The sequence below is a fragment of the Rhizorhapis sp. SPR117 genome (assembly GCF_021742065.1).
The window spans coordinates 1-55,744 of the sequence record NZ_JAKKIE010000027.1 but is presented as its reverse complement, the minus strand read 5'-3'; the positions used below and the strand labels follow the sequence as shown (position 1 = coordinate 55,744).

At 60.9% G+C, this 55,744-nt stretch carries 55 protein-coding genes and 1 tRNA gene; 12 read left to right on the top strand and 44 right to left on the bottom strand.

Going from position 1 to position 55,744, the window contains the following annotated elements:
* On the top strand, positions 1-285 hold a 285-nt coding region (locus L3X40_RS11900; protein ID WP_237365862.1), incomplete at its 5' end, for a zincin-like metallopeptidase domain-containing protein.
* A 626-nt stretch (positions 286-911) separates the two neighbouring features.
* Here the strand turns inward: L3X40_RS11900 and L3X40_RS11895 are convergent.
* The 6 genes from L3X40_RS11895 to L3X40_RS11870 all read right to left on the bottom strand — a co-directional run bounded on the left by L3X40_RS11895 (position 912) and on the right by L3X40_RS11870 (position 5,647).
* Positions 912-1,724, bottom strand: coding sequence for a DUF2163 domain-containing protein (locus L3X40_RS11895; protein ID WP_237365861.1), 813 nt, complete (start codon positions 1,722-1,724; stop codon positions 912-914).
* Between the two features lie 3 nt (positions 1,725-1,727).
* The gene (locus L3X40_RS11890) at positions 1,728-4,046 is read right to left on the bottom strand and encodes a DUF2460 domain-containing protein (RefSeq protein ID WP_237365860.1); all 2,319 of its coding nucleotides are present in this window, start codon (positions 4,044-4,046) and stop codon (positions 1,728-1,730) included.
* Between the two features lie 96 nt (positions 4,047-4,142).
* Complete coding sequence (locus tag L3X40_RS11885; protein ID WP_237365859.1) at positions 4,143-4,700, bottom strand: tail tape measure protein; 558 nt, start codon at positions 4,698-4,700, stop codon at positions 4,143-4,145.
* Complete coding sequence (locus tag L3X40_RS11880) at positions 4,693-4,932, bottom strand: phage tail assembly chaperone (protein ID WP_237365858.1); 240 nt, start codon at positions 4,930-4,932, stop codon at positions 4,693-4,695. The genes L3X40_RS11885 and L3X40_RS11880 overlap by 8 nt, the downstream gene beginning before the upstream one ends.
* Positions 4,933-4,934: 2 nt before the next feature.
* Positions 4,935-5,243: a gene transfer agent family protein gene (locus L3X40_RS11875; RefSeq protein WP_237365857.1), complete on the bottom strand. Its 309-nt coding sequence runs from the start codon at positions 5,241-5,243 to the stop codon at positions 4,935-4,937.
* Positions 5,240-5,647: a phage tail tube protein gene (locus tag L3X40_RS11870; protein WP_237365856.1), complete on the bottom strand. Its 408-nt coding sequence runs from the start codon at positions 5,645-5,647 to the stop codon at positions 5,240-5,242. The genes L3X40_RS11875 and L3X40_RS11870 overlap by 4 nt, the downstream gene beginning before the upstream one ends.
* Positions 5,648-5,696: 49 nt before the next feature.
* Between L3X40_RS11870 and L3X40_RS11865 the strand changes: the two genes are divergently transcribed.
* A complete protein-coding gene (locus L3X40_RS11865; RefSeq protein ID WP_237365855.1) occupies positions 5,697-6,032 on the top strand; it encodes a hypothetical protein in 336 nt (111 codons plus the stop codon).
* A 149-nt stretch (positions 6,033-6,181) separates the two neighbouring features.
* Here L3X40_RS11865 and L3X40_RS11860 read toward each other — a convergent pair whose 3' ends face one another.
* From L3X40_RS11860 to L3X40_RS11755, 22 genes are all read right to left on the bottom strand, one after another.
* Complete coding sequence (locus L3X40_RS11860; RefSeq protein ID WP_237365854.1) at positions 6,182-6,580, bottom strand: DUF3168 domain-containing protein; 399 nt, start codon at positions 6,578-6,580, stop codon at positions 6,182-6,184.
* Positions 6,577-6,801: a hypothetical protein gene (locus tag L3X40_RS11855; RefSeq protein ID WP_237365853.1), complete on the bottom strand. Its 225-nt coding sequence runs from the start codon at positions 6,799-6,801 to the stop codon at positions 6,577-6,579. Before L3X40_RS11855 ends, L3X40_RS11860 begins: the two co-directional genes overlap by 4 nt.
* Positions 6,786-7,130 carry a head-tail adaptor protein gene (locus tag L3X40_RS11850; RefSeq protein ID WP_237365852.1) on the bottom strand — a complete coding sequence of 115 codons (345 nt, stop codon included), beginning with the start codon at positions 7,128-7,130 and terminating at the stop codon, positions 6,786-6,788. Before L3X40_RS11850 ends, L3X40_RS11855 begins: the two co-directional genes overlap by 16 nt.
* Entirely contained in the window at positions 7,127-7,657 is a 531-nt protein-coding gene (locus tag L3X40_RS11845) for a head-tail connector protein (RefSeq protein ID WP_237365851.1), read from the bottom strand. Before L3X40_RS11845 ends, L3X40_RS11850 begins: the two co-directional genes overlap by 4 nt.
* A gap of 162 nt (positions 7,658-7,819) precedes the next feature.
* Positions 7,820-8,947: a phage major capsid protein gene (locus tag L3X40_RS11840; protein WP_237365850.1), complete on the bottom strand. Its 1,128-nt coding sequence runs from the start codon at positions 8,945-8,947 to the stop codon at positions 7,820-7,822.
* 117 nt (positions 8,948-9,064) lie between these two features.
* A complete protein-coding gene (locus L3X40_RS11835; protein WP_237365849.1) occupies positions 9,065-9,523 on the bottom strand; it encodes an HK97 family phage prohead protease in 459 nt (152 codons plus the stop codon).
* Positions 9,524-9,525: 2 nt separating this feature from the next.
* Positions 9,526-9,837 carry a DUF6127 family protein gene (locus L3X40_RS11830; protein ID WP_237365848.1) on the bottom strand — a complete coding sequence of 104 codons (312 nt, stop codon included), beginning with the start codon at positions 9,835-9,837 and terminating at the stop codon, positions 9,526-9,528.
* Positions 9,838-9,970: 133 nt separating this feature from the next.
* Positions 9,971-11,107 (bottom strand): phage portal protein, encoded by a 1,137-nt coding sequence (locus tag L3X40_RS11825; protein WP_237365847.1) that lies wholly within the window; start codon positions 11,105-11,107, stop codon positions 9,971-9,973.
* 108 nt (positions 11,108-11,215) lie between these two features.
* A complete protein-coding gene (locus L3X40_RS11820) occupies positions 11,216-12,523 on the bottom strand; it encodes a DNA-packaging protein (protein ID WP_237365846.1) in 1,308 nt (435 codons plus the stop codon).
* A 34-nt stretch (positions 12,524-12,557) separates the two neighbouring features.
* Entirely contained in the window at positions 12,558-13,067 is a 510-nt protein-coding gene (locus L3X40_RS11815; protein ID WP_237365845.1) for a hypothetical protein, read from the bottom strand.
* 161 nt (positions 13,068-13,228) lie between these two features.
* On the bottom strand, positions 13,229-14,071 hold the full coding sequence (gene fghA / locus L3X40_RS11810) for an S-formylglutathione hydrolase (RefSeq protein ID WP_272907950.1): 843 nt from the start codon (positions 14,069-14,071) through the stop codon (positions 13,229-13,231).
* Between the two features lie 8 nt (positions 14,072-14,079).
* Positions 14,080-14,457 carry a VOC family protein gene (locus L3X40_RS11805; protein ID WP_237365844.1) on the bottom strand — a complete coding sequence of 126 codons (378 nt, stop codon included), beginning with the start codon at positions 14,455-14,457 and terminating at the stop codon, positions 14,080-14,082.
* A 31-nt stretch (positions 14,458-14,488) separates the two neighbouring features.
* Positions 14,489-15,601 (bottom strand): S-(hydroxymethyl)glutathione dehydrogenase/class III alcohol dehydrogenase, encoded by a 1,113-nt coding sequence (locus L3X40_RS11800; RefSeq protein WP_237365843.1) that lies wholly within the window; start codon positions 15,599-15,601, stop codon positions 14,489-14,491.
* Between the two features lie 111 nt (positions 15,602-15,712).
* On the bottom strand, positions 15,713-16,387 hold the full coding sequence (gene epsI, locus L3X40_RS11795) for an exosortase-associated protein EpsI, V-type (protein ID WP_237365842.1): 675 nt from the start codon (positions 16,385-16,387) through the stop codon (positions 15,713-15,715).
* On the bottom strand, positions 16,384-17,196 hold the full coding sequence (gene xrtV, locus L3X40_RS11790; protein WP_237365841.1) for an exosortase V: 813 nt from the start codon (positions 17,194-17,196) through the stop codon (positions 16,384-16,386). Before xrtV ends, epsI begins: the two co-directional genes overlap by 4 nt.
* 62 nt (positions 17,197-17,258) lie before the next feature.
* Positions 17,259-17,978 carry a CpsD/CapB family tyrosine-protein kinase gene (locus tag L3X40_RS11785; RefSeq protein ID WP_237365840.1) on the bottom strand — a complete coding sequence of 240 codons (720 nt, stop codon included), beginning with the start codon at positions 17,976-17,978 and terminating at the stop codon, positions 17,259-17,261.
* Between the two features lie 101 nt (positions 17,979-18,079).
* Positions 18,080-19,441 carry a Wzz/FepE/Etk N-terminal domain-containing protein gene (locus L3X40_RS11780; RefSeq protein ID WP_237365839.1) on the bottom strand — a complete coding sequence of 454 codons (1,362 nt, stop codon included), beginning with the start codon at positions 19,439-19,441 and terminating at the stop codon, positions 18,080-18,082.
* Positions 19,442-19,451: 10 nt separating this feature from the next.
* Complete coding sequence (locus L3X40_RS11775; RefSeq protein ID WP_237365838.1) at positions 19,452-20,258, bottom strand: SLBB domain-containing protein; 807 nt, start codon at positions 20,256-20,258, stop codon at positions 19,452-19,454.
* Positions 20,259-20,268: 10 nt separating this feature from the next.
* The gene (locus tag L3X40_RS11770) at positions 20,269-21,486 is read right to left on the bottom strand and encodes an outer membrane beta-barrel protein (RefSeq protein ID WP_237365837.1); all 1,218 of its coding nucleotides are present in this window, start codon (positions 21,484-21,486) and stop codon (positions 20,269-20,271) included.
* A gap of 27 nt (positions 21,487-21,513) precedes the next feature.
* Entirely contained in the window at positions 21,514-22,728 is a 1,215-nt protein-coding gene (locus tag L3X40_RS11765; RefSeq protein WP_237365836.1) for a Coenzyme F420 hydrogenase/dehydrogenase, beta subunit C-terminal domain, read from the bottom strand.
* On the bottom strand, positions 22,725-23,915 hold the full coding sequence (locus L3X40_RS11760) for a polysaccharide pyruvyl transferase family protein (protein WP_237365835.1): 1,191 nt from the start codon (positions 23,913-23,915) through the stop codon (positions 22,725-22,727). The genes L3X40_RS11765 and L3X40_RS11760 overlap by 4 nt, the downstream gene beginning before the upstream one ends.
* 14 nt (positions 23,916-23,929) lie before the next feature.
* Positions 23,930-24,799, bottom strand: coding sequence for a peptidyl-prolyl cis-trans isomerase (locus L3X40_RS11755; RefSeq protein ID WP_237365834.1), 870 nt, complete (start codon positions 24,797-24,799; stop codon positions 23,930-23,932).
* A gap of 190 nt (positions 24,800-24,989) precedes the next feature.
* Between L3X40_RS11755 and welK the strand changes: the two genes are divergently transcribed.
* Complete coding sequence (gene welK, locus L3X40_RS11750; protein ID WP_237365833.1) at positions 24,990-26,003, top strand: beta-1,4-glucuronosyltransferase WelK; 1,014 nt, start codon at positions 24,990-24,992, stop codon at positions 26,001-26,003.
* On the opposite strand, the gene L3X40_RS11745 is transcribed toward welK, so the two are convergent.
* The 9 genes from L3X40_RS11745 to L3X40_RS11705 all read right to left on the bottom strand — a co-directional run bounded on the left by L3X40_RS11745 (position 25,967) and on the right by L3X40_RS11705 (position 38,865).
* Entirely contained in the window at positions 25,967-27,478 is a 1,512-nt protein-coding gene (locus tag L3X40_RS11745) for a hypothetical protein (protein WP_237365832.1), read from the bottom strand. The two genes, welK and L3X40_RS11745, sit on opposite strands and share 37 nt — an antisense overlap.
* The gene (locus L3X40_RS11740; RefSeq protein ID WP_237365831.1) at positions 27,475-28,575 is read right to left on the bottom strand and encodes a glycosyltransferase family 2 protein; all 1,101 of its coding nucleotides are present in this window, start codon (positions 28,573-28,575) and stop codon (positions 27,475-27,477) included. The genes L3X40_RS11745 and L3X40_RS11740 overlap by 4 nt, the downstream gene beginning before the upstream one ends.
* A gap of 58 nt (positions 28,576-28,633) precedes the next feature.
* A complete protein-coding gene (locus L3X40_RS11735) occupies positions 28,634-29,713 on the bottom strand; it encodes an acyltransferase family protein (protein WP_237365830.1) in 1,080 nt (359 codons plus the stop codon).
* The gene (locus L3X40_RS11730) at positions 29,713-32,295 is read right to left on the bottom strand and encodes an AMP-binding protein (protein ID WP_237365829.1); all 2,583 of its coding nucleotides are present in this window, start codon (positions 32,293-32,295) and stop codon (positions 29,713-29,715) included. Before L3X40_RS11730 ends, L3X40_RS11735 begins: the two co-directional genes overlap by 1 nt.
* A gap of 70 nt (positions 32,296-32,365) precedes the next feature.
* Positions 32,366-33,439, bottom strand: coding sequence for an ATP-binding protein (locus L3X40_RS11725; RefSeq protein WP_237365828.1), 1,074 nt, complete (start codon positions 33,437-33,439; stop codon positions 32,366-32,368).
* Positions 33,440-33,501: 62 nt separating this feature from the next.
* The gene (locus L3X40_RS11720) at positions 33,502-33,753 is read right to left on the bottom strand and encodes an XrtV sorting system accessory protein (protein WP_237365827.1); all 252 of its coding nucleotides are present in this window, start codon (positions 33,751-33,753) and stop codon (positions 33,502-33,504) included.
* A gap of 74 nt (positions 33,754-33,827) precedes the next feature.
* The gene (locus L3X40_RS11715) at positions 33,828-35,246 is read right to left on the bottom strand and encodes an exopolysaccharide biosynthesis polyprenyl glycosylphosphotransferase (protein ID WP_237365826.1); all 1,419 of its coding nucleotides are present in this window, start codon (positions 35,244-35,246) and stop codon (positions 33,828-33,830) included.
* Between the two features lie 289 nt (positions 35,247-35,535).
* Complete coding sequence (locus L3X40_RS11710; RefSeq protein WP_237365825.1) at positions 35,536-37,518, bottom strand: right-handed parallel beta-helix repeat-containing protein; 1,983 nt, start codon at positions 37,516-37,518, stop codon at positions 35,536-35,538.
* A 252-nt stretch (positions 37,519-37,770) separates the two neighbouring features.
* Complete coding sequence (locus tag L3X40_RS11705; protein ID WP_237365824.1) at positions 37,771-38,865, bottom strand: acyltransferase family protein; 1,095 nt, start codon at positions 38,863-38,865, stop codon at positions 37,771-37,773.
* 168 nt (positions 38,866-39,033) lie between these two features.
* Between L3X40_RS11705 and L3X40_RS11700 the strand changes: the two genes are divergently transcribed.
* From L3X40_RS11700 to L3X40_RS11680, 5 genes are all read left to right on the top strand, one after another.
* A complete protein-coding gene (locus L3X40_RS11700; RefSeq protein WP_237365823.1) occupies positions 39,034-39,720 on the top strand; it encodes a class I SAM-dependent methyltransferase in 687 nt (228 codons plus the stop codon).
* Positions 39,717-41,033 (top strand): HlyD family type I secretion periplasmic adaptor subunit, encoded by a 1,317-nt coding sequence (locus tag L3X40_RS11695; protein WP_237365822.1) that lies wholly within the window; start codon positions 39,717-39,719, stop codon positions 41,031-41,033. The genes L3X40_RS11700 and L3X40_RS11695 overlap by 4 nt, the downstream gene beginning before the upstream one ends.
* A gap of 83 nt (positions 41,034-41,116) precedes the next feature.
* A complete protein-coding gene (locus tag L3X40_RS22525; protein WP_272907949.1) occupies positions 41,117-41,743 on the top strand; it encodes a CatB-related O-acetyltransferase in 627 nt (208 codons plus the stop codon).
* Positions 41,740-42,621, top strand: a complete 882-nt coding sequence (locus L3X40_RS11685) for a glycosyltransferase family 2 protein (protein ID WP_237365821.1) — start codon at positions 41,740-41,742, stop codon at positions 42,619-42,621. Before L3X40_RS22525 ends, L3X40_RS11685 begins: the two co-directional genes overlap by 4 nt.
* A 5-nt stretch (positions 42,622-42,626) precedes the next feature.
* Positions 42,627-43,544 carry a glycosyltransferase family 2 protein gene (locus L3X40_RS11680; protein WP_237365820.1) on the top strand — a complete coding sequence of 306 codons (918 nt, stop codon included), beginning with the start codon at positions 42,627-42,629 and terminating at the stop codon, positions 43,542-43,544.
* Here L3X40_RS11680 and L3X40_RS11675 read toward each other — a convergent pair.
* Both L3X40_RS11675 and L3X40_RS11670 read right to left on the bottom strand, forming a co-directional pair.
* Complete coding sequence (locus L3X40_RS11675) at positions 43,478-45,097, bottom strand: O-antigen ligase family protein (RefSeq protein ID WP_237365819.1); 1,620 nt, start codon at positions 45,095-45,097, stop codon at positions 43,478-43,480. The two genes, L3X40_RS11680 and L3X40_RS11675, sit on opposite strands and share 67 nt — an antisense overlap.
* A gap of 142 nt (positions 45,098-45,239) precedes the next feature.
* Entirely contained in the window at positions 45,240-48,173 is a 2,934-nt protein-coding gene (locus tag L3X40_RS11670) for a DUF2339 domain-containing protein (protein ID WP_237365818.1), read from the bottom strand.
* Positions 48,174-48,272: 99 nt separating this feature from the next.
* Here L3X40_RS11670 and L3X40_RS11665 point away from each other — a divergent pair, with 99 nt between their 5' ends.
* From L3X40_RS11665 to L3X40_RS11650, 3 genes are all read left to right on the top strand, one after another.
* Positions 48,273-48,887, top strand: a complete 615-nt coding sequence (locus tag L3X40_RS11665) for a TetR/AcrR family transcriptional regulator (protein WP_237365817.1) — start codon at positions 48,273-48,275, stop codon at positions 48,885-48,887.
* A gap of 116 nt (positions 48,888-49,003) precedes the next feature.
* Positions 49,004-49,546 carry a methylated-DNA--[protein]-cysteine S-methyltransferase gene (locus tag L3X40_RS22330; protein WP_272907948.1) on the top strand — a complete coding sequence of 181 codons (543 nt, stop codon included), beginning with the start codon at positions 49,004-49,006 and terminating at the stop codon, positions 49,544-49,546.
* Between the two features lie 233 nt (positions 49,547-49,779).
* Positions 49,780-51,081, top strand: coding sequence for a UDP-glucose dehydrogenase family protein (locus L3X40_RS11650; protein WP_237365816.1), 1,302 nt, complete (start codon positions 49,780-49,782; stop codon positions 51,079-51,081).
* A 114-nt stretch (positions 51,082-51,195) separates the two neighbouring features.
* Here the strand turns inward: L3X40_RS11650 and L3X40_RS11645 are convergent, their stop codons facing one another.
* A complete protein-coding gene (locus L3X40_RS11645; protein WP_237365815.1) occupies positions 51,196-51,402 on the bottom strand; it encodes a DUF5818 domain-containing protein in 207 nt (68 codons plus the stop codon).
* 201 nt (positions 51,403-51,603) lie between these two features.
* Here L3X40_RS11645 and L3X40_RS11640 point away from each other — a divergent pair.
* Positions 51,604-51,694, top strand: a tRNA-Ser gene (locus tag L3X40_RS11640).
* 285 nt (positions 51,695-51,979) lie between these two features.
* Here the strand turns inward: L3X40_RS11640 and recD2 are convergent.
* The 4 genes from recD2 to L3X40_RS11620 form a co-directional block, all read right to left on the bottom strand.
* The gene (recD2, locus tag L3X40_RS11635) at positions 51,980-54,166 is read right to left on the bottom strand and encodes an SF1B family DNA helicase RecD2 (RefSeq protein WP_237365814.1); all 2,187 of its coding nucleotides are present in this window, start codon (positions 54,164-54,166) and stop codon (positions 51,980-51,982) included.
* Positions 54,163-54,600: a hypothetical protein gene (locus L3X40_RS11630; protein WP_237365813.1), complete on the bottom strand. Its 438-nt coding sequence runs from the start codon at positions 54,598-54,600 to the stop codon at positions 54,163-54,165. The genes recD2 and L3X40_RS11630 overlap by 4 nt, the downstream gene beginning before the upstream one ends.
* Positions 54,601-54,607: 7 nt before the next feature.
* Positions 54,608-55,258, bottom strand: coding sequence for a hypothetical protein (locus L3X40_RS11625; protein ID WP_237365812.1), 651 nt, complete (start codon positions 55,256-55,258; stop codon positions 54,608-54,610).
* A gap of 38 nt (positions 55,259-55,296) precedes the next feature.
* On the bottom strand, positions 55,297-55,744 hold a 448-nt coding region (locus L3X40_RS11620; protein ID WP_237365811.1), incomplete at its 5' end, for a hypothetical protein.

Genomic DNA, 55,744 nt, shown 5'->3' with positions numbered 1-55,744 from the left:
GGGTTTTGGGCAGTGCTGGAGGCACCGATGGATTTCACCTTCCAACCGCCGTTTTTGGCTGGACTGTCAGGATATGTGGCAGAGCTTGGCGCGGCTTTTCTCTGCGCCGACCTGGCCTTGAGCCCCGAGCCCCGCGACGAACACGCCGCCTATCTCGGGCATTGGCTCAAAGTGTTGAAGGAAGACAAACGCGCCATCTTCAGCGCCGCCGCCCACGCGCAGCGCGCCGCCGACTATTTGCATGGTTTGCAGCCGAAGGCCGAAGAAGTGAAGGAAGCCGCATGAACAGAAGCCGGAGGAACCCTCCGGCTTTGCCGAGCCGCCGTCATGCGTGACGGCGGCTATTCCTTATCCCGCCCGACCCACCCCTGAGTCGACGGCGCGGCCTTTGGGGCCGCGCCGGAAAGCCCGCCAGCGGGCAGAGATAAAAAGGAGGCTTTCAGCCCTGATACTCGAAACCGCGCTCGCGCTTCGGCGGCACGTCCTTATGGCCGCTGCACAGAGAGCAGGAGCACGGGCGGCAATGCGTCGAGGCATTGCGCCCGACCGCGCGCGGGGAATGCTCCGGCACGGATAGCCCGCGCGACCACAGCCCCATGATCCGGCGCGCCCGCGCCTTCATGCGTTCTTCGTCCTGTCTGCGCCTTGCCCGCATGGTGTCCGTCCTATCGTTTCCTCTTTCTCTCGCGCCCGTCGCTCATGCCGCACCGACGCGAGTCGCGGCAACTGCATTGCGGCGACTCGGCAATTCGGCCAATATGGACTCAAGAAAATGATCTATTTGGGCAGAATCTCCTGCACAGTTCCTGCACAGGTGAAACCAGCTTAATTTCTTGATTGTTTATCAATATATTAGAAATCTACCCTTCTCCTTCAGGGGAGAGGGTCGGGGAGAGGGGATATGGGCTTCCTCACCCACCCGGATAGCGCGTCAGCAGGTCATTCCCCGGCAAATGCGGTTCACCTCGAAAGTTGACGGCATTGCCGAACCGCGCCGAACAGGTGTCCAGCCGCTTGTCGCAACCCTGCGTCAATTCCACCAGCGCCCCGGCCGCCACAGCAAAGGGCGGCGCATCGGTCAGGGTTATGTGTGTTGCATCGGACCCAGCCACCATTTGCGACACCCCTGCATTGGCGCCATCCAGCCACCGCAAGCCGCCAAAGCCATAGGCCCCCGCCGCCAGACCCCCGCCCTCCACCAGCACGCTCTCGCCATCGACCGATGCAACCCGCGCGCGCACCCGACGCTTCGACAGGTCGATGCGGCAATCCCGATCACCCAGCGCGGCCCGACAATCGGGCGACGTCTCTGGTGCAACCGGCCCGTCCAGCAACGCCACCGGTCCCCGTAATTCAGCGGCAAAACTATCCCCAGAGCGCTCCACCGCGCCCAGTTCGCCCCGCGCCAATTCCAGCCACATCTCCCCCGGCGCACTCCAGTCGGTCAGGTACAACCGCAATGCCGCTCCATCCCATCGCCCCGCCGCCAGATCCGCTTCGCAAATCGCGTCAGCGGTCAGTGCGCCCTTCACGTCCATGCTATCGACGTCCAGCCCCGCCCCGACACTGACCGCCGATGGCAGCATCCCGGGTGCGGCCCGATAGGCAAAGCCGCCCACGACCAGATCGCGGTCATGCGACGTCAGCCCCAGACTCACCCCGTCCCGCCTGTCCAGCCGCCAGCAAAAGGCCAGCGCCACCAGTTCCGCATTCAAGGCCTCCATCGCTCACCCCTCCCGAATTTCGACCAGCGGCACCGACGGCGCTTCCCCCGCCGCGAAGGTCGCCCGGCTTACCTCCAGACTGTCCTGCGCAAAGCGCACCGGCACATCGAACCTGAACCCGGCTCTCAGGGTAGCGTCCGCCGCTGGCCCCGTGTCAAAAGCAATTACGCCCTTGCCAAGATGCGACCATCCGCTTGCGGCAACGCCATCGACTGCGACCGAAATGCTGCCCGCTACCGGCCGCGTGATACGCCGCTGCTGCGCCTCCTCATCCTCGCCATAATATTTGCAAAGCTGGAACTGGCTGGTCGCGCCATCACCAATGCCCAGGCGCTGATCCAGCATGATCGGCGCCCTGTCCAGATCGCAACTGCGGTCATCGAGCGGGTCGGTAAAACGAAACCCCTTGGCCGCCCCACGCCGCGCCCGGAAAAAGGCGATCAGCAACGCCATATCCGCCTCTGACCGCACGCCGGGCCCTGCATCATAGCGCATGCGCGCATCGGCCCAGTCGCTGCTGCGCTGTTCATGCCCTCCCTGGCTTTCAACAATCTGCGTGGAAAAGGCCGGGGCAACGCTTGCCTCACGCCCCAGCGCCAGCGGAAACAGCACATCGTCAAACGCGTCCACGTCGCTCTCCTCCGAAATCCGAAAATAGGTAAAGCCGTCCCGGCACATCTGCGGCAATGCCCAGATAAAGACCCCCGCCGTGCCGCGCACCCGCGCCGCATCCGCCGCTTCGGCGATCCGCGCCCATTGCATGCTGTCCTCGGCATTCAGCACAAAGCCCGAAAAATAATGCTGCTCGTCAATGGGGTAGCCAAGCCGCGCGGTCATCGCCGCCACCGCCCCACCCGTCAGGGCAGAGCGCCCCTCCGTCACCCAGTCATAATCTTCCAGTTGCAGCACATCGAACGCCGGCGCGGCCCAGCCCTCCGGCACGTTGGCCCGCTGTGCCTCAGGCGCCAGCGGGTCAAGGACCGTGGGCAGGTAGACCAGCAGATGCGTCACCGCTCCGGGCGCTTCCACCCGCGCAGCCGCCGCCAGCGCCGCCGTCGATGTGGCCAGCAGCACGCCCGCCGCATCAAGCAAGTCCTTCTGCGCCAGATTCAGCGGCGCCCGGATGTCGGGAATCGACACAGGCACGCCGCCAAAGGCCGCCTTCGCCGCATCGTCATACAGGCAGATACGGCCATCGCTCATGATCCACCACCACGGCTCGCCCACCTGAAACTTGACGGTCAGCCCCGCATCCCGCGCAATCGCCACAAAGGCTCGCCCGACCTGCTGCAAATAGCTCATTGCACCCGCATGTGCCGGTGACAGCAGCGTCGAAGGCGGATCCCAACCGGTCAGCGCCGGATCGCCATTCTCCGCCCGCTGTCTCCAGTCGTTCCAGCAATGCTCATTGAGCAGTTCATAGGATAGCGACAGGATCAAACCATATCCCAACGCCTTTGCCCGCGCCGCAAAATCCGCGTGCCAGGCGGCGCATGGTCCATTCAGCACGCCCCCGGCCAGACTGATATACAGCCCGCCATAAAGCGGTTCGAGCCGGAAATAATGGCTCATCCCGACATAATGATTAATGTCCCCACGGTAGCCGAGCGCCAAAATGCTGCGCAGCACGCGCTCAGGCGTCTGGTTGTACGCATCGTCATAGCCGGTCGCCATGCACAGCCCATGTTCGGGCACCATGACATCGCCCCGCTCCATCACCGACCCCGACCCGTCGCATACCATTTTCGTCAGCTCCGCCCATCCCTGGGCCGGTGCAGACAGAAACGCATCGCTGGTGTCATAATCGGGCGGCACCAGCGAAATGAACATGCGGTCCACATCGCCCGCCCAAACGGGATCGGCCTCCCCCGGCAACAGAAACCCGCCGTCCATATCGCCAAAGTCCAGCGCAATCACCGCATCCTCGGGCGATCCATCGGCATAATTCCACAACCGCACATACCAACTGCGCGCCGTGCCTGTCGCATCGCGCCCCTCGATGGTCAGCGTCGGCCCATTCAACGCGTTGAGCGTCTTCACCCCGGAACTGCGCCACCGGAACTTCAGCGTACACCTTCGGAAATCCCGGTTCGTCTCATAGGCCAGCAGGGGATGATCCCACTGGTCCTCACTCTCCCATATCAACCCCGCCAGATCGTCCTTGCGATAGAAAACCGCATCGACCCGCAACGCATCCGCCGCGCTCGTCACCACTGACGCCACCATTGGACGCGGGAAATTGACGGTCCACAGGCTCGGGCAGAAACGCTTCACAAATCCGCTCTCCCGCCCCTTGCGGTCAGCGGCCAGCCAATATGTCATATTCAACCTTTCCCTCCCCCCGCCGGGGGGAGGATACATAGACTTGGCAGACTGCTGCCTAGTCGGAGTTGGAGAGGGGGACGTCCTTGGTGGAAGCTACTCCCCCAAAGCCCGCCGCACCGCCCGCGCCACCTGCCGCGAACTTTTCGCCAAAGCCTCTGGTGCACCCGTCTGCCCGGCATTGACGTTCACCGTCACCCGCACGTCACGGACGGACGAAGCGCCGCCTGCCATCACCTGCCCACTTGTCGTCGGCACAAACAGTTCCGGGCCGCGCTCACCGACCATATAGGCCTGTCCCGGCGACACCGGCCCGCCCGTCGCCCGTCCCGGCAAGCCGAGCGCCGCCGTCAATATCCCGGTCGCACCCGACAGTAATCCGCCACCGCCACCAGCGATGCTTCCGATCCCGCTACTGATCGCCGACCGCGCAATTTCCGCCATCGCGCTCACCGCCACCCGCCGCAAATCCTCAAAGCCGAGCTTGCCCGTCCGCACCGCCCGGCTCAGCGCCCCTTCGATCACACCGCCCGCCCGCTCCGCACCATCGGCCAGCGGCCCGTCCAGTGTGCCGCGCATTACCGCCACATCGCGCGCAAAAGTCTGCGTATCGGCCCGCACGGACACGACCAGCCGCTCAATTTCCTCATCCATCGGGAAACATCTCCATAAGGTTTGCCAAATCGACAGTATCGGGCGGCACATCGCCCGCCTGCACCCGCTCCATTTCTGCAAATATCCCATGCAGTTCGACCGGCGTCGCCGCCCAGAATTCAGCGGGCCGCCAACCGAACATCAACGTGGAAATGGCGGAAAGGCGAGTGGCCGAAACAACAAAAAGCCCCTCCCCTTCAGGGGAGGGGTTGGGGTGGGGCAGTAAAGCCACCCTCACCGCCCCATCAAAATCTGCCGCAGCACGACCCGCAGCAAAGGCGTAACCTCTGCCAGCCCCATGCCCACCACCGCTTCACCCACGCTTTCCCGCGTCACAGCTTCGGGCCGCGCGTCAATGACGTGCCAGAACAGCACCGCCATTTCCGACAGCTTCATTGCCCCCGCCGCCGCCCGCTCCACCAGCGCAAACAGCGGCCCAAGCTCCTCCTCTGCCGCTACCAGTGCTGCAAAGCTCGGGCGCAGCACGTAGTGCTCTCCCGCCACCCGCAGGGCAGCCTCCCCCCGCGCCGCATTGGCTATCATTCGCTCACCACGGCGCCGGAACTTTCCAGGCTCATCGTGTAACTGCGCTCGCCATTATAATCCCCGGCATAATCGAGCCGCGCCACCAGAAACCGCCCGCGCATCCGCTCGCCGCTTTCAAAGCTCAATTCGTAATCATCAATGACGCCGCCCAGCGCATTGTTGCGAATGCGAACCTCGGCGGCCGATCCGGTAAACACGCCCGCACCAGCCACGCTCACCGACCGCAATCCCGCGCCCGATAACAACTCACGCCACCCGCCGCTGTCCTTGCTGGTGACATTCACCGCCTCACCATTGACGCCCAGTTGCGTCGTGCGCAAACCGGCCACGGTCGCATAGACGATCGGGTTCGCCCCATCGCCGACTTTCAACAGGAAAGCACTTCCCTTTTCCGCGCTCATCAGGCATTCTCCTTTAGCTAAAAACAATAGGTTGAGAGGGTTTGTTGCAATGCTTCTGCCTCTACTGAGCTTCCTCGCTGTGGCCGCTGCCCAGCCCGCCGACATGATGGTAAAAACGCGCGACGATTATGCGACCTGCCTGCGCAAGTTCGTGGCCGCCAGCCTCGACAAGAAAATGGACCCGATCGCTTTCGACAAAGTGCTGCAACCTGCCTGCGAAAAGCAGGAGGCAACCTTCCGCGCCGCCGTAATCGCGGCTGACAAGGCCGACAAAATGTCCGACGCCGATGCACAGGAAGACGCACAGTTCCAGGTCGAGGACTATCTCGACAAGTTTCAGAATAGCTATCGGGACTATCTGGAAACGAACACCCGTCCGGGCTGATCTGGTACGACCATAGCCTTGGGCTCGTCATCCCAGCGAAGGCTGGGATCCATCTCTTCATCCGCAAGCGTCGGTTTTGAAGGGATAGAGACATGGATCCCAGCCTTCGCTGGGATGACGAACGACGATCGGCGCTTTGCCCCCTGCCCCTACTCTTCCATCACCCGCACCCGATACTCAACCAGCCCCGCCCACGGCCCATCGGCATCCCGCACCACACGGGATCGCAAAAATCGCAGGTTGACCATTCGCCAACCGTCAAGGCCGACCGGCATCTCCTCAATCGCCGCCTCTACGTCCCGCATCACGCCATGCAGCCGCGAAGCCCGCGCTCCATCGTCCCACACAGTGATAGCCAGCCTGATTTCCCGCCCGCGCCCGCTCTTGTGGCTCCAATCCACACAGGGGCTTTCCGCCATCGCCACATAGGGAAAACAGGCATCAGGCGGCGGCCCGTCAAATACGCCACTCACCGCGCTGGCCAGCGGCGCATGACCATTCATCGCCGCCACTGCCGCTGCCTGCACCGCCATCACTGCCGCGCTCATCCGCCATCCCCTTGCCCCAGAAACCCAACCGTCCGCAGCCGTGCATCGTGCAGCATCCGCCGCAGCAAATTGCGGCCCGACAGGACCAGCCCATCCTCGCCAACATCAACCGAAACGTCCGGCGGCAAATCATCCGCAACCCGCTCGGCCAAATGCGCCACCACCTGCTCGCGCCGTACCGCCGCCAGCCTCTCGGCACGGGCGGTCAACCGTTCGAACATGCCTCTTCCTCACACCGCAACACCACCACATCGCCGACGCGCGGATCATCTTCCACGAACCGCACACGCAACACCCGCGCGCCCCAAAGCAACCGGCAATCAAGGCCCAGCCCGTCACGCCGCCGTACCGTCACCACCCAGCGCCGTTCCCCGCGACGCGCATCGTCACCCTGCACCGCTCCACCCCGATCGGGCGTCACCGCAGCCCACAACTCCGCCTCCGCATTCCAGCTTGCATCACTACCGCCCAGCGCGTCGCGCACATCCTGCCGCCGCTCCAGCGTCACCCGTTCGACCAGCCTTCCCGCAACCTCGCGCTGCACCATCATCCGATCCTCATCCGCCGCCAGGGTTGCCACAGCGCACTGACCGCAGCGGGCGGCGCGCCGCCATCGCCATCACGCTGCGCAAACATATGCGCGGCCAGCCGTACCGCGCCCTGCCGGATCGCATCGGGAAGGCTCGCCCAGTCCGCCGCCATCCCGGCCATATGCGTCACATCAATCCGCCCCGCCGCGCCCGGCTCGATCAACCGCACCCAGCCGTCACCATTGCCGTCAATATCCACGGCGTAACGTTCAACCGGCAACAGGAAACCCGCGCCATCCGCCGGTATCCCCATGACGCTCGTGATCGCGCTGACCGGGGTCATCGTCAGCCTTTGCCATTCGCGCGAAGCGGGCAATCGCTGCACCTCTTCCCGCACGATCAGCGCCCGCCCGGTGAAACCCTCTCCATGACCGATGGCGCTGCGTATCAGCGCATCGACAATGGCGTCCTCATTCTCAGTCTCCAGCCGCAACCAGGCCTTCACCTCCGCGCGCGCGCCGTCCAGCGCCGCATCCCCAATCGGCATGCCGCTTCCCCCCGTTCAAAGATGTTGATGGATTCGCCCCAGTTTCCCTCGTCATCCCCGCGAAAGCGGGGATCCATCTCCCGCCACCTTCAATTGCCCAAGGCCGAAGGAGATGGATTCCCGTCTGCACGGGAATGACGAAGAAAATTCAGTTATGCGCCCTTAGCTCGCAGCAAACTTCATCAGTTTACTCGCCTCGCTGTTCGCCACGGCCCCGCCAATGCGCTTGACCGCATAGAAGTGCACGAACGGCTTGTTGGTGAATGGGTCACGCAAGATGCTGGTCGCGGACCGCTCGGCAATCACATAACCAGCCCTGAAATTGCCAAAGGCAATCGACAGACTGTCGGCGGCGACATCGGGCATATCCTCTGCCTCCACCACCGGATAACCGAGCAGGCTGTCCGGCTGACCCGCCACCAGACCCGGTTGCCACAGGAACGCCCCGTCGCTCGTCTTGAACTTGCGAATGCGCGCCAACGTCGCCGAATTCATCACGAACGCCGCTCCCTGCCGGTATGGCGCCCGCAACGACTGCACCAGATCGATCAGCCTGTCCTGCGGATTGGACGCGGCAAAGGCCCCTGCCGCACCCGACGCCACATATTGCAACGACCCGAACGCCCGCACGGCATCCGCCTCATTCGTCACCGTGCCGGTTAAAAAGCCCTTGGGCTGATTGGTCCCGGTACCATTGACGAACGCCGCCCCTTCGGCCTGCGCGAACTCCATGGCGATTTCACTGGCAAGCCAGCCCTCGACATCGAACTGCGCATCGTCGAGCATTGCCTGAGAAGCCGCCGGATTGGCGAACAACTCACCCGATGGCGGCACGATTTCATGGAATGTCGGCGTCCCCGTCTCGGCCCGTGCCCCCGTTTCGCTGGCCCAACCAGAAGGCGCACCCCCGCTCGTCACCAGCTTGCGATATCCCGCCGATCCGGTCTGCACCACATTGGCAATGGCGCGGATGGGCGAAATGCCCTTCAATGCCGCATCGATCACCGCGTCGATCTCGCGCGGCACCGCATAGCCGCCCTCGCCCCCGCTCGCCCCGGAAAAGCTTTTCAGCTCCACTCCGGCTTCCAGTCCCTTGCGCAGATAACGATCGACAAACGCCGCTCGCTGCGGATCGTCCGCCAACGCCTTCACCCCATCAAGCGCAGGCCTCTGCGCCGCAACCACCTGCCCTTTCAGCGCCGCCATATCGGCTTCCAGCGTTGCAATCTTCTCCGCCTGAAGAACCGCATCAAAGCTGTCTTCCAGACCGTCCGCCTTCACTTCATACATAAACGTCTCCCGCACACACAAAAAACCCTCGCCCCAGCGGGGAGAGGGATACGAAGCCTTGGCAACGTGTTGCCCAGGCGCAGTTGGGTGAGGGGGCAGCGCCCCCTCGATAACGCTCTACCCCTCCACCGCATGCACCCGCGCCAGCGGCTGCATCGGAAAAGTCACCAGACTCACCTCCACCAGATCCAGCGCCCGCAATTCCCGTGGCCGCCCATCGCCCGCCTCCCGCACGCGATAGCCAAAGGACAGGCCATCCAGCGCCCCGTCCTTCAGCATCGCCGCCGCCTCCCGTCCCGCCGCCGTCCGTCCCGACAATCGCCCGATCACCCGCAACCCCCGTGCGTCCTCGCTTACATGCTCGATCACGCCGATCGGCTTGTCCGGCGCATGCTGCCACAACAAGGGCACAGCCTTTCCCATCACCCCGACAAAGGCCCCCCGCCGCACCACATCGCCGCCCCTATCCACCCGGTCGAACACCGCAGCATAGCCAGCGAACCGCACACTCCCCTCCCGCTTGCGGGAGGGGCTGGGGGAGGGCCTGCCATCGCTCAAGGCTTTTTCGTCACCCATCCTCACCCCCTAACCATGGCAAATACCCCAACCTTGACCGCCACCGCCATCAGCACCAGCGCCAACACCCCGCGCACGATCCACCCGACCACAGCGTTGCGCGCCGCCGTCTTCGCATCGCGCCATGCGCCGAGCAGCTCGCGCAACTCCCGCACATCCTTTTCCGCCCCCGCATCAGCTAACCCCAGCCGCGCCAGGGCGCGCCCCGCCCCCAACTCGCTCGCCTCTTCAACAAGGGCGCGGATCATCACCAGATCCGCGCCCTCACCCTCCGCCTGCCCCACCAGCCGGATCAGCATGTCACTATCGTTCATGGGAAACTCCACACAAAAAGCCCTCGCCCCGGAAGGGGAGAGGGATGCGAAGACTTGGCGGCTATGCCGCCTAGTCATAGCTGGGTGAGGGGGGAGCGCTTCCAACGGAAGCGTGCGGCATAAAGCCGCCTCCTCACCCCACGCCCAGAATCGCCCGCTTCTCATCCCGCGTCAGAAAATCCGCAGCACTCACCCGGTCCCACAGGCTCCCACGCTCCTCCGCCAAAGCCGAAACCCTGTTCAGATCCACCGACAGCCTGACCCCCGGCATCCACGCACCAAGCCCCTGCCCAATCCCGCCCAATATCTTCTCGGACAGCGGCAAAATCGTCTGCCGCCACAGCGCCTTGTTCGCCTCCCGATAATTGGCGTAAGCATTGTCGCCGGGCAGCCCCATCAGCATCGGCGGCACCCCGAATGCCAATGCAATCTCCCGCGCCGCCGCTGCCTTCAAACCCACGAAGTCCATGTCGGCGGGCGTCAAACTCATCGCCTGCCACTTCAGGCCGCCCTCCAGCAACATGGGCCGCCCCGCATTGGCCGCGCCCGCAAACGCCGCCTCCATCTCCGCCTTCAACCGGTCATACTGCTCCCCTGACAAAGCCGCCCCCGCCTCACCCGGATCATAAACCAAAGCCCCCGAAGGCCGCGCCGCATTGTCCAGCAACGCCTTGTTCCACACCGTCGCCGCATTATGGATCGCCACCGCGCCAGCCGCAGCCCCCACGCAGCCCAGCCCGTAATGATCGTCCAGCGGATGCAGATTCTTGATATGAATAACCGCCGTGCGCCCCGCCGCATCCTCGCTGACCAGCCGCATCACAGTATCGCCAACGCGGTACAGATAGGCCATTGGCCACCCTCGCGCATCGGCCTCCACACTCACCCGTTCGGGGCGCAGTGCGAACAATTCGGCCACCGCTCCATCCGCCCCCAATGCAACCTGCACATAGGCATTGCCATGCAACAGCAAATGCACTGCCAACGTTTCGACCAGCCCCTGCCCCGCCGACCGCGCACCGATCAACGCCAGCGCCCGCTCCCGGTCCGCCTGCGCACCCGCCTCTGCCAGTAAAGCTGCGCCACCCACCGCCTCGCTCACCAGCCGAACCGCCCGCTGCGCCACCGGATTACCCAGCACCGCCGCCTTCACCTGCCCCTCATAACTGGCCGGCCACTCCCCCAAAGGCGCACCCAGCCACCCAAACCACCCACGCGACAAAACCGGCCGCTGAGACGCCTCAGCGGCCTTCTTTCCGAACAATTTCATGTAATGCTCCCTATCTTCCTCCCCCCGGCGGGGGGAGGATATGGAGACTTGGCCGAAGGCCTAGTCGTAATTGGAGAGGGGGTTCCCACCCTACAGATAACGCACAGGCTACATCCCCCGCACCCGCACCTCACCACGCACACCCAGCATCAATTCCGTCATCGCCCACACCAGTGCGTCCGCGCGATCCGGCGACCGGCCCGGCCCCTCATAAGCGCCACCAACCAGCAATCCGCACATCTCGTCCTCCAGCTCGGGAAACGCGCCGCAATGGAACGCCCGCCCGGCCTCGTACAGCGCCGCCACCGGCTCGGCCCGCGCCACTTTCCCCCGCGATGCATGGACCAGCCGCAGCGGCAGCGTCAGGTCGGCGGCGCGCAGCACGCTTTCCACCATCGCCCCGCCATTATTCGCCTCTGCCACCGCCCGGTCGGCATTGTGGACCATCGCCGCCTGCGCCACGGCCCGCGCCCACCCTTCCGGCCCCACGCCCGACACCGTGGCGTCGGCCATCACATACGCCCGCCCATCCGTACCCAGCGCCACCGCGACGATCCCGCATGCATCCCCATGGGCAGAGGCCGGCGGATCGACCGCGACGACCATGCGCGCCACCTGCGGCGCCATCCGCACCCGTTGCCGCTCCAGCAAGTCCCGCCGCCATAACGCACCGTCCAATTCCTCGATCAGTTCCCCGTCCAGTTCCTGCCGCCCCAATCGCGTACCTTTATAATTCGCCTCCATCGCGGCCAGAAAAGTACCTGGCAGGTTTCCCATATTCTCAACCGTGCGCCCGCGCGTCACGATCACCCCATCTTTGCGCACCAGCCGCCGGATCAACGGCACCGGTCGCGGTGTAGTCGTCGCAACGATGCGCGGCTGTGACCCCAATCGCATCCCCATCATCAAATTGTCCCAGGCGTCGTTTCCACCGGGCCATTTGGCGATTTCATCGGCCCAGCCATGGCTATGCTGCGGCCCGCGCAGACTTTCACCCTCCGCCGCGCCATACAGCATCGCCTGTGCGCCCGATCGCCACACCAACCGCCGCAACGAAGGCGCATAGATCGGCCGCTCGCCCTCCGGCGCGATGGCCAGCAAACCGCTCTCTCCCTCCACCATGACGGACCGCGCTTCATGCAGGCTCGCTCCGACCAATGCGATCCGTGCCGCACCGTCCGTTTCAGCAATCGAACGCACCCATTCGGCACCCGCCCGCGTCTTTCCGAACCCGCGCCCAGCCATCATCAGCCAGACCCGCCAATCGCCCCGCGGCGGTAACTGGCTCGCGCGCCCCCAGAAATTCCACTCATGCCTCAATCCCGGCAGGTGACGCGGATCAAGCTCGCTTAAAATCTGCTGAATCTCGACATCGGACAAACAGGACAATGCCTCCGCAACCGACGACGCCGTCATCCGCCGCCGCCTTCGCCCGTCCGGGTCTTGATCGTCAACAACCTCGCCTTGATCTCGGCAAGGGCCAGCGCCCCATCAGGGGCATCGCGCCCCTTCGACAGACGATATTCAGCGACCTTATCCAGATGCTGCGCCAATAGCTGCAAGCCCAGGCGATTGTCGTAACTATGCACGCGCTTGACGACCTCCTCGCCCGTCCCGCCCTCTTGGGCCGATATTCCGTCACATCCTGCCCGAACCGCGCCCGCCGCAGCATCTCCATTTCCAACGCGGCAAAGCCGTGCTCCAGCGCCGTCATCCAGGCATCATGAAAGGCCCGGTCGCGCTCACGCAGCGCGTACATGGTGCTCGAACTTTTCCCGATTTCCCGGCAAGCGGCACTGACATTGGATGTCTGTTCCAGCACCTCCAGAAACATCGCCTTCTGCTTTTGGGTGCATGCCCCTTTTCGCGCCACCTGCTTCTGCGGCTTGCCCTCGCGGCCACCGGCATAGCAGCGCGCCAGCACCAGCTCGTCTGTTCCATCCTTCTTTCGCCCGGCCATGTCCCCACTCCATCCCGCAAACACAGCGCACAGCAAAAAGGCCCGACCATCCAGTCGAGCCTCTCAGCCGCACCACCTCTGCGACTCACAATTCTTCAGCGTGTTACTTATGTACCGAAACAGCGTGACGCTGTCAAGGTATTTTTACCTATATGGTTATATTATCCAAGGCGCTCGCCATGCCAGCGCAAATGGTCTTCCATAAAGGTGGAGATGAAATAATAGCTATGGTCATATCCCGGCTGCATCCGCAGCGTCAGGGGAATCCCGGCTTTCTGGCACGCTTCTACCAGCAAGTGCGGCTTCAACTGCTCTTCAAGAAAATTGTCCGCACCGCCCTGATCGACCAATATGTCCCGCACGCGCGCGCCATCCTCGATCAAGGCACAGGCATCATAATCCCGCCACGCCGCCTTGTCCGGCCCGACATATCCCGTCAGCGCCTTCTCGCCCCAAGGGCAGTTGAGCGGCGAAACGATCGGCGAAAATGCCGAAACGCTTTTGTACTGATCGGGATTCTTGAGGGCGATGGTCAATGCCCCATGGCCGCCCATCGAATGGCCGAAAATCGACTGGCGCGCCATGTCGGCAGGGAAATTCTCCGCTATGGCGGCGGGCAGCTCCTGCGTCACATACGCCAGCATCCGGTAATTCTTCGCAAACGGCTCTACAGTCGCATTGACATAAAAGCCCGCGCCTAGCCCGAAATCATAGGCACCTTCTGGATCGTCAGGGACGCCTTCTCCCCGCGGAGACGTGTCCGGACACACGACGATCATACCCAATTCCGCCGCAACACGCCGATATTCGCCCTTTTCCATCACATTTGCATGGGTGCAGGTCAGGCCTGACAGATACCACACCACCGGCAGTATCGTGCCCTCCGCATGGGGCGGCACGAAAACTGCAAAGGTCATGTCCGTGCCGGTTTCTTGCGAGGCGTGCTTGTACACGCCCTGCACGCCGCCAAAGCTCTTGTTGCTGGAAAGGGTTTCAATCATCATGCCACAACTTACTCCGACAGTTGGCAAAAAGCGCAGAGCTTGTTGCCATCAGGATCACGTAAATAAGCACCATAAGCCTTGCCCGGAGCCTGTGGACGAAGTCCCGGCACACCCTCGCAAGTACCGCCATGGACAAGACCAGCGGCATGGAAGGCATCGACCGCTTCCTTGCCGGGCGCGGCAAAGCCGATTGTACCGCCGTTGGCAAAGCATGCGGCATCGCCGTTAATCGGCTTTCCAACCCCGAATGCACCGCCATTGGCTTGGTAAAACACTCGCTCTCCGGCATCAAAGCCCGCCGGGATGGCGAGCGCCCCCAACACCGCATCATAGAATTTCTTGGCTTTGGCGACATCATTGGCGCCGACCATGACGTGCGTGAACATATTTTCTCTCTCCTGAAATGGACGTAGTTAGTCAGTACAGCACGACGCTACGAATACTCTCCCCCGCATGCATCAGATCAAACGCCTTGTTGATGTCATCCAATGGCATGGTATGCGTGATCAGATCGTCGATATTGATCTTTCCATCCATATACATGTCGACAATCTTGGGCACATCCGTGCGCCCACGCGCGCCGCCAAAGGCCGAACCCTTCCATACGCGCCCGGTGACGAGCTGGAACGGCCGGGTGGAGATTTCCTTGCCCGCTTCGGCAACGCCAATGATGACGCTTTCGCCCCAGCCGCGGTGGCAACATTCCAGTGCCTGCCGCATCACGTCGGTATTGCCGGTGCAATCGAAACTATAATCTGCGCCGCCATCGGTCGCATCGACCACTGCCGCCACAACCTTGTCAAAGCCGACTTCCTTGGGATTGATGAAATGCGTCATGCCGAACTTTTCGGCCATCGCCTTTTTGGCGGGATTCACATCCACGCCGATGATCTTGTTCGCACCGACCAGCCGCGCACCCTGAATGACGTTCAGACCGATGCCGCCAAGTCCAAAGACGACAACATTGCTGCCCGGCTCCACGCCAGCGGTCCAGATCACCGCTCCTACGCCCGTGGTCACGCCGCACCCAATGTAGCAAACCTTGTCGAACGGCGCATCTTCGCGGATTTTCGCCACCGCTATTTCGGGCATGACGGTAAAATTCGAAAAGGTCGAACAGCCCATATAGTGAAACAGCGTCTCGCCGCCCATTGAAAACCGGCTGGTCCCGTCCGGCATCAGGCCCTGCCCCTGCGTCGATCGAATCGACGTGCACAGGTTCGACTTCTGTGACAGGCAGGTTTTGCATTCCCGGCATTCGGGCGTGTAGAGCGGGATCACATGGTCGCCGACCTTCACCGACGTAACACCTGGCCCCACCTCGCGCACGATGCCCGCGCCTTCATGCCCCAGGATCGACGAGAAAATTCCTTCGCTGTCCTTGCCCTCCAGTGTATAGGCATCGGTATGACAGACGCCCGTCGCCATGATTTCGACCAGCACCTCCCCGGCCTTCGGCCCCGACAGATCGACCTCGTGAATCTCAAGCGGTTTGTTGGGCGCAACAGCAATGGCGGCTCTGGTCTTCATCGGTCGTCTCCTGAAACTCGGTCGGCTTCTTACTAGCGACCGTGATCGAGGCTTCCAATAGAATATTCGGTGTTTTGATAGCCTGTATCTATCGATAATCGAGTAAGCGCATCAATGGCCCCTGCCCACCAGCGCCGCCATATGCCCGTCAGGAACGGCATTCAGCAATCCCCCCGCAAAATCCGACAATCTTGTAAAGCTGCCGCTTTCGTCCCCCAACACCGAAAAACGGGCAAGCAGTCCATCGGGAATATAGCCCGCCATGGCCGTGCGCAGCTTGTCGATCCGCTGTTCCCGGCTGTTGACCGGCAGGCTGTCCCCCACGCGTGTCCAGTACAGGATGGATTCGGTCCGCGCCGGTCCCACCGCAATCAGTTCGCGGACCGGCACTGATCCACCCCGATAGGCCACCCGCGCCACCGCACTATGGCGGATTTCATAACCAAAAGCGGGGTAGCAGGTTTCGGGCCGATGCAATTGCAACAGGTCGCTTTGCGTATTGCCGTAAGCCATCAGGACCATGACCGCTTCACCCGTTCGCTCATGCGAATAGATGCGCGTCAAAGTGTCGGAATAAAGCTGATCGGCAAGCGTGCCCTCCGTTTTCGGCTGGATCAGGCTGTCCGAAGGACTGGATGACCATGCGGCAAATCGTTCCGGCACAATATCGGCCAGCTTGGCCCCATTGATTCGATCTATCGTCCCTCGGGGTGTCAACCGCCACGCCAGCCCAGCGGCGGCAAGGCCTGCCATGCCCACCAGCATATCCCGCCGGGTGCCGGTCACAATCGCCGCTCCCGCAAACCCAACAGCCTGCCCAAGCCCGCATCGATCCCGAATATCAGAGCAAGCGACAAGGCGAACAGCAGAAATCCCGGCGCGAAATGCAGAAACCCCTGCACGACCGAATCCCCGAAATAATAGGTCAAAAGCACCAGCATGCTGATCCGCACGATATTGGCCAACACCGCCACTGGCACGATCAGGCCGGTGAGCAGCAACGAATAACGCCAGCCCGTCTCTCGCAACACATAGATGTAGAACAGACTGATAGACGTCAGCCCGACCAGACTGTTCAGCCCCGAACAGGCGTCCTCCACCAGCAATTGATATTGCGAGATATAAAGCGTCACCCCTTCCCGATAGACGGGGAATCCCAGTGCGCGCATGAAATCGCTCGATGCCGCCGACACGAACGCTTTCAGGGGCGCGGTCAGACTATCCATGGCCCAGCCGGGCGGCTGAACCAGAAACGCCATATACACAAGAAGGAACCAGTGCCGACACATCGCCGCGCCGCCAAAACGGCCATAGAACAACACGCACAAGGCCCCGAACAATGCGCCAGCCTCGATGAACAGAAAATCATAGGCGCGCCCGAAAATATAAAAGGGCAACATGCCAAGAAAGGCCGCCACCGTCAGGGCGCTATTGCCGGGTCGCCGCATCTCCATCAATTCCGGCCAGCGCCGCCAGAACAGCCAAAGCCCGGTCGCCAGCACGATCGGCCCATGCGCGCCTGCCTCTGTCGACCATGCAAGCCGCGCCAGTGAAACCAGCGTCGGTAAAACCAGCGCCGCCAATCCAAAAAGCATGAACCATCCGCTTCCCGGACGCGCCATGCGCCATGGCCCTGATGCGGCGATTTGCGCCACGATCAATATGCGTTCAGCACGGCGCCGATGACACGCGCCCCGGTCGCCCCGATTTGCGCGGTCAATGTGTCCACATCCTGCACAAAGCTGACATGCTTGCGCAACACGATCAGGCCATAGCCTGCCACTGCGGTAATCCGCAGCGCATCGGCATAGCGGTTGGCGGGCGGTGTATCGACAATGCAGACATCGAAATCGCGGATGCACATGTCCATCAACGGCTGGAACCGCGGACCCGATAATTTCTCCAACGCATCTGTGGCAGGCCCGCCCGAATAGATGACGGACAGGTTGGTAATGACATCATTCTGAACCGCATCGGCAAAGCTTGCTCCCTGCAACGACAGGCATTGGTCAAGGCCGCTCACCGGCTGACCCGGCACGATGAATTGATGGATGGCGGGGCAGCGCAAATTGGTGTCGATCAGCAATGTCCTCACCCCTGCCCGTGCGAAGGCGAAAGCCAGATTGGCCGCCATGAAGCTGGTGCCCACGCCTTCACCTGGTCCGCAAACCGCAATCGCCCGCCGTCCCCGCTTCAAGTGCCGCTCCATCAATTGCGTTCGCAACGACCGCAACGCCTCGGCACGCGGTCCATCGCCGTCCGCAGCGAGGATAATGCCCTTCGACAGATGAAATTGCGGCTGGACGCCCGGCTCGGGAGGATTCTCCAATAATCCGGGGGCGTCACTTCCACCGTCCATGATGGCTTGATCGTCCATATTCATTCCAATCCGGTCAGCGCCATCCAGGGTCAGGGCGTCTGCTTGACTCAGTTCCGTTCGTGTCGAGCGAAATCGAGACACCTTGCGCAAACGTTCCATCACCTGACAGTCCCATATCGTGGCAGCAGAAATTCCCGCACCCGTCCTATCAGTCCCTGCTGTATGCCATCGTCCGGCCCCGGCATCACGGCGAGCAACGGCATATCGAACCCATTGATGACATCGCCTTCGCTGCGCACCTTTCGGCCCAGCAATTCCAGCAACAGTCCCGACAATGCGCCAATGACAATGCCAAATATCCCCGCGCCCAACAGGATCAGCGGCTTGTTGGGAAAATAGGGGGCAGACGGCGTGACTGCATTGCCCAACGTCGTCAGGCCGCTCTGCCCCGCCTCGGCCTCTTGCCGTAATTCACCAACTCGTTCGTTGATCTTGCCCAGTTGAGCCCGTTGCAGGTCAACGCCATCCTTCAGCTTGCGTAGCGTTCCCAACTGGTCGCGCTGACCAATCACCTTTGATCGCTGTTCCGCCACTTCCCGGCGGATGGTCGCGGCGCCCGCCCCCGCCGCTCGGGCCGCTGCGGCATTGACCGCGCTGGCGGCGGCCCTGTCACGTGCGACCTGCGCCTCGATGATCTGGCGCTGTTCGCGCAACGCCTGCATCTGGGGATGACTGGGGCCCAGCCGCTCGCGCGCCTGCGCAATGGCTGCATCGACCTGCGCCAGTTGCGCGACCGCTGCCGAAGAAACCGGCATGACCGGCGACAAAGCTGGAATAACCGGCGCGCTCGCCCCGGCCAGCGCGGCCAGACGTATGCTGTCGATGTCGCTATTATCGTCCTGCAACACGATGTCGTGCTTCTTTTCGAACGCCGCCTTGGCCTTTTCCGCTTGTTCCAGTTTCGCCTGAATGTCCTGGGCCTGACGCTCGAACCAGTTGGCGTTGCGCTGCGCCTCCTCACGCCGGTCGGCAAGGCTGGAATCGATATAGGCCTCCCGCAACGCATCAGCGACGATCCCTGCGATTTGCGCATTGGTCGAACGGTAGGAAATCTCCAATATATTGGTGCCGGGCACCAGATCGGCATTGGTTCGCGCTATGATTGAATCCGCCAGCCAGCGACGAAAGTCTGTGCGTTGCTCTGGCGGCAGTCTGGCAAATTGCGCCTGTAGCACGGGATCGCCACCCATGCCCAACCTGTCCACCACCTGCCCCGCAACCCGATAATCCCGGATCAGTTCGCTTTGCGTCTTGGTATAGGTGCGCGCGAAACTGGATGAAATGACTTCGCCCGTCACCGGATCGGGCTTGATGAAATTCAGCATGACCCGCGATGTCGCTTCATAACGCGGCGGCAACAGGAACGCGACAAACAGCGCGCTCGTCAACGCACCTGCCAGCGTCACGAAAACAAAGGCCCGACGCGCCCATAATATGGCGAAGAATTGCTGGATACTCATGTCGTGCCTCTCAGAAATACCGTTCGCCCACGACGACCACGTCTTCGGGCGTGACCGCGCTTTCCAGTCCCGCACCCTTGACCTCCGCCCCATTGCGGAAAATCTTCACACGTCTTTCGGTGCCAAGCTGGGTCAGCCCGCCACCGCGCGCTAGCGCCTGCCGCACGGTCATCCCGCTCACGACGCGATAAACGCCGGGCGCATTGACCTGTCCATAAATGAAGAATTGCTCCGCCTCGGGAACATAGATCTTGTCACCGGGCGCGACCTGCGGATCGGTGCTCTCGCCGCCGGTAGCCAGCGTGGTGAGGTCCAGCACCATTTCTGCGCCAGTTTCGCGCCGCAGCTTCACATGATCTGCGCCATCGGCCCGCGTGCCGCCAACACGCGCCAGTATCTCCGACAGGCGATAATCCCGGTCCACCGGCACCAGCCCCGGATTGGCGACAGCGCCCAACACCGTCACATAGCGGCTGGCATAGGACACAATATCGACGATGACCTGCGGCTTTACATAATAGCCGCCACTCGCCAGCCGCCGCGCGATTTCCCGGCTGAGAGCAAGCGATGTCTTGTCCGCTGCCGACACACTTTCAACATAGGGAAGCTGCACCCTGCCGTCAGCCTGCACCTTCACCCGCGTTCGATAGTCGGGCACGCCGACCAGCGAGACTTCAATGACATCATCAACGCCAATGACATAACCGCTGTCGGTTACGCCGGTAGCCGCCAGGGGATCATTATCCTGCGCTGCCAACGGCATGCCCACCGCCGATAGCCCAAGGATCACACCCCATATCCATCGATAAAATCGCATCAACTGCCCCTCACATCCCGTAATTCACGGACAGCCCCACGCGCAGGCCGTCATAATCGAACAGATCGATCGCGGCGTTGCGGCGCTGATAATCGGCGTCCAGTCGCACATTTATCCGCCGGTTCATCGCATAGGAAAAGCCGCCGCCTGCCGCATAATTCCGGTCCGTCTGCGGCGGGGTCAGCCCGGTGATCGCGGGCGTCGCCGCGAAATGCCGGGACCGCCACGACGCGCGCAGATCAGCCCCGATCAGGGGGCTGACAACATAGTGCATGCCCAGCTTCACCTCGTCCTGCCGGTAATAGCTGACATCCAGCCGGTTGGACGCCTCGACCGTTCGCGCCGCCGCCAATGTGAAACTGGCTCGTCCCCCCGGCATGAAGCGAATATCCGCGCCATAGCTTGCACCCTTGAAAGATCGCACGCTTGCCAGGTCGGGATCGACAATGACATATCCCGCCGAAATGCTGCCCTGCAATTTTGTGCCGATCCGCCGCTCCAACTGCACGGTGGCGGCAATATTGCGAATGCCGTCTGTCACCAGCCTCGCACCGGTATCAAATTGCCTGTTGGGATATCGGGAATCCGTCAGGCTTGCGAATAGCGACAACCTGCCAATCGACGGCTGCGCATAGGCCATTCCTGCGGAAACCGTGAAGCTGTTCAGATCCGACCGCCGCCGCACCGCAAGCCGGTTGCGCGATCGCGTCCAGGAAGCCGACGCCACCGGCGAAAAGCCTATCGCGCGTTTGCAGCGCAGCGTCCCGCTGGCTCCAGTCACCTCTTCGACATTGCCGACCGTGTTGGAAAAATCATCCTCAACATCGCTCAGCCGCCGCCTGTAGCTGACGCCCGGATCAATGGTGCACCCCGCCATATGCAAACGCACGCCACCGGCAACAGCGATCCGCTCGCTTTCCAGCCGCTTGTTGCGCGTGTGAAATTCATATCCTGCCTGCGCATCCAGGAAAAAACCGTGCTGGTCGAACGGCAGGACCAGCGCTGCGCTGACCGAAGGCCGGAACTCCCCCTCTTCCTGCACCAGCCCGCGCGCCGCAGCCTGTGCCTTTCCCGACCGCGCAGCATTGCTGTCATAGGTCGCGGTCCCGCTCAACTGCACGTCCAAAGACCGTTCCTCCTGCGCCAGCACGGGCGGCACTATTCCACATATCATGGCGACGATGCCCAGCCGCGAAGCGCGCAGGCATCCCTGGCCCGAAATCGCCATTCAAAAATCCCATATTCATCTGCAAATTCAGGGAGTCGTCGAAATCACCCGCCGGAATGTCCCGGCAAAATTCCTCAACTTCTCTCCCAGCCGCGCCAGTCTGGACGCTTCATCAATCAGCAACCCCCTGGCCACAGGCGGCCTGCGCCCCGCCAGCCGCATCGCGGCAAAGCGCGCCTTCACCAACCGTTTACGCCGGGCCTGTGCGGGCTGCATCAGGACGATCTCCTCCTCGCTGAGCGTCTCCACCCTCATTCGCCCGGTAGCGACCGCTTTGTCCAGAAAGGTTCGCGCCAGAGTGGAGCGAACCATGATCAGGCTGCGCCCGTCCTGTTCCTCAAACTGCGGATAGCCGCTTTCGCCGCCATACCAGGCATCCGCGCAGGCAATGTCCGCCGCTCCGCCAACCGCGTCGGGACATATTTTGCAACGGAACTGCACCTCTTTGGACAAATGATCGCCCCAGCTTCGTGCATAGCTCATTTGCGCACTGCGCCCGTCCGTCGTTCGCGCAACCGCAAGTCCCGGCCAGCCGTTGCCGCGATACCGGAATTCCGCCAATGCCGCGCCTTCCAATCCCATTTCAGCAAGGATACGGTCGGCCCCCGCATGGCTGGGAATCCCGCCGCAGAAAAAGGACAGTTTCAGCGGCACATGGGCGTCCACCCGCGCGTCCACCTTCGCCAGTTGCCGCAACGCCGATACATCGCAGGGCTTCCCCACAAAGGCGAACCGCCCGCCCTTTTCCAGTTCCTCTATAATGGAGGCAAGAGGCGTGGATGCGGCATAACGCGATCCCGCCGCCGCGATCACTTCATCCGCCGTGCGCGAAATCGCGATACGGTTGCGTGTCGGAAATTCGGAGTCTGCGTTGATCTGAACGACCCGGTCCACCGTTCCGCTTTCCAGCGCAAACAGCAGCAACGCCGTCAATGCTCCGCCCGACGATCCCGCATAGTGAACGGCCTCGTCACAGGCATGCCCCGTCAGTATCGCCGCCGATGGCCCCCAATAGGGCGATGGCGGCAGGTCGTCCCGCCACGGCGCTATCATGCTGCCGGGACAGCATTGCGCAATGACAGCCTCTGCCGTCTCGCTAAGCTCACCCACAATCCGGGGCCGATTATAGCCGGGGCGTTCCACCGCCATCACGATTGCGCCATCCGACACCGCCGCGCACAAACCGCATCCAGCGCACAAATCATCGCGCATCACCCGCTCGACCGTCGGCGATCCTGTCATAACGCCGCCAGCTCCCCCGCCACCGCCAATTGCACACGCAGTTCCGCGCGGTAATTGTCCAGCAATGCCTCTATCTTTTCCATCCCCGCCGCCATCGCCGCCCGCATGGCCTCTCGCCGTTCCAACCCCTCTATCAGAAACGCCAGGGCCGCATCCGTCCCCATGCCCGTCACCGGCAGCATGAAATCATAACCCAGCGTCCCGAACAGCCCGCTGAACTTGCGGCTGTAAGCGATCGGCACCACCGGAGTTCCCGACGAAAAGGCTGCAATGCAGGCGTGCATCCGTCCCGCAACCAGAAAATCGAGGCTGGAAATATAACTCTTCGCTTGCTGCGGTCCGGCAAAGTCCGGCACTCGAATTGCCCCCGGAAATTCCGCTGCAAACCGATCCGCCGCCTGCCCGTCATCATCACCTGAATCCCGATCGGATGTCGCATGGGAAACAAGGTGCAGCTCCACATCCTCCCGCGCCGCCATCGCCCCGGCAAAATCCCGCATCAGCCGCGCATAATCCGCCTCCAGCCCAAATCGGTTGCGACCGCTTTCGGCCTCGTTCAGCAGCAGCCCCGACACGTTCAAGCCAATGCGCAACTTGGCGCCCCCGCGCTCTGCCGACCGATCCACGAAGGGCAACGCAAAGGCGACATCGACCGACTGAACGGCACGGGCACGCGGCGCAATGGTTTTCAGCACGTCAAAGGACTGATGATCCCGCGCCACCACGGCGTCCGCCCGCTCCATCGCCAGCTTCGCCATCCACCTGTAGGGCTGTTTTGTGAATGGCCCGATGGTCTGGGGCGACAACAGCAATGGCACGCCACGCGCCACCGCCATCATCTTGCTCAGCCACAGGAACAGGAACCGCTTGAATCCGTAAATATCGGCAAAACTGTCGCCGGCGCCGATGTCCAAAATGCAATGCTGTGCGCCGATGACAGCCAGTGTCTCTCGCGGATCGATCAACTGGCGGCTGTTGACGTCATACAGGCTGGCGTCGGACGGCCCGATATAGGCCCTGCCCCGATCCGCCACGCCGATGATGGTGAATTGTGGCTCGAATCCCAGCTCTTCCGTCACCTGCCGCGCAATCGCCATGTTGGCGAGGGTCAGCGCGCCGACGCCCAGATTGCCGGATTTACCGCTATGCCAGAGCAGGCCGATCTTCAATATCTTGCCGGTCACCATACCCCGCTTTAAACTCAGGTGCCGGATCGGGCAGTCTTCTCACCTGTCTCCGCCACCTTCGGGCCATAGCCCTTCTGATAGTGGATCTTGTCCTTGTTCTTCTTCATGATTTCCGCAAGCTGATTTTTCAGCGTATCGGCAACCCCCTTCTGCTTCAGGTAAGCCAGTGCGAATTTTCGGGCGGCCTCATCGCCTACCGGCACGGTTCGCACGGCATCGATCCGGTTGACCAACATATCGCCACCCATGGGCAGAATGAATATCTCCCCCGGCGGCAGCGCCAATATCTGCTTCACCATATCGGGCGAAGCCTGAAGGGCGTCCAGCGTGCCACTGCCGCGTTGATATTTTACGCCCTCTCGATCCAGCAGCGTCTGAACCTCATCCAGCGTTACAAGCGGCTTTACTTTTTCGACAAGGTCCGAACCGGCCGCCTGATTGATACGGATCTGTTCGACGTCAAAAATCTTGCGCTGCCCGAACAGGTCGGGATGATCCGACACATAACGCTGGGCATCGGCAGGCGCGGGATCGGGCAGGTTGCGGGTCATCGCTCGTTGGAGCAGGCTTTCAAGCACCGATTCCTCTCCACGAAGTTTCAGCAATCCGAAATCGGCGCTATCGTCCAGTTCGCGCGCTCGTGCTTCCCTGGCCAGTATCTTGCGGATCACGATCTGCTGCAATGCTGCCCCCTGCGTAGCCCCGCCAACCATGTCCATTTCGGCGGCAAGATCACGCTGGGTGATCTCGATTCCATCGACCGTGGCAATCACCTGGCCCTTTGGAGTGGAATGCGCCGAATCCCGTCCGCATGCAGAAAGGCTGAGCATCGCAAGCGCCGCCGTCACGCTCGACACGCAAAACCGCAAACTGTTTCTATTCATCGCCATCCTGACCAATTACGTTCCGACACTTCCCCCTATGGCCGAAGCTGGTGCTAAAAGCAGCGACGACATCAGCCAGATTGGCGACTTCCGCGCCGGATGGATGACCAGAATGGTGCAGGACAGAGACGATAGTTGTGCTAAGTGAAGGGATTGAAACAACGCTTGGCGAGGATGCGAAGGTTACCGAATGATGCATGGCGCCTCTAAAATCTGCCTGGCTGGATCAGGCGGCGGGCATGTTCGCCAACTCCTCGACCTGGAGCCGGTCTGGCGCGACCGCGACGCTTTTTTCGTTACCGAGGACACCGCGTTGGGCAAAAGTCTGGCTGAACAGCATCGCTGTCTCTTCGTGCCCCATGTCGCCGTCGGTCAGGCCCGGCTGGGCGCGCCCTTCCGCATGGCCTGGAACGCCCTTCGCAATTGCGTGCGGTCGGCGGCCATCATTCTGCGGGAGCGTCCCACGGTTCTGATCACCACCGGCGCAGGCGCAATGTTTTTCGCTATGTTCTGGGCGCGGCTGATGGGCGCGCAGATCATCCTTATCGATTCCTTTGCCCGGTTCGAACGGCCCTCCCTCTTTGCCCGGATCGCTGCACCACTCGCCCATCACCGCATCGTTCAGTCAAAAGCGCTGGCCGGTTACTGGCCGCGCACGCATACATTCGACCCTCTCAAACTGCTCGATGGGGACCGCCCGGAAAAGCAACCCCTTCTGTTTGCCACGGTGGGTGCGACCCTGCCCTTTGACCGGCTGGTCGATACCGTCCTGGAATTGAAGACGTCGGGTGATATCCCCGAACATATTGTGCTGCAAATCGGTTCCGGCGCGCGGAAGCCTCGCCCGATGGAGGGCGTGACAGTTGTGGAGACATTGCCCTTTAAAAAGGTGCAGCAATTGCTCCGCGATGCCGACATCGTCATCTGCCATGGCGGCAGCGGATCGCTGATAACGGCCTTGCGTGCCGGATGCCGGGTCATCTCCATGCCCCGTCTGTTCGAACGGGGCGAACATTATGACAATCATCAGGCCGAAATCACCGACGCCTTTGTCGCCCGTGGCCTGATCTGGTCCGCCAACACAACCAAAGAATTGCAAAGCGCGCTTGTCGCGGCTCGCACTGCCACCCCCCGCATGGCAACGACGGACCCGGCCGAACTCATCGCCTATTTGAACCGCGTGCTCGCGCCCCTGGCCGCCTGAAGGACATAGGCCGTCGCGGTCGTCCTGCCTTTGCCATCCTTCACCACCGCAACCGGGCGATAATCCCGCAACAGCGCCGCATGAACCAGATGCTGCGTTTTCACGTTGGGCCGATGAAACCCGAACGCACCATCGACGATGACGGAGGGGCGCGCGGCCAGAATCCGCTGCACCTCTGCAACAGTATCAACGCCCAGCCCCGACGCCTCGGTGCTGATAGACAGATGGTTGGGAAAGGCAAAGCTTGTCGGAATACACGCCTTCGTCAGCGTATAGAGCACAACCGGCCCATGATAGACATAAAGGCACCGGTCCTTGCCCACATGCGGCGCAATCGCTCTGGCCATATCCCGTATCTGCGGGGCAGCAACCGCATTGTCCCGCAACCGCTGCTCATACATATCCATGTTGTTCAGCGACACATACAGGCAATAACCCAGCATCAGATACCCGACCAGGTTGCGCCGCGCGGCATAGCCCGCGATCAGGCAACCCATGGGCGCCATCACCAAAGCATAATGCGGATAGGCTGCGCTCAGCACGGCAAAGGCCGCGATGCCCGACACCAACCATCCCAGCAGGAACAGGCTCGACCGCGATAATGACAGGTCGCGCCGGACGACGCACTGCCCCGCCGCCACGATGCTGACAATGGCGAAAGGCCGCCCGAATTCACGCATGGTGTCGGCAATCCGCCGCGCCACCGCGCCCGGCTGGTCAGGCGCCTTGTCGAATATCGAAAGCACATTGGCGAACAGCCATGCGTCGATCTGCCCAAGCCCCGAATAGGTAAGGATGACCAACAGCGTCGGCAACAGCGCCATACCGATCCACAGCACACCCAATCCGGCAATTTTCCGCCAATCAAGCCTTGCCCGCCATGCCCGCCAAACCAACGCCAGCCCAATAAAGATGCCCGGCAGCAACGCCGTCGGTTTCACCTGCATCGCCAGTCCGCACAGCAACATCGCGCCGCCGCCCACCACGGCCAGCCGCCGGAATGAGGGCGAGGACAACAGCAACCCATGCGCCACCCAACCAGCCGCCACGATCAGCAGGTTAAGGAAAACCTCCGCCTGCCCGCCAAAGCCCAGATGACTGACCAGCAGGCCGTTATACAGCATCACCCCGGCGACCGCCCCCGGCCATCCGGAAAAGCGCGCAATCCACACCGCCATGATACCACTGGTCAGCGCGACCGCCAGCATCGCCACAAGCTGATACTGCACGATCCCATCACCGCCGAGCATCCTGATCCCGGCATAGAGCAGGAACAGGCCAATCGGCTTGCGATCCCATATGTCGACATAGGGTATCGCCCCCCAGTGCAGCATCCGGTCGCCCACCAGCAGGTAAAACTGCTCATCCCCATGCGCGACGATGTCACCGATCCCGGCCCCGCGCACCGCCATGGCGATCAACGCCGCCATCAGGAAAATCAGGATAGTTCGCAAACGCCCGGTCGGGGCGATCATTTCCGTTTCCAGGTCAGCACCGATGATGTGGCATAGTTCCACACCACGCCAATCGCCGCGCCCGCAATCCCGGCCAGCACCCACATGCGGCTGCTGTCGTAGACGATTTCGCCCACGCCGACATTGCCGATCGCACCAACGGCGCAAACCGCATAAAAGGTCGCAAGGCCGCGGATGAATTGCCAACCCCGAAGCTGCATATCCCGATAGGTAAGCGCATTGTTGACGATGAAGTTGAACGTCATCGCCACGACAACCGCCAACGTTTGCGCATAACGGAAATCCTGCCCGCCGACGTTCAGCGTCAGGCCAAGCACCGCCAGATGCACCAGCAGGCCCAAACTGCCGACCGCAGCGAACATCAGGAACCGGACCGGCAGGATATGCCCGAATATCTTTTCGAGCAGCAGGACCAGAAACTCCTGTCCCACCTTGGCGTCCAGCTTGCTTTCCCCTGCCTCACGCGGGCGGAAAGTATAAGCGATTTCGGCGGTCCTCAGCGGTTGCGGCGCGGATGCCAGCAGGTCGAGCATGATCTTGAACCCGACGTTGGAAAGATTGGGCAAAGCCGCCTCGAACGCTTTCCGGCTGACCGCGAAAAAGCCGCTCATCGGATCGCTGACCTGCGTGCGGATCACTGTGTTGGTCAGCCACGTCGCCGCCCGCGACAGGGATGCGCGTTTGGCGTCCAGATCACCCATCGACCCCTCGCCCGCATAGCGCGTGCCGATGACCAGATCGGCCTCATCCGACAGGATTTTCGCGATCATCCGGGGCAACACGCTTTCATCATGCTGCATATCGCCATCGACCACCGCCAGAATGGGCGCGGCGCTTGCCAACATGCCCTCGACCACCGCCGACGATAATCCACGCCGTCCGACCCGCTGCACGCACCGGACGCGCGGGTCCATCAGCGCGAATTCGCGCACCCGCGCCGCCGATCCGTCGGGAGAACTGTCATCGACGAAAATCACTTCCCAGACATAATCGCGCAACGCTTCGGCCAGCCGCTCCAGTAACGGAGCGACATTATCCGCTTCGTTGAATACAGGCACAATTACCCCGACCTGCAATGCGCGCGTACCAGCCTGCATATATTCCCCTGATGCTTCAGCAGTCGCCTGCTAGAACATCGCGCGGCGCAAGGGAAGATCAGGCCGTAACGGGGGTGGGACGCAAGCGAATATGGGACAACCAGCGCCGCGCCGGATTTTCGAACCAGAAATAGGACATATAGGCCAGCGGCAGGACCAACAGGCCGCAGATCGCAATCGCCGCATTCCCGTCAAGCCCGCTCGCGGTCAGCACCGGAAATCCGACAGTCCGCACCAGCGGGTGCAGCATATAGATGCCATAGGTCAGCATCCCCAAGGGCGCGATCAGCGTGGGCAAACTCCGCTTCTTGCCGCCCTGATCCGCTGCCAGCGCCACCGCCGCAATGGCATAGGTCAGCGCGACCATCGTTCCGCGCCCCGCCTCTGTCAGTACAGCGCCTGCGAACGACAGCATCAACCCGACCAGAAAAGCATCTGCAAAGGGCAACCGCCCCAACTCGCGCCGATAGGCCCACAGGCTCATCCCGAACAGGAAAGCCGGAATGGCACGCACAATGCCCAGATCATGGCTCAGCCTGTGCCAGGGCAGATCGCCGGGCAACCACGGTTCCGCCATGCCCAGCACCATGATGCACCCCAGCGCCACAAGGCCGGGCAGCGCGCGATGCACGCCCATCAGCCTGAGCAACAGCGGGAACAACAGATAAACCGTCATCTCCGCGCCGATGGACCAGCTTACATGATTGAAACTATGGCTGTCGCAAAGGCCGTGGGCATTCAGAAACAGCAAGTGCGGCAGCGCGCATTCGGGCCGATATTTCCACAGTTCCCAGAAATCATATCCTGCCCGCAACGCCAGAAATCCGGCCAGAAAATAGAACAGGAACGTAGCGTAGTGCAGCGGCGCCAACCGCGCGAATCGCCGTTTCAGAAAGGACCGATAATCCAGCCTGTCTTCATAGACGAAAGTTATGACGATCCCTGAAATGATGAAGAACAGATCGACCGCAAAGGTCATGTTGCCGAACTGCGTCATTTTCCACCCCGGCCCCGACGCGAACGTCCACTGGTTCCGAAAATGATAGACCACCACCATAACGGCAGCCAGAAACCGCAGCGAATCAAGGCGCAGCAAACGATCGCTTTCGCTTTTCAAACCAAGGAAGCCGGAACGCATCAATCGATCGTCGCCATGGCGGCTTTGCGCATATTGATCCGCTCCGCCATCCTGCCAATCAGGCGGCGTGGCCGTATCGCGTGAACCGCCATTCCCGCCGCCATTGCTACCGCAACGATCAGCGGCGCATCATCCACGTGCAGCTGAAATTTCATCACATGCACTGGCAGGACGTGCACCAGATAGATCGTGAAACTGGCGGCGGCAACGGCACTGACCCCCTTGGCCAGCAGGGGCGGCAGGGAAATGCGTGGCACATAAAGCAGGGCGATGATTGCCGCCAGCAGCCAGATCAGCCGATATTGCCCGACACTCGCATAATCCCAGCCACCCATCGCCGGAACCGCAACATGCAATGCCGTAAAGCCGAGCGCGACTACCAGCGCCAGCACCTTGCGCCCCGGCGTCCTTGCAAAGAAAATCAGCCATCCGCACGCGATAAGCGGCAATACCGCATCCGGCGTCATGTTCTGCAGGCGGTCATGATGGAAAATCGCAAACGCTGCGGCCTTCAACGCCACCGTAGCGCCCAAAAACCATAGCCCGAAAATATAAGGATCGGATGCGGCTGCCTGTCGAACCGCTGTCAGACGGAACAACAGCGCCAGAACGATCATGCACTGGAACAGCGCCTCCATGAACCAATAGGGCGTCAGGAACGATTGAAACCGCCCCTCGAAATTGCTGACCAGCAGGAAGGAACTGACCGAAATGCCTTTGTAAAACAGGGCATAAGCCCACAGGATAAGGCAATAGGGCAATATGATCCGCCTGATGACGGACAGCAGGACATCGAACGACTGGCCACCGATCAGCCTGCCGAAATTGAACCGCGCCAGATTGAAACCGACAAGCAGCATCAACACATCCGCCCCGCCCGCCACATGCCAAGCCGTATCCACGCTCGCATGATTGGCGACTACGCCCGTGATAGCCAGCCCTCGAAGCAGCATTTCCGAATCATAGGGCTTCAGCCCCTGTCTCGTCGCTGCTGTGCGGGGCGCCAGCGCATCGATTTGCGCCACGGTCAGATTTTCCCATCCTTCGGGCAAATACCCCAATCGCTGCTCCAGCGCACTCGCCACCGCGACATAGGACAGGCTGTCTCCCTCCAAAGTCACGAAACTGTCGCTGGCAGCAACCTCTGGCCGGTTAAGCAGCGCGCCAAATGTCCCGGCAATACTCTCGCCCTCAACCACAGGGATGCGTGCCTGCCGCCGCGCCAATGCCGCTTGCAAAACCCTGTGATAATCGGTTTTACCCGACGAAAGCCTCGGCAATGCCGACATCACAGCAACATCGAATAGCGCCGCAGGCAGTTCGAATTCCCGCGCCAGTTCCTGCCCTATCGCTTCGCCATCCATCTTGCCCTGACAGGCGACGGCTATCACATCGTCATTGCCGGCGACCACTGCCGTCACGCCCTTGCGCGCCAACGCGGCCTCCACATCGTCCAGGCCGATCCGCAAGCCAAACGGCTTGCAGAAACGGCTCTTGCGACCGACAATGCGATAAAGATCGCCACGCCGTTCCGCCAGATCACCCGTCGCCAGTGCTTCGACCTCCCGCCCCTTGGCCAAATCCCCCCGGTCGAAGGCATAGCCCATCATCACATTGGGACCGCGATAAACAAGCTCACCAGTCACGCCGTCGCCAACAAGCGTCCGCCCGTCTTCACCCAGCAGCGCAAATGTCCCGCCCGGCACCGGCACACCGATGCAATCCGCATGCTCCAGCAATCGCTCTGGCGGCAGATAGGCCATGCGCGGCGCGGCCTCGGTCTGGCCGTACATGACGAACATGCGGCGGCCGCTGCCAAGCGCCCATGCTCCATAGCGCCGCACCGCATCAGGCGACAGCCGCCCGCCCGCCTGCATCACCGTGCGCAAGCTGGGCAGTTCCATATCGGCAAAACCCAGCGTATCGAGCAGTTCGAAACTATGCGGCACCCCGGCAAGGCCGGTCGCGCCCTCACGCTGAAAAAGCGCCCAGAAGTCGGGATCTGTCAGGCTCCGTTCCGTCACGATGACGGCGGCTCCGCACGTCAGATGCGAATGCAACACCGACAGGCCATAGCTGTAATGCAGCGGCAATGTCGTGATCGCCCGTTCGCCCGGTTGCAGGTCCAGATAGTCCGCGATCGATTGCGCATTCGCATCGATGGCCTCTGCCGACAACCGCACCAGCTTGGTCGTTCCCGTCGATCCCGATGTGGACAGGCACAGCGCCAGATCGGGGTGCACAGGTTCTGCGCCAGCCATCTGCGCTATGCTGCCAGAGGCGGAAATACATATGTCCGGGCGATAGCGTTCGATCAATCGCTCGCCCTTGCCGGTAAAATCATCGCCTGTCAGCAGGACCGCATATCCGGCCCGCAACGCACCCAGATAGCGGACCACACTGACTATATCGTTGCGCATCTGCAGCAGCACCAGCCGCTTGCCCGTCCCAGGTGAGGCCAGATGCTCCACCGCGAATGCGTCCGCGCGGGCCGCCAGATCGGCATAGGAAAGCACTGCCCCATCGTCGCCGATGAGCGCAATATCGCGGTCGAATTCTTCCAGCCTGCTGGCGAAGGTCATCCCGGCACTCGCACTTTCCCGAAAGGCCGCGCCTTTGCACAGCCGTCTTTCCAATACAAGATGACGCTATTCAGACCTGCGCCAGATTGCGTTTGCGGATATGTGACCCCAGTTCATCAGACGCCGCCTCAATCGCTATTGCCACATGGCCGGGCGATACCATAGCGACCTCTTCCTCAATGGCGGCAAGTCCGGCATGATGAGCCAACAGCGCAGCGATATAGGGCGATCCATCGGCAATAGTCCGAATATGCATGCACGCCGTTTCATCAAAGCCAAGTCCGCTTGCCTGCGCGCCAATCTGCATCATTTCGTCTATTTCGGCATCGGTCATGCGCGGCAGTTCCAAATTCAGGATATTGCGGCGGATGGAGGGGATATGTTCGATCAACTCGGTAAAATTGGCCGCAACGCCCGCCACCACCAATTGCACCCGCGCGGATCGGTCGGACAGGTTCTTGATCAGTTCGGCCACGCTCCGGCGAAACTGGCTGGACGTGGCGCGGTCGAATTCGTCCAGCAGGACGATGACCCTTATCCCCACGACCGAAGCCAGCAGATCGGTGACGTGGCGTGGCGAAAGCGTGGCCGTTGGCGGCGCCATATCCAACAGGCTGGCGCCGGTTTCGACGGGATCATGGGTCGGTGTTACGCCGCCATGATAAAGCTGCGGAATCTGCGCCAGCACCGAACGGAACATTTCGTCGAAATGCGTATCCGCATCGCAGCTATGGTAAAGCACGGCATAGCCCGCCTCCCGCGCGGTATCGGCCAGGATATGCAGCAACGACGTCTTGCCGATACCCCGGTCGCCGTAAAGGATCGGGTGCAGCCGCTGGTCCTCTATCCCCCTGATCAGCTTGCCCAGCGCATCGGCGCGACCGGCGAAGCGGTCCTTGTGGATCACCGGCTGGGATGGCGTGAAGGCATGTCGGAATTTCTGCCGCATGCCCGCAAATTGCCCTCCTCCGCTTTCGTGAAGCTGATCGCGGGCGCTTCCCCGAAACCGTGGCAAGTGGCTGATCCGCTTGTGGCGCAGATGAGAGGATGCCCGAAACGGCGAGACAGCGTCATCCGGGATGACCTCGACAAAATCGTGATCGCGTCCGGGTTTCTTCCCTTTGAGGAATTTGAACCAGTACAAATTCAATGCCTCCTTATTGGCTATGCCTTTTCCCGCCCAAAGCGGGCACGACTTCCCTCACCTCACCCCTTTGGCGTCCGATACAGGGGTTTCAACACCACCCAGACATAGGCGAGCGTCGCGCCCAGCACGGCGATGGCCAAGGCATCGCGTCCTTCATTGCCGAAGTAATTTGCCACTGCGCAGCCGATGCTGGGCGGCAGATAGTGCCAGATGCTGTCGATCTCTGGCCCTTCGTCGGTCGATCGCTGCAGGAACAGCACGATCAACGCGGCGAAAATCGCGATGGATATCCAATCATAGAAACTGCTCACTGAACCTGACCCTCATGACACTGTCTGCGCTGTGCCAATAAAAAGCCGTCAATCAGGTCAGAATTGCAAGGCCATCAATATGCATTTCGGTGCATGATGACGCGCGCCGTCAGCGCGATGATGGAAATGTCACGCCACAGCGTCCATCCAGACAGATATTCCAGATCGGCATCGAGCCGATTGGTCAGGTCGCTATGATGATCGGTCGATCCACGATAGCCGCGCACCTGCGCAAGGCCGGTTAGCCCCGGCTTTGTCGCATGACGATACCAATAGCGGCGATCCACGTCCCAGAACAGCGCACCGCCCGCCCGCGAACCCAGCGCATGTGGGCGCGGGCCGACCAGGCTCATCTCTCCACGCAGCACATTCCATAACTGCGGCAGTTCATCGATGCTGGTGCGACGGATGAACTGACCGACCCGCGTGATCCGGTCGTCATCGCGGGCGGTGGAGCGATGACCATTCTCATCGCATTTCTCCACACGCATACTGCGAAATTTATACACCAGAAACAGCCGGTTACCGCGCCCCAGCCGTTCCTGCTTGAAAAATACCGGACCGCGGCTTTCCAGCTTGATGGCGATCGCGGTCAACAGCATCAGCGGCGACAGGGCCACCAGAACGGGGACGGTAATGAACAAATCGAGCAGGCGTTTCATCAGCCGGTGACGCACGCTCAGCGCGCCTGCTGATACCTTGAATGTCGGACCGCCTTCGAACCAGCCAATTTCACTTGCACCGATCTGGCGCATTTCCGGGGCCTGCAATTCACCATGCACCCCCGCACTTTGCAGGATCAGCGTCCATTGTTCGCGCCGCGCGGGCGAACAGACCACGACAACCCGGTCCGCGCTGTGCATCAACCGCCCAAGCTTGTCCAGCATCAGCGGATTTTGAACATCAGGCGAAATACCCAGATAGGCAGCCTCATAGACCACGCTGAAACGGTCGTTGGAGGCAAAGGGAACGTCATCGACAATGATGATCTCGTTGATCAGGCTTTCGCGGAAATTGCGCAGGACGATACGCACGAAGATCGACCGGCCAAGATAGATCGTCGCGATGCTCAATCCCACACCTACACCGAATGCGGCGCGCGACAGCTCCAGCGTCGCCTTCATGTAGAAAGTGAAGAAAATTAGCGCGCCTGCCGCGAACAGCAGCGACAATATGGCGCGCGACGCGCCCAGCATGGTGTCGCGCAGCGTTTCGATGGCATAGGCGTTGCTGTTGATCGCAATACCCGCGAAAACGGGCAGAAGCGCCACTGAAGCGGCCATATTCGCCATGTTCAGATGTGTGCCATGCCGCAGGTAATTGCCGCCGACAAAGCCCAGAAACACAGCAACCAGATCGGTCACGAACAGCGCGGCATAGAGGTACAGGCGAATGCGCTCATCCGCGCGCATCACGGCTTCGCGTTTACCGCCTGCTATCGCGTGCGGATCGTAACTGTCTGCAACCCTCAGTTCCGCAGAGTGTAAATTCACGAACTACTCCCCGACCCAGACATGGCTTTTGTTACTGGCGACCCCATATCAGGAACTGCACCTGCGCCAAATCGCGGGCCTGGTCGCTTGCGCTAATATAAGCCCATGTCTGTTGCAAGCGCGAACGCGACCGAACGCCCTGCCGCATACAAGCTACAAAGGCCCATTCGGTCGCGCGGCCATCTGTCATTTGCGACGAAAAGAAAGAGGCCCGCGCCGAAACGCGGACCCCATGGCTCCCCACCGATGTTGCGGAGTTCCAACCGGAATGGATATGTCTGTTTTCGCCTTACAGGCTGAAGTCACCTGACCCGAGCGAGGTAACGCCTGCAACGCAAATGGTGAAGTCTGCCATACCATCACCGTTCACATCGCCGCAGACATAAGCATCGCCACCCGCAAGGGCATAGCGCAATTGCCCTGCTTCGCCTGTAAACTGGTCCGTGCCGATGAAGCTGAATTTATCATTGGCCGCTGTGTGGCTATCAGCATCCAGCATGGCCAACAGGATCTTGTCGCCCTGTGCGGATGAAAAATCAGCGATAATGTCCATGCCCGCACCCGCCGAAAGCAGATGTTCGGGCCGATAGGAAAACTGGTCGACCCCCGCTCCGCCATATAAACGGTCGCTGCCCATGCCGCCTTCGATCAGGTCGTTGCCCGCATCGCCATAGAGGATATCGTCGCCATCCCCGCCGTAGATCAGGTCATCACCGGCGCCGCTGTGGATGACGTCCTTGCCAGCATCGCCATAGAGCCGGTCATTCCCGGTCCCGCCATCGATGCTGTCATTTCCGCCGCCGCCATAGATGAGATCGTCGCCACCAAGACCCTTCAGGACATTAGCCGCATCATTTCCACGAATGACATTGGCGAGCCCGTTACCCGTTCCCGAAACCGCACTGCCTTGCAGACGCAGATTTTCAACATTCTCGCCCAGCGTGAAGTCCACCCGCGACTGTACCTCGTCGATTCCTGCGCCCGCAGCCTCAACCACATGATCGAGCGCGTTGTTGATGACGTAGATATCATCGCCCATGCCGCCTTCAAGCAGGTTGGCACGAAGACAAGACGCCGCACCGCCGTTCAGCACGTCATTTCCCGCGCCGCCCATGATGTGTGTCGCGCCCGCGCTATCGACATATAGTCTGTCCGCACCGTCAGTCCCGATGACATTTTGATCGCAGGCCGCTGCCATGTCCGCAACAACCTTGCCGGCATCATATGCGGGGTAATGATATTCGATCAGGTCATGGGGCAGGTCGTCGAGCAGGTTGGGATGCGTGTCGAGCCATGCTTTCAACGCGGCTTCTCCGGTGCCGCTGATCGCGCCGGTCGTGCTGTTGCCGTGATTGGCGATAAAGGCATCATTGTTCAGGATGAACGCCGATGCCGCATTGCCGGTCAATTCAACCGCCGTGCTGTTTTCGATCCGCAGCCAGCTCTTCTGATCGGCATAAGCGCCAACAGTGTTGCCGGTCATGATCAGCCCGTTCGTATTACCGACCGAAATCCCGTTATACATGCCGCCCAGTACGATATTGTCGCTGATCGTCACATGTTCATAGGGCACATTGCCGCCGCTCTGGTCACGCAGGAAAATACCCTGGATAATGCCGCCATCGCCACGTTCGATAACATTGCCGGTAATGGTGACGTTGCGGGTGGATTCGGTCGTATTCGTCGTCCATAGCTGGATGGCGTCGGGATGATCGGCGCCGACCGGATGGAAATCGGTGAAATAATTGTCGGAAATCACCAGATCGCTGGTCCCGCCCCCGCGAACGCCATCACTGCGGATCGTCTGAAAGCTGTTGCCCGAAATGGTGATGTGATCGCTGTCGAGGAAATTGACGGCGTGATGCAGTTCCTGAAACTTTGAATCGGTCACGCTGACATCGGAACTGTTGCGGATCATCATGGCCATGGCTTCGATGGACGGGTCCCCGTCGATCAGGCCGTGCACGTAGAGATTGGAAAAATGCACATCCGAAGAGGAACCGACCGTGATCGGAAAATATTTATCCGCCGGGTCGAGCGCGAATTCGATATGATCGAAATCCAGCCCCGAACTGCCCGTGACCTTCAACCCGGTCAGAACTGCCGGATGATCCGCATCGGCCGACGTGATAGCGATGCCGTTGGCGAAATGGATGCCGCTCAACGAAACCTTGCCGTAATTTCCGCCTTCCAGTTGAATGACGTCGCCGTCGGCAGCGTTCTTGACTGCGTTCACCAGCGCGGCTGATGATGAAACCGTGATGAGTGCCATGGGGTGTCTCCCGGGCTTCACGATCCCAACGGATGCAGGTTCATCCGCTTTCAGACCAATCGCAAAGCTGTCTCCGGAATACGGGTCACATGTTAGGACGCTCTTAACCTCACCTCTTAACAAATCGCAAAAACCCCACGCACTTCCGCTGTTAGCGGCGAAAAACAGCTTCGCCGCGAGGACGAAAAACATCAGCAGAACAAGGAAATGTCGGGGACCAGAAGTCATCGAACAAGATCGCCGAAAGGCGGTTCAGGCATTGCTTTCAATCATCGCCCCGGCGGCGCGCCGTTTACGAAACTGTCTGAACCAGTCGAGCGACGGTTTTTCGACGATATGCCAGGAAAAGGCCGCGACCGGCAGCGTCAACAGCGCGGTTACGGCGGCAAGGCCGAAATAGGAGTCCCAGTCCCGCCATTGCCCAAGCGCAATCATCACCGGAAAGGCAAAGATATACATGCCATAGCTGTAATCGGGCCATGTCCCCGAAACCGATCCGCCACGTGCGCTCAGAAAACCGAAACACAACAGCGCATAACCGACAAAGGCCGCCCGCACATGCAGCCCGATCCCCCATTGATGCGCCGCGATGTTGGCAATGAACAACAGCCCAAGCGCCACCCACGACAGGCGAATCTTCTCCCGGAAAATATAGGCGGCGGCCCCCAGCGCGAAAAGCGGCCACAGCCGGTCGGCCATGTCGGGATAATAAAGCGCATCCTGCCCGATCAGCCTGCCAACCCGTTCCCGCACCGCCGCAATGTCCCATAAAACTGCGCCGACAAGCGTCGCAGGCAGCACCAGCCAGACCATCATCCTTTCCCGCGCAAGGCCGATCAGCGCCAGAGCGGCCAGCAACAGATAACACCGCGCTTCCCAGGGCAATGTCCACAGGCTGCCATTCATCGTGCATGGCCGCCCATCGCAGGCGATGCCCGTCAGATGATAGGCAGGCGCGATAAAGCTAAGGTTATTGGTGATGAATTTCAGCGTTGCTCCGCCAAAATAGCCGGGCCGGTCAACCGTGAAGATATAGCCCGCCGCCACCGTCAGCCCAACCGACAAAGCCAGCGCGGGCCAAAGCCGCGTCAGCCGCGCCAGCATGAAATTACCCACGCCTGCGCTCCGCCCCAAGCTCGCATAGACCAGAAAGCCGCTCAGAAAGAAAAACCCGTCGACCGCATAAACCGAAACCGGCGCGCCGAGCAGAAAGCTCAGATCGTCCTCACCCGAGCGCCCCGTCAGCATCCAGTAACAATGGGTGTAAATAACCGAAGAGGCCAGCACCAGCCGCACCAGCGTCAGATTATTGGCATTCGGCCGAAGCAGCCCGTCATCGAATTTCATGGTGTGGCATCTATTCCCTGGGGCGTTCGCTGAAACCACCCTATCGCCAAAATTTCAAAAGAGCTGTTCCACTTCAACCGGAACGGAACAATTTCCCTCCAGCCTGCCGATGGAGCATTCTATAAAGCTGATCCAGCGCAAAGTCAGCCCAATGGAACAGGGGAACCTATGAGCCTTGCCGATACTGCCGACCAGACTTCTTTGTCATCCCGGTTGCGCGCGCGGCGGGATGTGCAATTGCGGGCGCTCATTGCCGCCGTTCATGGCCAAAAAGGCGCAGTGCGGATCATCGATATGGGCGGCACCCCCGAATATTGGCAGCGCGTCGGCCTGGACTTTCTGCGCGCCAACAATGCGCATGTCACCATCACCAACCTGCATGCCACCGAACTGGACCGGGGCAGCCGGAACGAGGATCTGTTCAGCTTCGCTGTCGGCAATGCCTGCGACCTGCATGATTTTCCCGACAATAGTTTCGACATTGCCCATTCCAACAGTGTGATCGAACATGTCCTCACCTGGACAAATATGAAGAATTTCGCGCGGGAGACGCGCCGCCTCGCGCCCTGGCATTATGTGCAGACGCCCTATTTCTGGTTTCCGGTCGATCCCCATTTTTACCGGCTGCCCTTCTATCACTGGCTGCCCCGGCCCATGCGCGCCAAATTGTTGATGCGGCTGCCGCTCGCCCATGTCGGGCGGATCGGCACGCTGGACAAGGCGCATGACATTGTGGAGGGCGCAAAGCTGATCGACCGGGCGCAAATGGAATTGCTGTTTCCTGATAGTCGGCACGGTTTCGAACGATTTTACGGCCTGCCCAAATCGATGATCGCGATTCTGGGACCGTCATGACCACGGCTCTTCCGGGCGAGCTTCCCGATCCACGGCAATCGCTCGATCAGCATTTGCGCCTTGGCATGATGGTTGTTGGAGCGTTGCTGCTCTGCCTGCTTGCGGCCGCAACACTGGTCACGATCACCGGCGCGGTCGCAGGTGCAGGTCAGGTCGCGGTCGCATCGAAGGTTAAAAGCGTTGCCCATCCCACAGGCGGCGTCATTGCCGCCATATTGGTGCAGGATGGCGACCGGGTAAAGGCGGATGCCCCCCTGATCCGTTTCGACACCAGAGTCGCAGGCGTCAGCGCATCGATGTCGGCAATGAACCTGGACCAGTTGCTTGCCCAGCAGGCGCGATTGCAGGCGGAACGCGATGGCCTGTCGCTTATCCACTTTCCCGCTGGCCTTACCCTGCATGCCGATCCATCGGCACGGCAGGCAATGGCGGGCGAGCAGCGGCTGTTCCAACTCCGCCGCGCCGCACTGTCGGGGCAACAGGCGCAACTGGCCGAGCGCGTCCGTCAGCTCCAACAACAGATCGCCAGCTATCAGGCGCAAATCGCCGCCAACCAGAAGCAATCCGCACTGATCGAACCCGAACGCAAGGGCGTCAGGAATTTGTGGGAACGCAAGCTGGTGACGATCAACCGCCTGAACGAACTGGAACGCACGGCGGTCAGCCTGGAAGGCAATGTCGCCGCACTTCAGGCCGACATTGCCCAAACCCGCGCACGCATCGCCGAAATCCGCCAGCAATCCATCCAGATCGTGCAGGACAGCCGCAGTCAGGCCGCAACCCAACTGGCCGAGGTCGAACAGCGCCTTGCCGATCAGCAGGTACGCACCGCAAGCGCGGGTGACACGTTCGACCGCAGCGTCGTGCGCGCACCCGCGGACGGCATTGTCGATGCGCTCGCCTATACCACCATCGGCGGCGTGGTCCCCCCCGCCCAAACCATATTGCGGATTGTGCCCGACACCGGCCCGATGACCGTGGAGGCAAAAATCTCGCCCGCCGACATTGACCAGATTCACACCGGGCAGCCAGCAAGGATCGCCTTTGCCGCCTTCAACCGGCAAACGACGCCACAGCTTCAGGGCGTGGTGAGCCTGATATCAGCGGAGCGTTTCGATGATCCAAGAACCGGCCAAGGCTATTACGCTGTCCGCATCGACGTGCCCGAAACGGAACTGCAAAGGCTGGGCGGCCTGCAACTCGTCCCCGGCATGCCTGCGGAGGTTTATATCCAGACCGGCGGGCGGTCGCTGCTGTCCTATCTCACCAAGCCGTTGCAGGATCAATTCGCGCGAGCTTTCCGGGAGAATTGAGAAACGTCCGCCACCCATATTTGCCCTTCCCGGCAAATCTGACATAACCCCCCCAACCAACCCGCCGAACGGACAATGAACGCATGACAGGCCTGATTGCCGCCCTTATCGAAAAAGCGAAAATCCGGCTCTGGCGGCGCGACCAGTTTACCAGTGCGCCCCTGCGCGCATGGTTCCGCGACCGTCACCGGGTCGATGTCGGCCTGTATTCCTATGGCTGTTTCGATCAGTGGCGGATGCCCGGCCCGATCAGGGTCGGGCGCTATTGCTCCATCGCCAACAGCGTGCGCTCTGCCCCCATCAACCACCCCACCGACGCGCTCACCACCCATCCGGCGCTCTATGAAAAGCAATTCGGCGTGGTCGATGCCGACATATATTATGACGAACCGCTGGTGATCGAAGATGACGTCTGGATCGGCCACAACGCGCTGATCCTGCCCGGCTGCAAATATATCGGGCGAGGCGCGATCATTGGCGCGGGCGCGGTCGTTACCCGCAATGTGGATCGCTATGCCATTGTCGCGGGCAATCCGGCAAGGAAACTGCGCGACCGTTTCCCCGCCGATCTTGCCGAAGCGATCGAGGCGAGCCGGTGGTGGGAACTGGACCTTGTGGAACTGCGCGCCCTTGTACGGGATCGGCCCGACACGGTGTTTCATCCCGATGTGGCAAGGCTTGCATCGTGGCAGGCGGCGCGGTCCCGATGACTTCCACGCGCATCAGCGTGATCATTCCGCATTACAACGATCTGGAGCGACTGGACCGCTGCCTCTGCGCGCTTGAAGAACAAAGCATAGGCCGGACCGCCTATGAAATCATCGTCGCCGACAACGGCTCGCCACAGGGGGAAGTCGCTCTTTCCGCCATCATCGGGGACCGTGCGCGCCTTGTCATCGTGCCGGAAAAAGGCGCTGGCCCGGCACGCAATGGCGGCGTGGCGCAGGCGCGAGGCGATATATTGGCCTTTACCGATTGCGACTGCCTGCCCCATCCGCAATGGTTAGCCGACGGTGTCGCCGCGCTCGACAGCCATGATGTTGTCGGCGGCAAGATGACGGTGTGTATCAGCCATGACGGACCCATGACGGGTGCCGAAGCCTTTGAAACCGTCTTCGCCTTCGACAATGAAAATTACGTGCGGACGAAAGGCTTTACTGTCACCGCCAACCTGTTTTGCCGCCGTGCCGATTTCGAAACCATTGGTCCCTTTCGGACTCTATTGTCGGAAGACAAGGACTGGTGCCACCGCGCCATCGCCAAAGGCTATTCGCTTGGCTATGCCGCAATGGCGGAGGTCGCCCATCCGGCGCGGCATGACTGGCAGGAACTGAAAGGCAAGTTCCGCAGGATCAATCAGGAAAGCTATTCCTATATCGTCCTGACCGAAAAATATGGCCGCCTGCTCTGGCTGGTCCGCAGTTTTGCCCTGCCGCTTTCGATCCTGCCGCATGGTCTGAAAATTGTCACGACATCGAAACTCCGCCGCCCCGCCGAGCGATTGTCGGCGCTGGCCATGTTGATCCGTCAACGCCTGTGGCGCTTTGCCGATGCCTGGCGCCTGTTGCTGACAGACGTTAAAGGATGAATGCGATGCAGGTCGCCATCGTCATTGTCGGCTTTCGAAATCTGGCGGACATCCAACATTGCCTGACCGCAATCGGACGGTCCACATACGGCGATTTTGAAGTTGTGATCTGCGAAAATGGAGGCGATCAGGCCTTTGCAGCACTGACCGCCGCCCTGCCCCACACCATGGACGGTGGCCAACCCGTCCGCGCGATCAAAGCGCCCGGCAATGTCGGCTATGCAGGCGGCGTCAATATCGGCATAGGCGAAACGCCACGCGCGGACGCATGGTGGATACTCAACCCCGACACTTTACCCCATCCAGGTGCGCTCACCGCCCTCGTCGCACGATTGGCAAAGGGCGATTGTCAGGCCGTCGGCGGCATCCAGTATTTTCCCGACGGACGCGTCCAGTCGGATGGCGGACGCTGGCGACCCTGGCTTGCCCGCGCCGTATCCATCGGTCATGGCCGCCAGCTTGATGAACCCGTCGATCCAGCCGCCGTCGAAGCGGCAATCAATTATATCACTGGCGCATCGCTACTTATCAGCCGCGCATTCCTCGACACGGCTGGCCCCATGCGAGAGGATTATTTTCTTTATTGCGAAGAGGTTGAATGGTGCCTGCGTGCGCGCAGGAAGGGCATGAAGCTCGGCTTTGCACCCGACGCACGCGTTCTTCACAATCAGGGAGCCAGCACTGGTTCCGGCCAGTCCGTTCGCACCCGTCCGCGCCTGCCCATCTATCTGGACGAGCGCAACAAGATGCTGGTGACACGCGATTGTTATCCTTATCGCCTGCCGGTCGCAGCCCTCGCCGCGCTGATCCTGTTGGCGCTACGGTTTTTGAGGCGCGGCGCGGTCAGGCAATTTGCCTATGGCCTTGCCGGTTGGCGAGACGGACTGGCAGGCCGCCGCGGCACTCCCGATTGGGTCGACTGATTGCGGACGCGCCAGATCAGCGCCGTCGCCATCCCCAGCATCGCAAAGACCAGCGGACCATTATCGGCCTGCGCAAAGATCGATTTGATGACGATCCAGTTGCCCAGCGCAATCGTCAGCGGGATGAGCAAGCTCAATTCCCATTCGACACCCTGGTCGGCGGGGCGCATATCGAACAAGGCCCTGCCCGCCTTCCATATTCCGACCAGAAACAGGCCATAGAATATCAGGAACCCGACAATCCCATATTCCAGCAGGATCAACAGATAATAGCTGTCGATGGTCCCCACCCCGGCCTGATTGACATAGCCCAGCGTAATACCCCCGCGTCCGATGCCGTACCCCAGCGGATTGTGCAGAATGAGGTCGAAGCCCTTGTCATATTGTTCAATCCGCGCCTGCGTGCTGTAACTTGCCGCGCCCCCGCCCCATACCATGCGGCTAAGGCGCGGAACGAAGAAGGTCGCGAAAATGAAGCCGGTGAACAGCAACGGATAGGCAATGACAATGGCCGGACCGATCATCCCCCGCCGCTCGCTGCGCCATTTCATCAGGCCATGGATGAAGAGATAAAACAGAAAGGACAGAAAATAGCCGACGATGCCAAGCCGTGAATCGGTCAGCATGATGACCCAGAATGAAAGCGGCAGAAAAAGCGCAGCGGCCAGACGAAGCCATAACTGCCGCCCCTGCACCACGAAATGCAGGATAAAGGGCGTCATCAGCGCCAGAAACTCCGCAAAGCCCAGGCTGGTCGTATAGGTCGCCTGAACGCGATGAACGCCGGTGGCGGCCCGCGCACTGCCGTTCAGAACATTTTGTACGATCGGGTCCTCAATCTTCAGGAAAGACGGAATATGCCCGGCCCATGGCACGGTTCCATGCCGCCATTCCTGCACGCCGATCAGGGCCAGCACCACCGCCGCCAACAGCATGGCCATCACCAGAAACTGCGCCCGTCCGGGCCGCAGGAACACATAGGCGCTCATGAAAAAGATCGCGGTCCAGTTGATCTGCGCCACAATGAAGGCTTCGATGGATTCCCCCAGTCCGCCGCCATGCACGACCGACAGGCCCAGCGACAGAAACTGGATGGCCACGAACATGACCAGCATTGCCCATACCGGCGCGCTCGCCATGATACTCTCGCGCATCCGGCTTCGAAATTCCGGTGAGATCGAAAGGCAGACGAACAGCAACAGGATCATGGGGCCGCTGATGATGCGCAGCACGGTGATCCACGGCATTCCCGGCAGGCCAATGGCGAGATAATTGGGCCAAAGCGGCAGCGCGATCAGAAATGCAATCAACAACCCAGACAACAGGCCAACCGGCGCACCACGCATCTCGGGCAATGCCCATATCACCAACCCCGCAAGCGCCGCCACCGGCACCAGGAAAGGCAGGACAACATAGGGGGCAAGCAGGCCGAAATAAAAGCCATAGACCAGCCCCACCAACAGCAGGATCGACAGGACGGCCCAGTGCCCCTTTTCAGGCCCTGCCCGCCGATAGGATGCAAGCGCACCCGACCTTTCGTTGGCCTTGTCCATCGAACCGATATTCCCGCCGCATTCCTGTAGTTGAAGAGGAAATGTACGGAGCTGCGGAGGGTGTCCAGTCGTGTTGCGTCCATAGCGAGATCGTTTGATCGTAAATGACGGGTATATGTGCAGAGCCCATACCCGCTATTCGTCATCCCGCTGAAGTTAACGGTTTATCCTGTTGCAAATGACGGCTGTACAACCAGCCGATGCCGATCAGGCTGAAACCCAAAGCGACGAAAGAACCGATCCGGAGCAACCCGTCCAGGCCCGATGCATCGAACAGGAACACCTTGCCCACAGCGCCGATCATCAGCACCAGCGATGCGATCCGCCAGTCACGCGACGACCGCGCAATGCCCCACAGCAGGAAGCCGATGGCGAGCAGGATGGCGATGATCGACCGGAAAATATCCTCCGCATCGCTGACGCCGCCTGTGGTCAGGATGGACCCGTGAAGCCCCTGCCGCAGAGCCGAAAGGCAGAACAGCGTGATCAGCACCATCTGGACTACGGATCGCATATGGTCGTGCCGTTGGGAAAGCACTGGCGCATGACGGCGCGCCAGCCAGAGCCAGAGCAGCGGCAGTCCATATGCAGGCAGCAACAGGTTGAAGACAGGTGCACTGCCCACCGCCTGCTCAACAAACAGCGGATTGTGAAGCAGGACCGTGTACCACCCCAGATGCGCCAGCGCCGCACCGCCAAAGCCAAGCGCGGCGATGTGCAACGATGGCAGACGCGAAGCAAAATGCCAGGCAGCAGCACTGCCGGCCAGCAACAGCGCCTCCCACACCGTCCGTTCGGCAAAGCCAAGGCGGATGAAATCGGGGTAGGACGACAGGGCAAAAAGCTGCTTGAAGGCGATGTGCAACGCTACACCGCCCAGCGCCACCGGCACAATGGTCGCAAACCGGCGAGCACCAGCGCGAACATGCTCCCGGCCCAGCCAGATCGCCACGCCCATTGCCAGCGACGGCAACAACAACCGCATCAGCATATCCCTGACCACAGGCAGGTTGGTGACCAGCACCGGATCGCCAATCAGGGACAGCGACCCCTGTTCAAACCATTGCAGCACAGGCACAGCGGCCCATGCCAGCGACAGGCCCAACAGCGCCCCCATGCCGGGCAGCAGACGATCGGGCGCAAGGCGGCGGCTCCATTGGGCAAGGCCGATCAGACCAATCGCCGGGACCAGCGGCAGCACCGAAACCGGAACGACCTGAGCCAAGGCACCATAGGCAAGCAGCGCCGAAGCAGCCTGGGCGATTGTTCGCCCCTCGGCAAAACAGGCGCGCCACGCGAACAGGGCAAATGTCAGAGCAAACCCCGCCCATTGGACAAGGCCGATGGCGATATTGACGCGCTGGTCCTCACCCAACAGGCGGGACATTCCGTCTGCTGCATGATGGTCCATACTCAACAGGAACAGCCCGCCCGCCACGAATGCCCATGCGCTCCATTCGATCCGCCTGTCGCCGCCAACCCTGCTCAGGTGCAACAGGGCGACACCAATCACGCCGATCGTCGGCGGCACGATCCAGCCCGGTAGCAAAAAGGCTGCCGCGCAAGCCAGCAACAGCGCGGACGCCGTGGCAAGCATAGCAAACCGGGCATCCGCCGAACGGGCAATATGGTTCCAGCCCAGCATTGCGCCGACAGCCGGAAGCAGCGCCAATGCAAACGACAATCCGCCAAAGGCCACATCGGCCGTGCCGTCGCCCCGATAGAAATGCACCATCGACAGGATCAGTCCAGCCAGAGCAATGGCGGTGATCTGGCCCGCTTCGATCAAGCCGCCCCCTGCACGCCACAGGCGCCACAGTGCCGGTGCGCCGTAGATCAGGCCCATGGCGCCCATGACGATGACAAAATGGCTCAAGGCCGGACTGGGCCAGCCGCCAAGCAGCAGCAAAGCTATGCCAAGACCGATGGCAGGCAGCCGCGCAAAGGCCTCTTCGCGCCACGACAGCCAGATAATGGCGATAGAGATCAGCGCAAACAGACCCCAATGCAACATCGCAAATCCGCCGGTCGCAACCAGCACAGCCATTTGCGCGGCGGCGGCCACGCTGCCCACCACGCGCAGGATGGCCGACGCCTTGCCCGCAAAGGCCAGCATCGGAAAGGCAATGCCAAGCAACAGGACATAAAGGCCGATGGACAGGGAGGAAACGGCATCCAGCGCGCCTGTCAGCAACAGAATCGCGCCCCAGCCGAAGCCGCCGATCAACGCGCTAACACCCAGCCACATCCAACGCTGCGTCCGCGACAAGGCGCACAGGCCGCCGACCGCCAGCGCCAGATAAGTCGACAGCAACGGAATATCGGGTTCACCCGACCCCACCAGCGCAGGCGCGGCAAGGCCACCGACCAACCCAAGCAAGGCAGAAGGCGCACCGAACCGTAGTGACAGGCCCATCGCAATCGCGGTCACCGCGACCATAGCCGCAAAAGCCGTCACCGGCCCCACCAACGCATAGACATTGGTCGCGATGAGAATAGACGAATACAGCGTCGCAATTCCCGCCCCGGCCAGCGCTTGCTGCACCCGCGGGTCGCGGACCCGGTCCTGCCTGATCCGGGCGAACTCCGCTCCACCAATCAACCCGGCACCGAACAGCAGGCCGAAAACCACCCGGACCAACGGCGAAAGCAGACCCGCATCAATCGAATATTTGACGATCAGAACACCCGCAATGGCCAGCGTGATGCCCCCGGCCCAGATTGGCAAACGACGCCCGAACAGATCCTCAAAACTGAACGACAGACCTTTGGAAGCAGGAGCAATCTGTGACGACGGCACAGTTTCGGGTTCAAGTTGAGGTTCGGCTTCAGGCGCAGACTCTGGAACAAAGAGCGCTTCGGACACAGGGGCTGGCTCAGCTTGTACTGTGGACCCGGCATTCCATGGGCCAGGTCGGGCATCAGCTTGAGCTTGCAATGGCATATCAACGACTGGTGGGCTATCGATCAGCGATCGCCCTTCCAACTGATCCAGCCGAAATTGCACAACGTTCAGCCGCCGCCACATTTCAGCGATCACCACCGTCATCACGATCATAACAAGAGCGCCAAACATCGATTCGCCTCCACTGGGATGCCTGTGCCTACCCCATAAATGATCACTGTTCAATTAAAATAATAGACACTGTTCAATTAAATGCTTACTGCGCCCGACATGGGCAGACGATCCGACCATAGCCGGGCCGAACTGGAAAGGCTGATCATAGCCGAAGGCCACGCACACATGGCCGAAAACGGCTTTGCCCGTTTTTCGGCGCGGGAAGTGGCAAAACGGATCGGCTATTCGATCGGAACCCTCTATAACGTCTTCGATAATTACGACCGGCTGATCCTGGCGATCAACACATATAGTTTCCGGCTATGGGCCGATCATCTCAATGCGCGGCTGGATGGCGTGGAGGGCGATCGCATCCGTGCGCTTGTGGAGGGGTATTTCAGCTTCGCACGGGAAAACACCCATATCTGGATGGCGATCTACGACCATCATTTGCCGCCCGGTGTGGAGATGCCCGAAGAATTCGCGCTCCAGCGGGGTGAACTGACCGGGATCGTCGTGCGAGAGGTAGCCGCCGTCCTGCCCGGCCACGCAAAGGACCGTGCGACCGCCCTTGCCCGCTCACTGATTGCAACAGTCCATGGCCATTGCACCTTTGCCCTCAATGGCACCTTTGCATTGATGGGTGAAACGCAGCCCATGGAAACCGCCCTCGCCCGCGTTCGCGAATCGATTGCAGCCGCGCAACGGGACTCCACGATCGGAGGCGGTTGATTGGGCATTTCGTCGTGATTTCCATAGGATCAGCCACCCCAACGTGGCAATTGCCCAAGGCTTGTTGTATGGTCGGTGGGCTGCCAGCAAAGGTGGCAGATGGAAGGTTCCCGGCCATGACCACTCTTTTCCTTGACCATTATGAGAGCCCAATAGGGACAATCTTGCTGGTAACGGATGAGAGGCGATGCTTGCGGGCGCTTGACTTTGCCGATCATGAACCGCGCATGCGGCAATTGCTGCAACGCCATTACGGAACGTCCGAAACCCTGCCGCTCCCTGCGCCAACAGTGATCAGGGATGCTCTGGACGCCTATTTCGACGGCGATTTGCAGGCACTGTCAGCCATCGTCTGGCAAACCAACGGCTCGCTTTTCCAGCGTCAGGTATGGGCGGCCCTGGGTGACATCCCCGCCGGAACGACGCAAAGCTATGCAGAGCTTGCCGCGCATATCGGCAAACCGAACGCCGTCCGCGCCGTCGGACTTGCGAATGGCGCAAATCCGGTGGGCATCGTTGTTCCCTGCCATCGGGTGATCGGCGCCAATGGCAAGCTGACCGGCTATGGCGGGGGCATAGAGCGCAAGGCCTGGTTACTTGAACATGAAGGCGCCCTGCCCGTCGCCCACACGCCAAACCGCATGGCCGCCGCCATATAATCCGCCGATACAGCCCTGCCCCCTCCATCCGCATCTGGACCGAACCACAGACCGTTTCGCCGTTCGTGGCTGGACGCAGCATGGAACATAAGGTTGCTGCGCCTTGTCCAATTGATCGATGGGTCCGATTTAACCTTGCAAAATAGGGCTATTCATATGAACGGCATGACCCGAGCGGGAACAACGTGTACGGAATCGCGTTGGACCGAAAATTTCCAAAGGGGTGATCTTCAATGCGTTTGACGATGATTGGTTCGGGCTATGTCGGCCTGGTGTCCGGGGCCTGCTTTGCCGATTTTGGCCATGACGTCATATGCGTGGACAAGGATGAGGCAAAAATCGCATCCCTCCGGGACGGACGGATGCCGATATACGAGCCGGGTCTTGATCATCTGGTGGCAACCAATGTGGCGGCCGGACGCCTGAAATTCACGACCGACCTTGCCGAAGGGGTCAAGGACGCCGACGCTGTATTCATCGCGGTCGGAACACCCTCTCGCCGCGGCGATGGTCATGCGGACCTGCGCTATGTTCATGCCGCAGCCGAAGAAATTGCCCGCTCCGTCACCGGCTTTACCGTCATCGTCACTAAATCGACAGTGCCGGTGGGTACGGGCGATGAGGTGGAACGGATCATCCGCGAAGCCAATCCATCGGCTGACATCGCGGTGGCCTCCAATCCCGAATTCCTGCGCGAAGGCGCGGCAATCGACGATTTCAAGCGGCCCGACCGAATCGTTATCGGATCGGATGAGGAACGCGCGGTGGACGTGATGCGCGCGATCTACCGTCCGCTCTATCTCAACAAGTCGCCTTTGGTGGTAATGACCCGTCGCGGCGCGGAACTGACCAAATATGCCGCCAATGCCTTTCTGGCGACCAAGATCACCTTCATCAATGAAATTGCCGACCTGTGTGAAAAGGTGGGCGCCGATGTACAGGACGTGGCGCGGGGTATCGGTTTCGACAACCGCATCGGTTCGAAATTCCTCCACGCAGGCCCCGGATATGGCGGCAGCTGCTTTCCCAAGGACACATTGGCGCTCTTGAAAACCAGCCAGGATTTCGATGCGCCGCAACGGATCGTCGAAGCCGTGGTCGCCGTCAACGACAACCGCAAGCGCGCCATGGGGCGCAAGGTGATTGCCGCCATGGGCGGCGATGTGCGCGGCAAGACGATTGCAGTGCTCGGCCTGACCTTCAAACCGAATACCGACGACATGCGCGATTCGCCTGCCATTGCGGTTGTACGCACATTGCAGGACGCAGGCGCAAAGGTGCGCGCCTTTGATCCTGAGGGCATGGAGCAGGCGAAGCTGGTGATAGAAAATGTGACCTATTGCGAAGGCCCCTATGAAGCGATGACGGGAGCCGACGGCCTTGCCATCGTCACTGAATGGGATGCCTTCCGCGCACTGGATCTGGCTCGCGTCAAGTCATTGCTGGGCCAAAGCGTGCTGATCGACCTGCGCAACATCTATCCCAGAGCCGATGTCGAAAAGGCAGGCCTCGCCTATCACGGTGTCGGGCGGTAAAGCTGTTTGGGCTAGAGCATCGTGCGGAAAAGTGGGAACCGGTTTTCCGCAATATACGATGCGACAACAAAAACTTAGGGCGCGCGGCGTGATTCAGATTTCACGCTGCCCGCTCTAACCCGTCCCACTGACTCCTTCCACATCGACCATGTCCTCATCCACGACGACGCCAATAATCCGCACATGTTTGGCGACATGATCGACCGGCACGCGATGCAGGTTCAGCCGCCAGCACCCGCCACGATCGCGATTCAGTACAAAACCGGCGCCATCGCGCAACAGCGTGCCTGTCTCGTCTACCCTGTCGCCAATTCTGGCCATGCTACTGCGTTGCTCCATTATTTCAGGCGATCGGCCGTTCCGAGAAGGCCTGCACCCCTCATAATTATGTTACGGTCACCTATAATATAGCCTCTGCAGCAACGCCAGTTTGAGTGCGGACCACCTAATCCACGGCAAGTGCAACTGTCCGCTTGCGAAAAGCCGACAGGCACGATAGTGGGCGTGCCTTCCAGGACATGCGGAGCGGTGGCCGAGTGGTCGAAGGCGCTCGCCTGGAAAGTGAGTATACGTCAAAAGCGTATCGAGGGTTCGAATCCCTCCCGCTCCGCCAACATCTCATTGCGAATCAATGAGATGGGCCTCGCGAGGCCAGAAAATCCCCAGCTTCCGCGCGGTTTTGCCGATCGCGACCGAACCTCAGAGACTGCCGAAAACGCCGAAATCGGTCTCTTATCGGCTTTTGTCTCTTTTCACCCGAACCCCTGCTGAAAAGGTTCGGTCGCCGAAAACGTCGGATTCCCGCGGCTTTTTCGATCATCTACAATCGTACCTTTTGGCACCTAACTTGTAAGGCGGGTTGGCGGAAAACCTGAGGTCCGCGTAGCGTTTCGGGTTTCTACGATGCACCGGCATCGGCGAGCCACTCGTTGAGCTTTGACCAACGGCGGCGCCCGGACTCGTTCTTTACCGCAATGGCGACGGCCTTACTTTGCCCGACGAGTACCACCAGCTTCTTGCCGCGCGTGACACCCGTGTAGAGCAGATTCCTCTGAAGCATGGCGTAATGCTGGGTCATGACTGGGATGACCACGGCTGGGTATTCGGATCCCTGGCTCTTGTGGATGGTTGCCGCGTAGGCCGGCACGAGCGTATCGAGTTCACCGAACTGGAAAGAGACGGCACGTCCATCGAAGTCGACCGTCAGTTCGCCTTCGTCGGTGTCGACCTCCTGCACGTAGCCGATGTCGCCGTTGTAGACCTCCTTGTCGTAGTCATTCTCGATTTGCATGACCTTGTCACCGGGTGCGAAGGTCCACCCAAAACGCTCGACCTTTGTCGCAGGTGCGGGATTGAGCGCGGCCTGTAATTCAATGTTGAGTGAGCGCGCGCCGACGCCGCCACGGTTCATCGGGCAAAGGACCTGGACGTCACGGATGGGGTCGAAGCCAAATCGGCGCGGGATGTGCTTACCGACCAGATTTATGATGCGCGATACTGCCTGCTCAGGATCTGCGGCTGGCATGAAATAGAAATCTGTCTCACCCTCTACCTTCCCAAGATTGGGGGTGCGCCCCTGATTGATCTGGTGGGCAGTGGTGATGATCCGGCTTTGCGCGGCCTGCCTGAACACTTCGGTCAGCCGAACAACCGGCACGGTTCCAGAGCCAATGATGTCGGCCAGCACCTGGCCCGGCCCGACTGATGGGAGCTGGTCGATGTCGCCAACGATCAGCAACGCGGCGGTGTCAGGTATCGCATTGACGAGCGACTGCATCAGCATGACGTCGACCATCGAGCTTTCGTCGACCACAAGCAGATCACATTCGAGCGGGTTTTCCTGGTCCCGCTTGAACCCAAACGCCTTGGGGTCAAATTCCAGCAGGCGGTGTATCGTCTTGGCCTCCATACCGGTGGCTTCGGTCATCCTCTTGGCCGCGCGGCCTGTGGGCGCACACAGGAGCAACTGAACCCCCTTAGCGGCGAGGATCCGCAGGATGGCATTGACGATGGTCGTCTTACCCACACCCGGCCCGCCAGTAATCACCGTCATTTTGGAGCGCAGGGCAAGGGCGATAGCTTCCCGTTGACTGGGGGCAAGCGTCAGCGCCGTGCGCTTTTCAATCCATGGCAGGGCTTTGTCAGGATCTATCGCGGGCCACGGCAACGCCCCTGTCAGCAGGGTGTTCAGCCGCTCTGCGATCTTTTTCTCGGCATGATAAAGCCCGCCGAGGAAGATGCATTCCCTGTCGTCCACTGTGTCGGCAATGACTGTGCCGCCCACCAGTTCCAATTCGAGCGCGGTGGTGATCAAGGCACGATCGACTTCCAGCAGCTTTTCAGCAAGGTCCTTCAATTCGGCGACAGGCAGGCCGCAATGCCCCTGGCCCATGGCCTCTGTGAGCGCATAGGAAATCCCGGCGCAGAGCCGCACCATGGCGGTTTTCTCAATGCCCAGCTTCTCAGCGATGGTGTCAGCAGTCCGAAAGCCGATGCCGCGGATATCGCGCGCCAGCCGGTAAGGGTTGTCGCTCATGATCTGAACGGCATCCACCCCGTAGGTCTTGAATATCCGCACGGCGCGGGCCGTGCCGACGGTATGGCTGTGCAGAAACACCATGATTTCGCGGATCACCTTCTGATCCGCCCAGGCAGAAGTGATTTTCGCTGCGCGCATGGGGCCGATGCCGGTTACTTCCCTGAGCCGTTCCGGGTTGGCCTCGATGACGTCAAACACGTCTTTGCCGAACATCTGCACGAGTCGCTTGGCGTAGGCGGGGCCAATCCCGCGGATCATGCCCGATCCGAGATATTTCTCGATGCCCTCGACCGAGGAAGGCTCGGATGTCTTCAGGAACCGTGCCTTGAACTGCAGGCCATGATTGCGATCGTTGGTCCATTCGCCGGTCGCGGTGATCCACTCTCCGGCCGAAATCATCGCGGCATGGCCGATAGTTGTTACCAGATCGCGGTGACCGCGCGCCTTGACCCGCAGGACGCAGAAGCCGCTCTCCTCGCTGTGAAAGGTGACCCGTTCCACATTGCCGACAAGAACTTCAGAGGGTGATTGTGCAGGCTGGTTCATCGCAGGCGCCGGGGCTCCTCGACTTCCTCGGCATCCTCTGTCGATGCATGCACCTCTTCACGGATGATCTTCTCGGTGATCTCGAGCAGGTGGGCGGTCAGGGCGCCGCTCAATTCCTCAAATTCAGGCCAGAGCATCGTCTTCACGAAGTTGACCGGGGCTTTGATGATAACCGTTTGACGGTGCATGCGAGCATAGCGGAATGGTCGGAGCCCATACCTGCGGCAGAGCGCGATGAAGAGCTGGCGCGACCATGGATCAGGGATGGAGAACTTGAGCTCTTCGACCCTCTCCTTCTTGCTCGCCGCCTTGAACTGGCGACGTATGCGATCTGCCGCTGCACCAGCTGCGGCCTTCTCACCCGCAGTTGTGGCGCCCGAATAGAGGGCTTCAATCTTGCGAAGTTTCTCGCGGAGTCGGTCTTCGGAAAGCATATGCGGATCAGTGCAGCGTCGGCTTTTCGGTAGCGAGCCCTTCAAGCATGTGCCGCCGTGCACGGGTGCAGGGCAGCACCGCGGCATGGATCTCGGCCTCCATAATTCGCGTCAGTTCGCGGACGTGCTTGAAGGTGTTTTCCAGTTGGGTCCTGCTCTCAGCCTGGACGTCACGAGCGACAAGGTCCTCGATCCCCACCATCATGGCACGCAATTCACCGAGGTGGCCGAGTGCGTGATGCGCGCGTTCGGGCAGATCGATGCGATCCTGGCCGTTGCACAGGCCCTCGATGAAGCCCTCGAGCTCCTGGCGGCGAACTTGCGCAAAGCGCGCGAAATTTTCCGCAGTAGGTTCGACATTCAGCCGAGTCAGCCGGAATGGCTGGCTGCGCTTCTGGTGCTTTGTCAGATCGTTCCACAGCCCCTGCACGAGAGCGCCGATCAGTTCGTTCGCTTCTTCCGTGCTTTCGAAGACAGGTAATTCGCCTCCCCAAAGACCCTCGACGATACGCAGTGGCGAGGCCGTCATATCAGGTGCCGCGATATTGCCGAGGAACCGCGTGCGCACCTCATGGAACAGCACAGGGCAGCCATGCTTATCGAGCAGGGCGCGGATGGTCTTCTCGTCAGGGGACTTTGACTGGTTGCGATTCTTCATGCACCAACGATAGCGCCAGAGAGCAGCGCACGCGATGATTACTGGCGGGGCTTCTGGCCAAGCACTGCTGTTTCCTGCTCGGACCAACGCAGTTCGGCCGCCATCGCCAGATCCTTTATCGACACCGCCGGGCACACTCGTTGGATCAGCAGCTTTTCCAGCACGGCCGGCGCCAAATAGGCCAGCCTCAGCATACGCCCGACATAGCGATCCGAGATGTCCTCGGCTTGCGCGATATCCTGGATCGTCGCCGCTGCCCCCGATTCCAGCTTACGCCGCCAGCTCCACGCCCGGGCGATCGCCTTCAACACATGCGGGTCCACGCCGCCGTCATTGGCCGGTATCATATCGGCCGGGGGCAGTATCTTCGGCCGCCCGTTGCGCTTGCGGATGGTGAGCGGGATGAACATGTTGATTGTCGCTGAGAAGTGACCCGGTATTTTCATCGAGAAGTGACCCGGCTGGTTTATGTCCCGCGTTGCGGGC

What these genes read in the sequence shown, in the direction of transcription:
- L3X40_RS11860 (WP_237365854.1), bottom strand. Translation starts at nt 6,580, where the DNA reads ATGAGCGCGGCAGTGATGGCGGTGCAGGCAGCGGCAGTGGCGGCGATG.
- L3X40_RS11885 (WP_237365859.1), bottom strand. Translation starts at nt 4,700, where the DNA reads ATGGATGAGGAAATTGAGCGGCTGGTCGTGTCCGTGCGGGCCGATACG.
- L3X40_RS11680 (WP_237365820.1), top strand. Translation starts at nt 42,627, where the DNA reads ATGCAGGTCGCCATCGTCATTGTCGGCTTTCGAAATCTGGCGGACATC.
- L3X40_RS11745 (WP_237365832.1), bottom strand. Translation starts at nt 27,478, where the DNA reads ATGATCGCCCCGACCGGGCGTTTGCGAACTATCCTGATTTTCCTGATG.
- L3X40_RS11835 (WP_237365849.1), bottom strand. Translation starts at nt 9,523, where the DNA reads ATGGGTGACGAAAAAGCCTTGAGCGATGGCAGGCCCTCCCCCAGCCCC.
- L3X40_RS11700 (WP_237365823.1), top strand. Translation starts at nt 39,034, where the DNA reads ATGAGCCTTGCCGATACTGCCGACCAGACTTCTTTGTCATCCCGGTTG.
- L3X40_RS11895 (WP_237365861.1), bottom strand. Translation starts at nt 1,724, where the DNA reads ATGGAGGCCTTGAATGCGGAACTGGTGGCGCTGGCCTTTTGCTGGCGG.
- L3X40_RS11830 (WP_237365848.1), bottom strand. Translation starts at nt 9,837, where the DNA reads ATGAACGATAGTGACATGCTGATCCGGCTGGTGGGGCAGGCGGAGGGT.
- L3X40_RS11785 (WP_237365840.1), bottom strand. Translation starts at nt 17,978, where the DNA reads ATGGACGATCAAGCCATCATGGACGGTGGAAGTGACGCCCCCGGATTA.
- L3X40_RS11815 (WP_237365845.1), bottom strand. Translation starts at nt 13,067, where the DNA reads ATGGCCGGGCGAAAGAAGGATGGAACAGACGAGCTGGTGCTGGCGCGC.
- L3X40_RS11630 (WP_237365813.1), bottom strand. Translation starts at nt 54,600, where the DNA reads ATGCTTTCCGAAGACCGACTCCGCGAGAAACTTCGCAAGATTGAAGCC.
- L3X40_RS11800 (WP_237365843.1), bottom strand. Translation starts at nt 15,601, where the DNA reads ATGAAGACCAGAGCCGCCATTGCTGTTGCGCCCAACAAACCGCTTGAG.
- L3X40_RS11875 (WP_237365857.1), bottom strand. Translation starts at nt 5,243, where the DNA reads ATGATAGCCAATGCGGCGCGGGGGGAGGCTGCCCTGCGGGTGGCGGGA.
- L3X40_RS11765 (WP_237365836.1), bottom strand. Translation starts at nt 22,728, where the DNA reads ATGACAGGATCGCCGACGGTCGAGCGGGTGATGCGCGATGATTTGTGC.
- L3X40_RS11760 (WP_237365835.1), bottom strand. Translation starts at nt 23,915, where the DNA reads ATGGTGACCGGCAAGATATTGAAGATCGGCCTGCTCTGGCATAGCGGT.
- L3X40_RS11855 (WP_237365853.1), bottom strand. Translation starts at nt 6,801, where the DNA reads ATGTTCGAACGGTTGACCGCCCGTGCCGAGAGGCTGGCGGCGGTACGG.
- L3X40_RS22330 (WP_272907948.1), top strand. Translation starts at nt 49,004, where the DNA reads ATGACCACTCTTTTCCTTGACCATTATGAGAGCCCAATAGGGACAATC.
- L3X40_RS22525 (WP_272907949.1), top strand. Translation starts at nt 41,117, where the DNA reads ATGACAGGCCTGATTGCCGCCCTTATCGAAAAAGCGAAAATCCGGCTC.
- L3X40_RS11845 (WP_237365851.1), bottom strand. Translation starts at nt 7,657, where the DNA reads ATGCCGATTGGGGATGCGGCGCTGGACGGCGCGCGCGCGGAGGTGAAG.
- L3X40_RS11695 (WP_237365822.1), top strand. Translation starts at nt 39,717, where the DNA reads ATGACCACGGCTCTTCCGGGCGAGCTTCCCGATCCACGGCAATCGCTC.
- L3X40_RS11675 (WP_237365819.1), bottom strand. Translation starts at nt 45,097, where the DNA reads ATGGACAAGGCCAACGAAAGGTCGGGTGCGCTTGCATCCTATCGGCGG.
- xrtV (WP_237365841.1), bottom strand. Translation starts at nt 17,196, where the DNA reads ATGCTTTTTGGATTGGCGGCGCTGGTTTTACCGACGCTGGTTTCACTG.
- L3X40_RS11735 (WP_237365830.1), bottom strand. Translation starts at nt 29,713, where the DNA reads ATGCGTTCCGGCTTCCTTGGTTTGAAAAGCGAAAGCGATCGTTTGCTG.
- L3X40_RS11890 (WP_237365860.1), bottom strand. Translation starts at nt 4,046, where the DNA reads ATGACATATTGGCTGGCCGCTGACCGCAAGGGGCGGGAGAGCGGATTT.
- welK (WP_237365833.1), top strand. Translation starts at nt 24,990, where the DNA reads ATGATGCATGGCGCCTCTAAAATCTGCCTGGCTGGATCAGGCGGCGGG.
- L3X40_RS11865 (WP_237365855.1), top strand. Translation starts at nt 5,697, where the DNA reads ATGCTTCTGCCTCTACTGAGCTTCCTCGCTGTGGCCGCTGCCCAGCCC.
- L3X40_RS11730 (WP_237365829.1), bottom strand. Translation starts at nt 32,295, where the DNA reads ATGACCTTCGCCAGCAGGCTGGAAGAATTCGACCGCGATATTGCGCTC.
- L3X40_RS11645 (WP_237365815.1), bottom strand. Translation starts at nt 51,402, where the DNA reads ATGGCCAGAATTGGCGACAGGGTAGACGAGACAGGCACGCTGTTGCGC.
- L3X40_RS11740 (WP_237365831.1), bottom strand. Translation starts at nt 28,575, where the DNA reads ATGCAGGCTGGTACGCGCGCATTGCAGGTCGGGGTAATTGTGCCTGTA.
- L3X40_RS11770 (WP_237365837.1), bottom strand. Translation starts at nt 21,486, where the DNA reads ATGGCGATTTCGGGCCAGGGATGCCTGCGCGCTTCGCGGCTGGGCATC.
- L3X40_RS11685 (WP_237365821.1), top strand. Translation starts at nt 41,740, where the DNA reads ATGACTTCCACGCGCATCAGCGTGATCATTCCGCATTACAACGATCTG.
- L3X40_RS11705 (WP_237365824.1), bottom strand. Translation starts at nt 38,865, where the DNA reads ATGAAATTCGATGACGGGCTGCTTCGGCCGAATGCCAATAATCTGACG.
- L3X40_RS11850 (WP_237365852.1), bottom strand. Translation starts at nt 7,130, where the DNA reads ATGATGGTGCAGCGCGAGGTTGCGGGAAGGCTGGTCGAACGGGTGACG.
- L3X40_RS11805 (WP_237365844.1), bottom strand. Translation starts at nt 14,457, where the DNA reads ATGTTCACGCACGTCATGGTCGGCGCCAATGATGTCGCCAAAGCCAAG.
- L3X40_RS11755 (WP_237365834.1), bottom strand. Translation starts at nt 24,799, where the DNA reads ATGAATAGAAACAGTTTGCGGTTTTGCGTGTCGAGCGTGACGGCGGCG.
- L3X40_RS11775 (WP_237365838.1), bottom strand. Translation starts at nt 20,258, where the DNA reads ATGCGATTTTATCGATGGATATGGGGTGTGATCCTTGGGCTATCGGCG.
- L3X40_RS11840 (WP_237365850.1), bottom strand. Translation starts at nt 8,947, where the DNA reads ATGTATGAAGTGAAGGCGGACGGTCTGGAAGACAGCTTTGATGCGGTT.
- L3X40_RS11870 (WP_237365856.1), bottom strand. Translation starts at nt 5,647, where the DNA reads ATGAGCGCGGAAAAGGGAAGTGCTTTCCTGTTGAAAGTCGGCGATGGG.
- L3X40_RS11780 (WP_237365839.1), bottom strand. Translation starts at nt 19,441, where the DNA reads ATGAGTATCCAGCAATTCTTCGCCATATTATGGGCGCGTCGGGCCTTT.
- L3X40_RS11650 (WP_237365816.1), top strand. Translation starts at nt 49,780, where the DNA reads ATGCGTTTGACGATGATTGGTTCGGGCTATGTCGGCCTGGTGTCCGGG.
- L3X40_RS11625 (WP_237365812.1), bottom strand. Translation starts at nt 55,258, where the DNA reads ATGAAGAATCGCAACCAGTCAAAGTCCCCTGACGAGAAGACCATCCGC.
- L3X40_RS11825 (WP_237365847.1), bottom strand. Translation starts at nt 11,107, where the DNA reads ATGAAATTGTTCGGAAAGAAGGCCGCTGAGGCGTCTCAGCGGCCGGTT.
- recD2 (WP_237365814.1), bottom strand. Translation starts at nt 54,166, where the DNA reads ATGAACCAGCCTGCACAATCACCCTCTGAAGTTCTTGTCGGCAATGTG.
- L3X40_RS11665 (WP_237365817.1), top strand. Translation starts at nt 48,273, where the DNA reads ATGGGCAGACGATCCGACCATAGCCGGGCCGAACTGGAAAGGCTGATC.
- L3X40_RS11670 (WP_237365818.1), bottom strand. Translation starts at nt 48,173, where the DNA reads ATGTTTGGCGCTCTTGTTATGATCGTGATGACGGTGGTGATCGCTGAA.
- L3X40_RS11820 (WP_237365846.1), bottom strand. Translation starts at nt 12,523, where the DNA reads ATGACGGCGTCGTCGGTTGCGGAGGCATTGTCCTGTTTGTCCGATGTC.
- L3X40_RS11710 (WP_237365825.1), bottom strand. Translation starts at nt 37,518, where the DNA reads ATGGCACTCATCACGGTTTCATCATCAGCCGCGCTGGTGAACGCAGTC.
- fghA (WP_272907950.1), bottom strand. Translation starts at nt 14,071, where the DNA reads ATGATGATTGAAACCCTTTCCAGCAACAAGAGCTTTGGCGGCGTGCAG.